This is a genomic window from Bowmanella yangjiangensis, assembly GCF_018531185.1.
Lineage (GTDB): Bacteria > Pseudomonadota > Gammaproteobacteria > Enterobacterales > Alteromonadaceae > Bowmanella > Bowmanella yangjiangensis.
In genome coordinates this window covers 746,000-803,670 of the sequence record NZ_JAHDJU010000001.1, presented here as the reverse complement: position 1 = coordinate 803,670, position 57,671 = coordinate 746,000, and the positions used below count along the sequence as shown (strand labels likewise).

The window sequence follows — 57,671 nt, the reverse complement described above, 5'->3', positions numbered from 1 at the left end:
ATAAGCGCATGTGCTGATACCAGCAAGTAGGCCTGACTGGCGGATGCGTCCATAGACAAGAACTGAGGAAAAGCGGCCAGATAAAACATCGACACTTTGGGATTGAGCACGTTGGTAAAAAAGCCCTCAGCAAAGGCCCCCTTAAGGTTGACCGCCTTAGCCTTTTTTACATCGGCCGACACAACCACAGTTTGTGCTTTCCAGGCTGCCAGCAGAGACTTCACGCCAATCCAACATAAATACATGGCGCCGAGTACTTTAAAGATAAAAAATGCCTGAGCGGACTGCACCAATAACACCGAGATACCAAATACCGATAAGGTACCGTGCACATAGAAAGCCGCCACAAATCCCCAAATATTGGCAAAGCCAGCTGCCCGACCGGAGACAGGCACAGTCTTGGCAATCAACAGCCCGTTCGGACCAGGCGAGATAACCAGTAACGCCACAACGACCACAAAGGCCAGTAAATTAATCAGATCCATCCGCATCTCCTTTTTTCGGCAGGCAAAGGATTGTACTTGCGATCTTGGCTGGGTAATAGTTTCCTCACATTAGTAGGCAACTTAAAAGTCGCAAGCGCGAATAGCTGGCGAAATTCAGCAGCTACTGAGCATAAGCCCAACTGGCGCAGCCCAGTCTAAGCTCAAGTGGCCGGAAGTTAAGCACTTAGCGCAGCTTGAGTTGCCTCCCTCACCTTGTGCATAGATACTCATCAAACGCAAAGCGAATAAAGGACAGGCTTATGAAATGCTCGGTATTTATTGCCACTAGTGCAGACGGTTACATCGCCACCCTAGACGGTGGGGTAGACTGGCTCGACACCGGCAATGAGGTAGATTTGGGCACTCAGGCGGATATGGGCTTTAACCAGTTTATTGCCAGTGTGGACTGCATGATTATGGGCCGCGGCTGTATGGAAAAACTGGCCAGTTTTAACCTAACTCCTGAGCAATGGCCTTATGGCAACCTGCGTATTATTGCCCTAAGTCAGCGCCTTCAGCAGGTGCCGGCCAACTTGCAAGGCAAGGTAGAACTTTATGCAGGCGATATTGAATCCCTTGTCAGCACACTACAACGCGAAGGCTACCAGCATGCCTATATTGACGGCGGAGCGACCATTACCTCATTTTTACAAGCACAGCTTATCAGCCATTTAACTATTACCCAGGCCCCGGTTTTACTGGGCAAAGGTATTCCGTTATTTGGTGAGCTCTCCCAGCAAGTCATGCTTAGCCATGCCAAAGCCACCGCCTTCGCCAATGATTTTGTGCAAATACAGTATGATGTGAGTTATAAATAAGGTCGCCAAACTGATCTAAGGTTGAGAAAGCCTCGCCAATAACGCAATGGAGATAGAACAAGGATGCGCTATCAAACAAGGTTTATAAAACGCTTTGCCATACTGGCCCTGATATTCCACTTACCTATTTTGCTGGTTCTACTGCACGTAACAGCGGCATTTATACCGGCACTATTCTGGATCAACATTCCCGTGCTGTGGACAGGTATCGCCAGTGCCATGGGTGAGAGTCACTTTAAAGTCGCGGAGTTTGGCGCAACGCCCCAATCCCCTCTGGCTTACACGGTAATAGTGGTGTTTTGGTTATTACTTGCAGCATGGCTTGCCTGGCTTAGCGTTAGAAAGTACAAAAACGCAGAATCGCCTGATTAAATTGTGTTTTTAACCTGCCAGGTTTTCAAATACAGTCTCCTACTCCCTTTGATTTTGGTAGCTGCCTATTCGGCAGTGAAGATTCTGGACTTTGCCCAGTTTGGCTTTGGTGTTTTCTCAGCTGCCTATTCGGCAGTGAAGATGGCTGGCAGTGGCATGGATAACTTTGTTACCTTTCTCAGCTGCCTATTCGGCAGTGAAGTTAGCTATGACAATGGCGTGACTTTTGTTCAATTTCTCAGCTGCCTATTCGGCAGTGAAGATCACCGCTGATGGCAATGCCAATGCCATTGCTTTCTCAGCTGCCTATTCGGCAGTGAAGAGGGACCAGGGTCAGCAATCAATAATAAATCATTTCTCAGCTGCCTATTCGGCAGTGAAGTTGGCCATTGCCAGCCTGCCGCCGCCCGCAAGTTTCTCAGCTGCCTATTCGGCAGTGAAGTGCGCCGAATGTCACGCCGGCCTCTGGGTATCTTTCTCAGCTGCCTATTCGGCAGTGAAGGGTGACGTTTTACTTGTTCGGGGACAGGACGTTTTCTCAGCTGCCTATTCGGCAGTGAAGCGATAGGCGCGGCTCAGCATGCAGTCGTTTGATTTCTCAGCTGCCTATTCGGCAGTGAAGTCTGCTTGCTGGCTGCTTGCCACGGCCAGCATTTTCTCAGCTGCCTATTCGGCAGTGAAGTGTCTGACTACTAGGCGCGGCCTTTCAGTCATTTTCTCAGCTGCCTATTCGGCAGTGAAGTACAGACCAAGAGCGGCCAGGGCGATGAAGCTTTTCTCAGCTGCCTATTCGGCAGTGAAGTGCTCGCTTAGCATGCCACGGTAAACGGCGTCTTTCTCAGCTGCCTATTCGGCAGTGAAGCTGAATGGGATGCGGGGCAGGAGTTCCCGGCGTTTCTCAGCTGCCTATTCGGCAGTGAAGGACGACCCAGACCAGTTACGCGAACGCTTCTTTTTCTCAGCTGCCTATTCGGCAGTGAAGTCTAAGTGGTCATTAAAGATCACCTGTTCCTGTTTCTCAGCTGCCTATTCGGCAGTGAAGATGCATAGAAGCTAGTACAGATAAGGGGTTGATTTCTCAGCTGCCTATTCGGCAGTGAAGTCGAACTGATAGAAAGGCTCAAGGCCGCTTATTTTCTCAGCTGCCTATTCGGCAGTGAAGGAACTCCAGGCATCGGCAAATGATAGTGACGATTTCTCAGCTGCCTATTCGGCAGTGAAGTAGTGATTCCAGCTCGACCTTTCGCAGCGATATTTCTCAGCTGCCTATTCGGCAGTGAAGTAATTCTGCGGCCTCTGCAACCGGGTCAATCATTTCTCAGCTGCCTATTCGGCAGTGAAGTAGGGATTTAGCCATTATCACCAATCAGGCCCTTTCTCAGCTGCCTATTCGGCAGTGAAGATTTCGCAAGGGTATCCAAACCTTTATCGCGTTTTCTCAGCTGCCTATTCGGCAGTGAAGCGAAAAATTGCCAGGGCAGGCCGCAGCATGAATTTCTCAGCTGCCTATTCGGCAGTGAAGTGCTGTGGGTAGGTGTAGCGAATCATCACCAGTTTCTCAGCTGCCTATTCGGCAGTGAAGTGGTACACCCTTTCCAATATGGGGTGGGCGAATTTCTCAGCTGCCTATTCGGCAGTGAAGCTTAGTATTACCAGGTTCTTGGCCTGGGAATATTTCTCAGCTGCCTATTCGGCAGTGAAGTCCACCGCTTATCAGCTCACCTATGCCTCTAATTTCTCAGCTGCCTATTCGGCAGTGAAGGACATCAAAGCCAAAGGCATAAGCGACTTCCATTTCTCAGCTGCCTATTCGGCAGTGAAGGCTAATGCCTGGGCGGCTGCGACTGGCGATGCTTTCTCAGCTGCCTATTCGGCAGTGAAGTCGACAGCATGTTCGTATTACATCAAACCACTTTTCTCAGCTGCCTATTCGGCAGTGAAGCTTCATGCAAATGTCCGTCGTTGAGCGCGGCTTTTCTCAGCTGCCTATTCGGCAGTGAAGCATCTCCGCACCTGACCACCAGCTAACCGATTTTTCTCAGCTGCCTATTCGGCAGTGAAGTAAGAGTATTAGACCATATTATTGTGGGTGATTTTCTCAGCTGCCTATTCGGCAGTGAAGATGCAATCGGCGTTTCAGAGGCAAAAAGATGCATTTCTCAGCTGCCTATTCGGCAGTGAAGTGAGTTTCTCTAAATTTGTCTTTGGCTTCTTCTTTCTCAGCTGCCTATTCGGCAGTGAAGATCTTATGAAAAATGCCAAGCAAAAACCGCAATTTCTCAGCTGCCTATTCGGCAGTGAAGGTAAAGCTCTAAATCCGTTCGGGCGCTGTTCATTTCTCAGCTGCCTATTCGGCAGTGAAGGCTATCTGCTCGTTAGTTTGCTTTCTGGCCTTTTTCTCAGCTGCCTATTCGGCAGTGAAGTAACTTATGAGCCATAGCGGCAAACTTACAGCTTTCTCAGCTGCCTATTCGGCAGTGAAGGATCCCCGGTATCATTCATTTTTATCGTAACGTTTCTCAGCTGCCTATTCGGCAGTGAAGACTTTTTTAGATAGACCCCAGAACTTTTTCTTTTTCTCAGCTGCCTATTCGGCAGTGAAGACCATTAGTTCAATCCGGCGCTTTTCCGGGTTTTTCTCAGCTGCCTATTCGGCAGTGAAGTTGAAGAGGAAGAGAGCGCCGACTTGCCAGAATTTCTCAGCTGCCTATTCGGCAGTGAAGCTAAAGTCGAAGACCTGGCTAATTCGGTGCCATTTCTCAGCTGCCTATTCGGCAGTGAAGAAATTACTCTCGGCTTCATATGCCGCCTTCTGTTTCTCAGCTGCCTATTCGGCAGTGAAGCGGTAACGGTGGCCTTCTTTAGCGATGGTATTTTTCTCAGCTGCCTATTCGGCAGTGAAGCCTCTTTTGAGGCTGGTTTTGCTGCTGGCTATTTTCTCAGCTGCCTATTCGGCAGTGAAGTGACTGGCGTTGATGTTTTTAGATATGTACTTTTTCTCAGCTGCCTATTCGGCAGTGAAGTCATCTACCGTTAAGTACGCAACCCCCGATTATTTCTCAGCTGCCTATTCGGCAGTGAAGGTAATCGCGTCCCACCAGTTACCGGCAGTTGTTTTCTCAGCTGCCTATTCGGCAGTGAAGCTGCAAATGCATTACGACAAGCTCGACGAACTTTTCTCAGCTGCCTATTCGGCAGTGAAGACCAGTATGTACGACGATATCACCCTTAAGGTTTTCTCAGCTGCCTATTCGGCAGTGAAGGATATAAACAATATCCTGCTCCACACCACCGTTTTCTCAGCTGCCTATTCGGCAGTGAAGCTCTGGCTATGGCAACGGGCATTAGCCCATTTTTTCTCAGCTGCCTATTCGGCAGTGAAGCTGTAGTTGCCACGGCGGGTGCGAATGATTCCTTTCTCAGCTGCCTATTCGGCAGTGAAGTACCGGGGGTGGACGGTGCGGGTTTCGATGCGTTTCTCAGCTGCCTATTCGGCAGTGAAGTCTGTAGCGTGGTAGTGTCGACGCCTTGCGTTTTTCTCAGCTGCCTATTCGGCAGTGAAGTTTATGTGGTGTGCGACGCACAAAGCGGCATTTTTCTCAGCTGCCTATTCGGCAGTGAAGCGGCTTTAAGGCCGATGGCGGCCGCCCCCTTGTTTCTCAGCTGCCTATTCGGCAGTGAAGGTGCTTATGCCTTGGCTCGTTTAGCTTGCCCATTTCTCAGCTGCCTATTCGGCAGTGAAGGGTTACGCCGCCTCGGTCTTTCCCGACGAACTTTTCTCAGCTGCCTATTCGGCAGTGAAGATCGTCTCTGCGGCTAACGGGATGTTTACGACTTTCTCAGCTGCCTATTCGGCAGTGAAGTGAAAGACACCAACAGCTTGGCAGACGGTATTTTTCTCAGCTGCCTATTCGGCAGTGAAGTAGATTACTTAAGCACTAATCATCTGATTATTAAAGAGCTATTGAGATTTTTATCAATTTACCCTTTTTCTGATACTCAAAAGCAGCCCTTTAATTTAAAGGGCTGCAGGGAAACAGAATAAAAAGGGTTAGAACCAGGGTACCGTTACTTTTTCAGACAGGCGACTTAAACCATATGAGTTAAAACAACCGTCTGTCGGCTGCTCCACTATCGGCCCTTGTTCAACAAACACTCTCATTTGCTGCTTACTGCCTCGACTGGTGAGCTGCAAATATGGCAACTTGAGCAACTTTTGCGGCTCATCACTAAATTTCGTCAATGCTGCATCGGGTGTCAGCCAGCCTTTGCTGACTGAGCGTTGCCGCTTGTTGTGTGCGCTTTTCAATTGTCGTCTGGCAAAATAACGCTGTTTGGCATTAGCCGGGACTGACGATATAACACCGCAATGGCAGTAATCTCTCAGTCCTTTTAACCAGCCTTGCGCCATTAATATCTCCAGTAATGCTGCAGAACCGTGAAGCCGCAGTTTAGTGCCGAGATTCTTCCCTGTTACGGCATATTCTGGGAAACTCACCCCGACCTTGCCGTCCGTTGTTTGTCCCAGCACTGCGTGCAGTTTGGAGCACAGATTATTCATTAGAAAACAGGCATCTGCTTCCAAATCTGGCAATACCGTGATTTCGATATAGCTATCCATAAGCCTTTATCCCGCTTCCCCAAACACTCCGCCACGAATAAACATGGCCATAATATAGTGTTGTTGCTCCAAGGCTGGTGTTTTACCTTTCAAAATCCAGCCGTCCAGTAATTTGTAAAAATCCATACCGTCTTTGGGTTGACGATAAGCCTTGCCGCGATTCGTTACTGAACCGTAAGGTTCTACTGCGATAGCACCAACCGCTGCAGTTTCAGGGTGCCAGGTGTCGATTGTACGCAGCGCATTACCTATTTTTTGCGAGTGCATGGCTGCCACACCATTCAGTTGATAAAGGAACTTGCTTTTATCCCCTTTGCCGCCCCCCATTACCAGTTCTTGTGAAGGATAAACAGCCTGGCCTGCGCCGAGTTTGACAAAGGCATTGACTTTAAGCAGAGCAAAGCTTTCCCCAGTTAGTCCTTGCTGAATCACTTGCGCTAATTTGGCTAAATCGCCGGTCGGCTTTGAAAAACTGTGCAAATCAAACTGATGACTATCAAATACCCAGCATTCGTTTCCGTGTGTTACCTGAACTTCCACCGCTTCAGCCCCTACCCGGTTGCGCCAAAGAAAACGGCCATTAGCAATATTCGCGGCATAACGATTAGCTAACTCAGTAAACTGCGTTTGCTCTGCATAGCCATTGATAAGATCAGCCAGTGCTTTTTGATATTCAGGATCATTACAGGTTGAGGGCGCAGCCAAATCACCGATGACTCTTAAGGAAAAGCTTACTTGAAGCGTGTCGTGTTCAAATGGCAATGCAGCATTATCTACGGTTTGTAAGTTGGCTTTTTGTACTTCCGCATCAACCTTAGCCGGGTCACTGGCCAAAGCAGACTTTAGCCGGTTGGAGATAGTGCCACGCACTGCCTTCTCCTTAACGGTTACAGGTACAAAACTCCTTGCATCACCTCGTTCTTGCCAGTTGCCACTGGCCATAATAGCGTCTGAATTGGCCAGCTTGGCTTCAAATGCCAGTACTGATGCGGTTTTTAATGTAGTACTCATAAGTCAGTTCCTTTTAGAAGTAATTAAGTTCAGATTCGGTCATTTCAGCTAAAGCGACTTCCTGTTCGGGGTGCAGATTCAGCGGTTTTTTGGCGGTGTTTGTTGTACATAAATACCAAGGCCCCTGCTGGCGATAACGCCAGATCACATCTCGTACATCGTATACGCGGTGCGGGCTTAACCACTGGCCAACACCATAAGCCGATTCAACAAAACAGAAGGGGTATTGTGGGTCACGACTATTGGCAACAGAACCTGCAGGGTGCAAAGCTGAAATGGCTTTATAACCAGTTGTTATTGGTACTAAGTAGCCTTTGCCGGGCTTGGGCACAGGTTCCCATTTTGCCGGACGCGGTTCTGATGGTGTATCAACATTCTCTTCCACAATAGCCCGATAGGTTAAGGCGGCAAAATCCAGCCAGGCATCCAGCATAGAGGCCGCAGGCTGCGCCATTAATAATTGCTGATAGTGCTGCTTTAACAGCTCTGAGCGATCCGTCAGTACAAAGCCAGGCAGCACTTTTCGTAGTAATTTACGGCTTAGCATTTGTTCGTCATCATCGCTATACAGGCTAACGCCTTTTAAGTTAACCACCTGGCCACCAGCAAGTTTTTGCTTTTGTGCCAATCGATTGAGCGTTTCAACTAGCGTTTGTTGCTGCCTAAGACTAAATGCTTTGTCAGCCTCCAGGATCAATGAAACCGTCAAATGCATTCGCCCTTCTTCTACAATAGGCGCGGTATTTCCCTCTTTTGTTAAAGGGTTACGGCTTAAGGCAAACACGTAATCACCCCAGCCACTGGGCTGGTAAGCCTGAACCTGATGCTGATGACACACCACCGCGCAACCGGTTAATGCAACATCAAAATCTTGCTTAATCTTGCGGGACAGCGCATGGGTGTATCCAAGAAAGTGAGTAATGGCCGGAAAGCCATAAGTAAAACCTGCAATACAATTGGCGTTTTGTATCTGGATATGTTCCAGCAAAATGTAATTGCTCATATTGCTGCCTCCGGCTGCACGGAATTCACGCTAAACACGCTGGTGCCCAGTTCGTATTCTCGCAATATGGGAGCCAACAACTTCGCCCAATGCCGGTGCTGTACAGTACCAAACACTAATCCATCACTTTTCAAAGCATGATTCAGCTTATGGTTTAACCAATCCGCAAAAGCCACGCAAATATCTTGCTGCCAGTTGCTGTCAGTCCGCTTTTGCTGGAATTGTGGATCTTCGCACCAAGTATCCAACCACAACTGTTCGGCCTGTTGCAGCCTGCAATCCTGTAGACTCCAGCCTGCGTGTTTTGTTAGCCCCTGCACTTCAGCTGCATAATTCAGCAAGCCATCAATAAGGTCATTCACATAAGTGGCAATATTGCGGCGAATATCTAAAGTACTATCGCGCCCTTTTACACTAAGCAAGTAACGCTGAAAATCTTGCAAGTCGCGCCAGACCCGGCGGTTAAACTCACGACTGTAAAAGATTGAACGCTCATTTAACGGCGGCTTTAAGGTCGATTGCCAGGAGGGTGCTGAACAATTAAGTAAGTTTGTTTTCCCACCCCGCTGACTGTTTAATTGCGAAATATTCTGTGGTTTAGAACCGCCAAAGCTTTGTATCGCCGTATCTAAAAAGCGGATGTCTGGTTTGTCATGATATCGTCCAGCCTTGTGTGCTTCCCGAATAGCTTTGGATTCATCGCCAAAGCGAGCTGCACCTATTTTGCCGTTGAGTTGATGCGCAAGAGACGAAGCAAAGAGCGGGCTCAATAGATGGTATTCGCCATCATCCATTGGAAAGTAAAGTTGCTTCGCTAAGGTATGAGATGACAACTCTTTGTCAGCCAGCGCCAGCTTAAAACCTTCCACCCATTCCATAAGTTGCGCATGATTTTCACTGAACACTTCAAGCGCGCTGACATCACTATCAGCGAGCGCCTGAGCAAGGCTTTGCCCTTCAAATTCCAACTGCAGCAGCTTGGCAACATCTAATGCCGCCGCATTACCAACAGCATCAATAACCGGGTTAGACAAGCTGGCAGTGACGAGATAGTTCGAATCCGGCATATATTCCAAAGACAGCAGACTACTGCCTTTAGCATCGCCATGGGTAAACTTCAGCGCGTGGGTCACCAAACTGATTTGTTTAGCACGTTTTGCAGCATCATCTAACCAATGTTGCACTTTAAACTGTTGGTTTATCTGCAAAATCTGAGGCGCAAACTCAGCGTTGATCTGTGCGTGCTCAACCTTATCCTCTACACCTTTTAGTGCCTTCTCCAAGGCTTTCTCTATCGGTTCCAGCTTTTGCAATCTTCGCTGGTCTATATAGTCAGCGATTAATGCTTCTAACCCTTCATATTGCATAATACCTCCTTGCAGTTATAGATCTTGGTAGATACCCAAAACAGGGTGGTAGTGCCATTTCTCGGCATTCTGTTTTTCTCTTAAGCGAATTTCACCAAATCGCTCGCTAACATCTTCAAGCGACAGTTCAAACTGGTTCGCATACTGTTGATAAACCGACCATGCATCTAGCTTGAACCAGGCGTAATTGCCCTTCACGGGCTCCCAACGTTCAACAGTAACGTTTTCTGCTTCGATATATTCAGCTGGCCAGACTGCGTCATTTATCCGGGTAAATACCGGCTCATCACCTTCGTCGAATAACATCAGGCAGTAAGGCTCATCAGGGGAAGACTTACGAAACGGCGTTTGCCGTTGAAGCTCTGCACTCCAAGTGACCTGATGCTGCCACCATCTTGCGGCATATCCCCGCGGCCATTCCGGATGACCTTCTGGCCAGTTGTCAGGTTGAGGTAATAAACATTGCAACAACGCCAAATGTTCAAATACAACAAGATCGCTATAGAATTTAGACGGCACCAGATGTGGTTTGGCGATGCGAGGTAACGCACTGATATGCTTAATATATTCTGCTGGCAAGACATCTCTAAGATCATGACTTTGCAGAAGCAAGTCGTCCCGCTCAAAGCCGGGCTGACAATAAGCTGGCCGAGGCCTACCATCCATATATGTTGCCGCTTTTAGCGCTTTAAAATTTCGCGACAGGACCAATAAATTCTCGCTGTTCGCAGTTTCCTGCCGATGTCGCTGAATTCTCCCAGCTAACTGAATAAGGGAACGCATAGAACTCGGTTCTGCAATTGCCCAGTCATAATCGTGATCTCTGCCCACCTCAGCAACAGAGGTAGCCAGCACCACAAATAAATGATCGCTTTGCGGGTGCGTTGTCAGGGCATCCCTGATTTCAGCTTGCTGCCAAAGTGCATCCTTATTGTGGCGAGTTAATGCAGCATCCAGTTTCTGCTCTATGGCTGAACGCACCGCCAGTGGGTATTGGCTGTGGTAAACACAGTAGTGAATATAACAATCAGCCGGTACATCCATTTGTAATAACTGCTTTGCTATCGCCACTAAAGGATTGATATTGGCCATTCGCACCAGGCCAATTGATACTTTTTGTCCGCTGGGTGCAACCTGATGGTGCTGGCTATGCAACTTGCAGATACTCTGCTGCACTAAGCCCGCTAGTTGGCCGATAATAAGGTCTGTTTTTTTACTGCTGGCCGATACCTCCAGCAAACTGGCTTTTCGCAGCACTGGCTGAGCCAGCAGCGCCTTCACGCGTTTATCCACAAAGGCAGAATGCTGCTGCATCAACTGTGCTTTGTCCGCACATTCCGCTTTTACTGAGACAAACTCATCAAACCAACCACAGATAATGGGCAACTGAGCACGGACATCAGCATTCACCTCATTAAAGTATTCTCTGCCTGTGCGGTAGGCTTCAAACAAAGCACAAACCAATACTGGTGGCAATGTAGCAGATGAAAACAGCACTCTGGCCCCTAACATACCAGCCCAGTTCACTAACCGGCAAAGTGCTGGCAAATCGGCAGTATCGAAATCATCGGGCTCATCCAGCACTAAATCTGCGGTCAACAAACGCAACATAGGGGCTATCTGCTTACCACCGCGCACACCTTCGGTTGCTGGCATCAGATGATCGATAGTACTGACTAATACCGGCGCACTAACCAATTGATTTAACTTAGGGCTGCTGCTTAACCAGTTCCTTAAGCGGCCATCATACAAACTACCTTCATAACTGACGTAAAAATGCTCTGCGATGGGATCGGCCAGCGATTCACTGCCGGTAGCGCTGTTGCTAACCGCCTGCTCAGTTTGCAGAGCAAGTTTGTTGCTTTCATGCAATTGCTGCAGTGCTGCCGAACCGATCAGCACGGCCAGATCTTCGTCACTAAGATGCAAACGCGCTTTTAACGCATCGCCGGTTTGTAAGGTTAATGTTCGTAGCCCCAATGCCACACTAAAGCGGCAGCCCAACTTTTCATTGGCCAGACCATACATAATACGAGCATTGGCAAAAGTTTTACCTTTACCTGTACTAGCCATATTTATGCCAAAGAAGCCCTGTGATACAGAACTTTCCCGCACCGAACAAGCCAAGTCATAAGCTTTGTCCTGCCAGCGAAATTTATCCAGCTTGGCCCGTTGCTTGAAACCTTTGTGCCGGGTAATAGCTGGCAGCGTATTTTTTAATGTTGGTAAACTTCTGGCCAGCAAATAGGCATTGTGGCTTACCCCTATATTGTGCTCATCAAGTTTTTGCTTAAGGGCTTTGGTTTTAGGGTCTGAATTGGCGAACGCCTGATAGTCCGCATCTTGCCATTTTGTTTTTGGTTCTTGTGCCGAGTAATAGTGGTCAGCTAACATCAATGCCATCCGCGCTGTATGGCTGGTAAAGCGTTGCTCAAACCAATCCTGCTCAAACAATCTGCTGCAATTTAGGGCTCTATGGGCAATTTCACCGGCCTTTTGTCGCCAGGTTGCACTAAGCAAGGGTGTACCATTGGTAAATAGCCAGTTTTGCTCGTTTCTTTGTTGCTCAGTGCTCTTGGTACTATTCATTGAATTCCAAAGCACATCGAAATGATCAAGCCAGTTATCTGCATCTATGTTTGCAAACACAGGCTTAACATCAGAATTTTTATCTAGAAAAATTGGCAGTTTGTGGTGAGAAACGACTAGCCAGCCAACCAGTCGGGCAATCGGTGCCAATCCGGCAAAAGGTTCTAGCTGACTATCATGTGGCGCATCTTTGTATAGCTTGGCCAGAACACTTTGTTCAAACTCTGCATTTGCATCACCCAAATCAGTCAGCCACTGCTTATCTGTTTTGTCGGCAGCAAATGCCTGAAATAACCGCAGTGATACCCATTCATGGCGATAAGGCTCGAAACCCTGCGTTTTTATATTGGGGTCAATTTTTTGCTGAAATAGCAAGTTGGCTTTACCAAAATCATGGAACAAGCCTGCTATACCGGCTAATAAGGCGATAACCTCAGCATTGTGCCAGCTATTTTCATCGTCGCTTCGCAGGATATTGCGCTGTGTCATATTGGTTGGAGTGGCACCATCAACGTTGAACTTACGCTGATTACCCACTACCCATAGCAGTTCAGTATGATTTTTACTGCGTATCCAATGGCAAGCCACCGCCGTATTGCGCCGAGCAGACTTCTTCAGCAGTTTGCGCAACACATCCAGCCCTTGCAGGGTTATTGCTGTCTGCCAGGTTCTGTCCCCGCGCCGCTCGGCAAATTGATCGATAATGCGCCGGGTTTCTGTAAGCGCATTTTTCGAGCACTGCGATACCAGCATAATGTTCATTGCTTACCACCGTGCTCTGCAGCTATGGCTTTCAGACAATCGATTATGTAGTCCAGCGCTTCAGCTTGTTGAAAGTTAGTGATGCAGCTTTGCCGGAATTCCTGCTCATCGTCGCCATTCATTGCACTGATAAAAGCTTGCGGCAATACCAAGGCGTCTTTAATTAAATCAGCAGCATCAAATACCAGACCGCCCCGACGGGTTTTGCCATGCAGCACCGAAAAGCCATGTGGCAAACCTAAAACCCAAGTAGCCGTTGCCCCTAGGCCATAAGCCAAGTAATTACCGTGATCTAAAAAGCGATTGGCCGGGTCAATGCCACTTCCCCCTTTAGCACGGGTGAAACTGTCGTCGTGCGCTAAAGTGTTGCACGCAATTTTGTATAGCATTTTGGTTAGGCGGGCTTCGGCTAGCATCAGAGACTGAGTGCCATCAGCGGCATCCACATCTTGCTTAAAACGCGATAACACTGAACTTAGTTGGCTTTCAGTGACAACAAAGCCGCTTTCAATGAAGGATTTATTTTTAAGCCAATGCCTTAATGTGAAATCAATTCTGTACTGCTGGATGGACTTGGCGGCTTGTAGCCTTTTGCCATCATCAGGCCAGAACGTCAGCCATTGCTGCAAATATTCGCAAGGTCGATATTCACTCTGCGGATTAAACCAAGCGACCTCAACTTCAACATCGTTGACACTAAACAGAGGTGTACCACCACCGCCACAAAAACCAACCAACACACCTGCTCTTGCCAGTTCACGCATGGCTGCTTGTGTTACAGAAGTACCTGTGCCCAATAGCAAGCATGTGGTATTGGCAATAGGAATATTCCAGTAAAGAGACTGCTTCCCCTCATCAGTGACATATTCAACCCGTCCACCATTAACCAATATCCGGCAATGCTGCAGGTAGTACATATTGGCACGCTTGGAATGCAATATGGATTTTAGATCACTAGGGGATAAGTCCTTCATTGTGACATTTTTCCTGTTTGGTAACTGTTGTTCCGTTATTGCCTCAATCTAGCACTCACGCTTAAGCCAACAATCCCTGAAATAAAACCAGGCAACTTTGTTGACAGGTGTTAGCTGTCAAACAGCCAGGGTTTAACTTCATCCCGATTCACTAACACCAACTGTTGGGCTTCGCCACTGCCCGCCAGAAACTTGGTGCTGACCTGTAACTCTTGCAAGAGGTACTGAGCCAAGGCTGCTCGCACAGGTAATTTCAGCTCGCCATTTTGCATCTGGTAGTCGTGTTCAATGATCTGCCGCTGGGCGGCGCTTAACCTTGGGTCTGGCTGCAAAGTGAGGGTAATTTGTGTGTTCCAGCCAAGATCCTCTGCGGGATCATGCCTGGCAGGGCCGGATAATTCGGGCTCCCCCCGAAAGCGACTCAGTACAAAGTCTTTAAATACTGAAGACTTCTCGCAATAAGCGCGTAGATGCCAACGCAGGCCGGTTTTAACAAAGGTATGGGGCTGGATCACCCGGCCCTGGTCATCTGGCGTACTTAAAGATACATAGCCAATCTCCAGCCGTTGACGGGTGCGAATGGCGCTAACCAATGCCCGCATAATTACCGGCGACACTTGGCGTTTTGGCAACGTCAGGCTGGTGTGAGTAATGGGTTGATGATCGAACTGATGGCTGCTGTGTGCAGAGGAGTTACAAACTGTGGATCCCTGTTTATCCAGCCAGTCCAAATATTCACTGGCATCACCGCTGATACAACGCAGGCTGAAATTGGGTTGGGGCACAAAACCTTTGATGGTTTTGCAATAATCGAGATTATCTGGAAACAGCGCGCGATAGCGCTGCATATACTTGTTAGCCTGAGTGCGGCTGATAGCAAAATGCCGCGACAAATCCGTAGCGTTAACTCTGCCCTGCCACCAGGCTAGTAATTCAATAAACCATAGATGTGATTCTAAGTATGTAGAAGGCACTAAGGTCGGGTACATCAGCGGCATCCTGCAATTATTATTATTCGCACCGACAGATTTTGGCATTTACGTCCAACCTGCCAAGACCAGTTCTATCTACTTTTTCCTTTTTTTTCAAATACTAAATGCTCTATTCTTGAGCCATTTTGTACGCCAGTACCAAGTAATATTGATTAATGCGCAGCCCTATCGCTTATTCACCGCCCGCAACACTCCCCGCCTGTTCACCGCCATTACCTTATAGCTCTTGCAGACATTAAATGCGGCGTAGTGATTTAGTGCTTCGCGTAGGGCCTGGATAAATTCATCATCCAGCACAAAATCAGGCTCCAGGCTGAGCTGTACAACCTGGAGCACTGCGCTTTTGCGCTCGGCTTTAACGTCCATTCGCCCGACAAACTGTTGCTTCCACAGCATCGGCAGGCAGAAATAGCCGTACTGGCGTTTTTCTTTAGGTACATAGCATTCAATCTGGTAATCAAAAGCAAACAGGGCTTTTAGGCGCTCGCGCTGGATAACCAGATTATCAAAAGGGGATAGCAGCAAAAGTCGCGCCTGGGATTCGGGCGTTTCAGGCAGCTTGGCCAGGTCTTGTGGGTCGGCGAAATAACGCTGTCCGGCCAGGTTAAAGGCGATAAGGCGCCCTTCTTCTTGCATGCGGGTTAACCGCTGTTGCAGCAGTTTTTGGATAGGGCCTTTACGCAAATAGCCCATTTGCTTGGCGCTGCCAAAACCATGGGCGTGCAGGTAGCGGGAAATCAGGTAGTCGGCAAATTCCTCATCGCTGGGCAGGCGGGTGTCGGTATCCCCAGGCAAGACCCGCTCCGCGAGGTCGTAGACCTTCTGGAAGTTACGCCGCTCGGTGACCATTAGCTCACCTTCCATATACAGTTGCTCCAGTGCGCGCTTGGCCGGTTTCCAGTTCCACCAGCCATTGGCACTGCCGCTGTGCTCAAACTCAGCGGCACTTAGCGGCCCGTCGATACGAATTCGCGCCAGCACCTCCTGAATAATCTTATCGTCCCGTTCGAACCAATGCTTTTCCCCTTGGGCAATGCGGCGCATACGCCACAGACCAAAACGATAATCCTGCATGGGTAAAAACGCCGCCGCATGTGACCAATACTCAAAGATCTGCCGGTCTTTTAAGAGCTTATCCAGATGCCTTGGCTGATAGTCTGCCACCCTGGTCCACAAGCTATGGTGATGAGCGCGCTCCACCACATTAATGGAATCGATTTGCACATAACCGAGTTGGCAAATAGCCTCCAGGGTACCCTGTTCGCTTTGCCAGCCGTTGGTGTAGGTGAGGCCTTGGCGATGCAAGGCCAGTTGCTTTAGTTGATTGGGATGAATATCCACCAGATTGCCTAATGGTGATAACAGACAACCTTTTTTAAGCCATGGGGGCTTGCGGGGCAAGTGCCGTTTTTATCTGAGCAGGCTGGCTTTTCAGCCCGCAAAGCCAGCGCAGCAAAGGCACGCGGCGGATAATTTCATAGCCCAGATAGCAGCCAACAACTGTTAGCAGCAAAATAACCAGGGCTTCAAACCCAGGGGATAACTGCAAGGCCTTTAGGTTGGCGGCCGCCACAATAATCAGGGTTTGATGCAGCATATACCAAGGCAAGATGGCTTTATCGGTGTAGCTCAGCAGTTTACTGGGACGATTCAAATAATGACCAGCCAGCCCTACACAAGCCAGGATCCATGCCCAGTAGCCTGTGGAAGAAATCACACCGTAAAACAGCTTAATCGCGATATCTGTATCAAACTGGGCAGCCAAAGACGCGAAGGCGCCGTGTTTGTCCAGAATCAAGAAAATATAGCCAAGCACCGCTACAGCTAAAAACACATGTCGCCAGGCAATGACCTGCTGCCACCACTTGCCTTGACGGGCAAGCAGATAACCGCCGATAAACACCGGCAGATACTTGGCATGGTTGTACCAATCCTGTACCAGATCATGGGTGCTGGGGAAAGCCTTCTTGAGGAAATACCAAGCGCAGATCTGTACGCTTATCACCGTTAATAACACCCAGCGGCCTTTTACACTGCTCAGCCAGTTACTTGCCCCTAGCCTGTTAAGCCAAGGCATAAACCCAATCACCAACAGGCTGTAGAGCCACAAGTAGGGCAAAAACCACAGATGATTCCAGGTTAGCAGGCCAATAATACTGTGATGCTCCACCAGCAGCGAGGTCCAGGGGTTAATGTAATCGACCCAGAAGGCCCAATAGCCGGGTTGGATCAGCTTTTGATCCAAGGCCTCAAAATAGGTTTGCGGCGCAACAATGACGAACATGCCGAATAGCAGCGGAATAAACAGCCTGACACTGCGCAGCCTGACCAGGCTGCCCTGACTGTATTTGTCGGCTACCAGCGCCAGGGCAATACCGCTGATAAAAAACAGTAGCGACATACGCCAGGGGCCGGTCAGGATCATCAAGTCCTGCAACCAGACAAATTGCGCTTGATGCTCACTTTTAATATGCCAGCCCCAGTCATACACGTAGTACATACCCAGGTGATAAAAAATCAGGATGCCGAATGCCAGAGTCCGCAGCCAGTCGACATCATAGCGACGAGAATTTGTTATTTGAGTCATAGTGAGCCCTTAAGGTAAAGTCAGGCCCCTATAATGGCGATGGCATCACCTACCCAGTACAGTCAAAGGTTGAATTGACGCGGCCTGGGGACAAGCGGTGGAATGCTGGGATGAAATTTGGAGTTATTTTCAGTGAGCTGGTTCGAACGATTTGACCGCCACCCACGTTTATATGTGGCGTTACTCCTGGGCGCTTACTTGTTTATCAATAACAGCATTAATGCCACCTCGGTATGGATGGAACACAGTCGCAATGGCGCGCCGCAAATTGCCCTGTGGGAGCCCTTCGCCTGGGAATACACCAGTGCCCTGGCCTTCTTTTTGATTGCGCCATTACTTTTTGCCTGGTTTGCCCGCGTTCCTCCACGTTTATCTACCCCTGGCAGGCAGTTGCTACTGCACTTTTTGGCTACCCTGGTGTTTGCGCTTTTGCATGTGGGGCTGATGGTGGGGTTTCGCGAAGTGATTTATTACTTTACCGGCGGTAACTACCAGTTTGCGCCCTGGCTTAGAGAGTTTTTCTACGAATACCGTAAAGATGCCTGGGGCTATCTGTTCTGGTTTTTGATGTACCAGCTTTATCACTTTGTTTATAGCCGTCTGAAGGGCGAAGCCCGCCCGGTGGATGAACAGGAAGACAGCCATAGCCAAGCGCCCGAACATTTTCTGGTACGCAAACTGGACCGGGAGTTTCTGGTTAAAGTGGCCGATATAGACTATCTGGAATCCTCCGGCAACTACGTGAATTTGCACAGCCAGGGGCGTATTTATCCGCTGCGCGCTACCTTGGGTGAGCTTAGCGAACGCCTGCAACAAAAGGGCTTCAGCCGTATTCATCGCAGCTATGCGGTAAATCATAACGCGGTAGAGAGTATCAGCTATCAAAACAGTGGCGACGGCGAAATACAGCTGAAATCCGGCCATAAACTCAATTTGTCACGCCGCTATAAAGACGGCTTTAAGGCCGCCTTATCATGAGCATTGATTACCTATGGCTGGGTCTGGCCATTTGGCTGGGCTTTACCGTGCAGGCCATGATTGGTTTTGGCAGTATGGTGATTGCGGTATCTATTGGCAGCCTGATGTTTGCCATACCTGAGCTACTGCCGGTTTTGGTGCCGCTGAATATCTTTGCTACCGGCGCTATGGCCTGGAAGCTTCGCCGCGAACTGGACGCAAAATTACTGCTACAAGGCATTTTGCCAATCATGATCCTCGGTCTTGGTCTGGGAATTTTATTGTTGGAACAATTGCCGGGAGTTTGGCTGAAGCGCGGTTTTGCCATTCTGGTGCTGTGGTTCTCGGCCCGGGAATGGTACAAGCTCTATCATCAGTTGCCGGTAAAGCCCCGCCCCACCTGGTGGCAACAAAGCTGGACCTTTCTGGCCGGTATCTGCCAGGGCCTGTATGGTTCTGGTGGGCCGCTGCTGGTGTATGCCATCAGCAGCCGCGAGCTTAACAAAGGCCAGTTTCGCACCCTGTTGCTGTATGTGTGGTTCTGTCTGAACAGCCTGTACAGTGTGGTGATGCTCATGCAGGGCAAAATACAGCCGGTGGCCTTAACCATTCTGGCCTATGTCCCGGTGCTTTACCTGGCCATCTACATAGGGAACAAGTTGCATCACAAAGTGGACGAGCGACAGTTTAAGCAAGGCGTGTGTCTGATGCTGATCCTCTGCGCCCTGGCTATGTTGTTTGGCTAAGTAATCAGCCCGCTTTTGCTTCTCACCGCAAAGTACAACCTCAGAACGATGATGTCAGAATAGGATGACTTCATCCCTTCGTGCGCTTCGTGGTTGTTTTTAGATTACTTCTCACCACGAAGAACACAGAGAACACGAAGTAAACAACAGCTCCAAAATAGGATGACTTCATCCCTTCGTGCGCTTCGTGGTTGTTCTTAGATTACTTCTCACCACGAAGAACACAGAGAACACGAAGTAAACAACAGCTCCGAAATAGGATGGCTTTAGCCCTTCGTTTACTTCGTGCGCTTCGTGGTTGTTCTTAGATTACTTCTCACCACGAAGAACACAGAGAACACGAAGTAAACAACAGCTCCGAAATAGGATGGCTTTAGCCCTTCGTTTACTTCGTGCGCTTCGCGGTTGTTCTTAGATTACTTCTCACCACGAAGAACACAGAGGACACGAAGTAAACAAAAGCTCCGCAATAGGATGACTTTAGCCCTTCGTGCGCTTCGTGGTTGGGCTTTATTTGCAATTGGTAAGTCAGAGAAGAGCTGGGCTTAAAAGATAAGGCGTGGCCGAGGTTTCCGTAGTCAATTATTTAGGCAGCCAAGCGAAAACTCACTTATAATCGCCGGCTGATTGATGAAGGCCATTAGGGGGCGGGTGATGTTTGACGAGTTGGATTTAGATGATGCGCTGGTAAGTGCTTGTAAAGAAATGGGTTTTAAAAAGCCCACTGGGATCCAGCAACAAGTCATTCCAGCCGCGATGGAAATGCGCGATATCCTCGCCTCGGCACCAACCGGCACAGGTAAAACCGCGGCATTCTTGCTGCCCGCCCTGCAATTTTTGCTGGATAACCCACGCCGCGATCCCGGTGCTTGCCGTGTTTTGATCCTCACCCCTACCCGCGAGTTGGCCCTACAGGTATTTGAGCAAGCCAAGGCGCTCAGCCAGTTCACTCGCTTTAACTGCGGCGTAATCACCGGCGGCATCAACTATGGTACCGACAAGGATCTGCTTGAGCAGAATCTGGATATTCTGGTTGCCACCCCAGGCCGTCTGTTCGAACACATTGAGAAAGAAAGCTTTGACTGCCGTGAAATCGAGATCTTTATTCTTGATGAAGCCGACCGCATGCTGGACATGGGCTTTGGCGGCATAGTTAACCAGATTGCCGCCGAGGCACGCTGGCGCAAGCAAACCTATCTGTTCTCCGCCACCTTAGAAGGCGGTGGTGTGGCCCGCTTTGCCCGTGACATTCTCAACGACCCCATTGAAGTACAGGCCAGCGCTACCCGCAGCGAACAAGGTAAGATCCTGCAGTGGATCCACTTGTGTGACGATGCAACGCATAAATTTGCCCTGCTTCGCCATATTCTGCAAAACCAGGTGCAAACCGCCATTGTGTTTGTAAAAACCCGTGACCGCTTAATGGAACTACGCGGCAAGCTGGATTCAGAAGGCATTGCCAACTGTTACCTGCAAGGTGAAATGCCACAGGACAAACGTAATCTGGCCATTGCCAGGTTCAAGGCCGGTGAAGTGAAGCTGCTGATCGCTACCGACGTGGCCGCCCGCGGTATCGACGTACCGGATGTCAGCCATGTCATCAACTACGATATGCCGCGTACTGCAGATATCTACCTGCACCGCATTGGACGTACAGGCCGGGCCGGTAAAAAAGGCACCGCCATTTCTTTAGTGGAAGCCCATGATATTGCCATGGTGCCTAAGGTTGAACGCTACACGGGCGAGGCACTAAAACGCCGCGTGATTGAAGAGTTAAAGCCTAAACACAAGGCGCCCAAATTACCGGTGAAAAAGAAAAAAGCCCCAGGCAAGAAAAGCGCGGCCAAGAAAAAAACCGCCAAGAAAAAGTAATCTGACGACCCAGTCAAACTACCCCCGCGGCCCGAAACAGCTGTAAATGCACTTGTGTCAGGGCCGCCATATCCCGCTGAGAAGTTGAGCTGCAGAACCTTTAGTACCAAGTTTTCTCGCACCGCATTTAGGTACATGCGCCAAACTAGAGCGTATTAATCTCTTGAGTTTAAATTTTGTACTAATCCAACCCTGCTACTTAATCTGTTCCCTGTTGCTAAAAGCGAGTTTAAATAGAGCGGCGGCGGTTCAATACCAAAGAAGAACCAACTCAAACCCTGTTAACTACCAAAGCGCAGACAGCTGAAAGGGACAAAGTTCTCAGGTTAAATATCACTACACCCAGCCAACATATATGTCATCATACATTTGAAGATAAATTTCATGGAATCACAGACTCGGATATGTAACAAAAATCAAATAAAAATAATGTATTTTGCTACGCACTATTGGTCTTGTTGAAAAAATGAAGGATGATATCTGACAAGAAAAAAGAAGCGATATGCTACTGACAATTTCTCATTTGGATTTTTTACATGACGCTTAGTAGAAAACACTTAACAGATTCCTTGGTTATTTCCTCGCGAATCGCTCTGCTAACTTTACTAATGGTAAGTTGCAGTTCGCATGAAAATGCTATTGATACCTCGTCTAGCCCCGAGCAAACCATATGGTACAAACAACCAGCTCAGGAATGGATAGAAGCATTACCGATTGGAAACGGTCGTCTAGGTGCCATGGTATTCAGTGATCCACAAAGAGAAAGGATCCAACTGAATGAAGACAGCTTGTGGCCAGGAGATGACGGCTGGGTTAATAAGGATGGCTCGCCAGAGGATTTGGCTAAAGTTCGCCAGCTTATTTTTGAAGGTCGTCATCCCCAGGCCGATGCTTTATTTTTAGAGAAATTTCAATCAGATGCTATTGTCAGATCGCACCAAACTATGGGTGATCTTTGGATAGATTTTGGTAAGGTGCATTATCAGAACTACCGCCGTTCTCTGGATTTAGACACCGCAGTCATTCAATCCTCCTACCTTATCGATGGTGCCGCCGTTACGCAAAAAATCTTTACTTCCCATCCAGACGACGGCCTTTTGATCCAATACCATTCTGACTCAGATTCAGGATTAAGCGGAATGGTAACTATGACCCGCCCCAAGGATAATGGTCATGATACAGCGACAAGTTTTGTCGAAAATCAGGCGCTGGTTATGCAAGGCGAAGTCACACAGTACGGTGGGAAATTTAATGGCGAAAACCGGCCGATAACTTTCGGCGTAAAGTTCGACACCAGATTGAAGATTAAACATGAAGGCGGTGAGCTGATTTACCATAAGCATGGCATTGAGCTAAAAAATGTAAGAACGGCTACCTTCTATCTGGTTTCCAACACCAGTTTTTATGACCAGACATCCTACATTACCAACAGCAAAACCCACCTTGACTCCCTGTCTTCACATTCCTTTGAAGAAGCCCTAAGCAGGCATATTAGCGACTATCAAAAGCTATATCGACGAATGAAACTGGATATCAACAACAGCAAAGTTGATCTGCCAACAGACCTTCGCCTGCAGGCCATAAAAGATGGAAAGGTGGATGTCGGCTTAGAAGAACTATTGTTCAATTACGGTCGATATCTGCTTATTAGTTCTTCCAGGCCAGGTACCAACCCTGCCAACCTTCAGGGAATATGGAATGATTTGCTCGAAGCGCCCTGGAATGCCGATTACCACCTGAACATTAATTTGCAGATGAATTATTGGCATGCGAATGTCACTAATCTTGATGAATTAAATCTGCCGCTCTTCGACTTTATCGACCGACTCATTGAAAATGGCAAAGTTGTCGCGCAGCAGACGTTTGGTTGCGAAGGCGCTTTCATTCCTCATGCCACCGATCTTTGGGCTCCCGCCTGGATGCGGTCAGGTACTGCTTACTGGGGCGCCTCTTTCGGTGCAGGTGGTTGGTTAATGCAACATTACTGGCACCATTATTTGTTCACCCAGGACGAAGAGTTTCTATCAAACCGGGCCTTCCCCGCCATTCAGGAAGTTGCCAAGTTCTACAGTGACTGGCTGGTTCGCGATCCCAGAGACGGTAAGCTGGTTGCAGTTCCATCGTCCTCCCCCGAAAACAGTTTTATAGACATTAACGGGGAGCGAGCAGTGCTGGTTGCGGGCAGCGCTAAAGATCAGCAAGTTATCCATGAAGTATTCACTAACTACCTAGCAGCCGCCAGAATACTCGGTATTGAAAATGCTTGGACCAAGAAGATATCGGTGCAACTCCCCCAATTACGCTCAGGAATAGCACTGGGCACAGATGGCCGTATATTGGAATGGGACCGCCCGTACAAAGAATTTGAGCCCGGACACAGACATATGTCTAACCTCTATGCTTTTCACCCTGGTGTGGATATTACATATCAAGAGACGCCGGAATTGGTTGACGCTGTGAAAAAGACCATAGAAACAAGGTTAGCCAACGGCGGTGGCCACACGGGTTGGAGTCGAGCATGGTTTATCAACCTAAACGCCCGCCTGTTGCAAGGTGATTTAGCCCATGACAACATTTTGTATTTGCTGCAAAAGTCACTTGCAGACAATTTGTTCGACATGCATCCCCCCTTTCAAATCGATGGTAACTTTGGTTTTAGTGCTGGCGTAGCTGAGATGCTGATCCAATCCCATGAACAACAATTGATTAGAATTCTGCCAGCTCTGCCGACGACTTGGAAAAATGGCAAAGTCCAGGGGCTTAAGGCCAGAGGGAATATCGAAGTCGACATCGAATGGGAAGACGGAATGGCCACCAGTCTAAGGCTTTATTCTCCTGTCGCACAGCAGCTCGAAGTGATTGTAAACGGTGAACGTAAAGCGGTGAAACTAAAAGCCAACCAAGCAATACAGGTACTATCCGTTTAGCATCAACAAAAGCTAAAAAAATAGCCTGTCGACGTTCTCAAACTACCCCAGCGGCCCGAAACAGCTGTAAATGCACTTGTGTCAGGGCCGCCATATCCCGTTGATAGCCGCCACCAATCACCGCGGCTACCGGCAGCCCAAGTTGCTGACAGGTGTTAAATACCAGGCTGTCGCGCCGAAACACTCCGTCGGTACTGATATGCAGATGGCCCAAGTCATCATTAATATGCACATCCACCCCGGCATCGTATATCACCGCGTCGGGCCGGTGGATATTCAGCGCCAGCATCAAGGCGCTGTCCAGCACCTCTAAATAAGCCTCATCTTCTGTGCCTTTCGGCAAAGGGAAGTCCATATCTGAGACTTGCTTGCGATGAGGGAAATTTTTCTCGCCGTGCAACGACAAGGTAATAATCCGCTCATCCTGCTCTGCCAGCTTAGCCGTGCCGTCTCCCTGATGTACATCACAGTCCACAATCAGGACCTTATCTATGCCGGGTGCACAGAGCATTTCCAGCGCTGCCAGATACAAATCGTTGATCATGCAAAAGCCCGAGCCAAAATCGGCAAAGGCATGATGGTAGCCGCCGGTCAGGTTGATGGCCTTGCCATGCTCAAGGGCAAGTCTGGCGGTGAGCACTGTACCACCACTGGCAGTAAGTGTGCGGCGCACCAGTTGCGCTGACCAGGGGAAGCCGATACGCCGCATAGCCTGCGGCGCTAACGTACCGGATTGCAACTGCTGTAAGTACTCGGCACAGAACACTGACTCCAAGGCTTTTATATCCAGCGGCTCGGGGGTAAAAAACCAGTTATCCGGCACACCCATTACCTGCAGTGCATCACGGATAGACTGGTACTTTTCGATAGGAAAACGATGACGAACCGGCAGGTTCAGTTGGCTGTAGATGGGATGAAAAACCAAGGGGATCACAAACTTCCCCCTGCTAGGCTGTTAGTCGGCAGGTACGTCAACGTCCCAGTCCGAGGGGAGTTCTTCAGGTAACTCAAGCAAGGTAAAAGACGCGTCGGCTTCACCGTACACATACACATGGCATTGACCCCATTTGGCCGGCACCTGCCACACTGTGTCTGGCTCGATGCTAAAGGTAATGCGGCGCAGCTTACAACGAACATCCAGTTTGTCCAATTGGCCATTGACTTGTGTAACGGAAAACGCTGGTCGGGAAAGTTTATGCTGCCAGGGTTTGTCGTCCCGGATATGACCTTTCAAACCAATAATCTCAGACCCGGCAATACGCGCTTCAACCTTTTCCATGTAGGGAGTGAACAGCGCCACCACCTCGCCGTCTTCATCCAACGCCTGCAAACGCTCATAGCTGCTTTTGGCATCAGCATAGCGGTTTAGCTGTATTTCCATCTGCAACTTTTTCTGTAATATTCCCTGGCGCACCTTTTTAGGTAAGGTACTTTCAGGCCCGAACAAAGCCCGATGCAAAGCTTGGTACTGCATTAAAGGCTCATTATTTTTTTCATGATAGGTCGCCTTCAGCATGTTATACCAGGCATCTTCCAGCAGGTTCCATTGCTCGCGACTTTCCATATCTACAAGAATGGCATTTACCTCATCTAGCTTGCCCTCTTCCAGCAGATTCAGACCTTGCTTGATCTGGCTTCTGAATTTACGTGTTACACCATCAGAACCGTTTTCCACCCGAAAAGAAAAGCGTACCCGGGATTCACACTGCTGCACTGGCTGGCCATTTTCCGTGGCAGGGCGGAAAGTCCACTGTTCTATTGCCTTGATGGCGCTTTGCTCCAACCCTTTGTTACCAGAGGAGTCTTCGATAATAGCGTTACTGACAGTGCCGTCGGGTTCAATCACATAACTCATTTCCACCCAGCCTTCACGACCGTTATTGACTTGATTTAGGGGATATTGAGGATGCACACGCTTCACTGGCACAGCTTCCACCACCTCTCTAAGCTGCTGAGCAGCATCCTGAGGCTGGGCTTGGGCCAAAAACGGCAAGATCAAAAGACAAACGGCAAAACGCATATTTAAATCCTTTTAAATTCCGAATCTATTCCTGAACCGGCATTGTAGTCTGATAAACTAAGGGCTTTCCAGCAAATCGATGTAAATCTATGCAGCAAACATGGGTAATGGCCACCGGCAATCCAGGTAAGGTAAAAGAACTGGCGAAAATGCTTTCGCCCCTGAATGTGGATATTCGCGTACAAAGCGAATTTGGTGTGCAAGACGCCGATGAAACCGGGTTGAGCTTTGTGGAAAACGCCATTCTCAAGGCCCGTCATGCCGCACGTATTACCGGCTTACCGGCGATTGCCGATGACTCAGGTTTAGCCGTGGACGCCTTAGGCGGCGCACCGGGTATTTATTCTGCCCGCTATGCAGGACAGGGCGCTGGCGATACTGCCAATCTGCAAAAGCTGCTGCACGCCATGCAGGATGTCAGCGATGACAAGCGCAGTGCGCGTTTTATCTGCGTGCTCGTTTGGCTACGCCATGCCGATGACCCCACCCCTATTATTTGTCAGGGACAGTGGCAAGGCAGCATTACCCGCACCCCCGCCGGTTCCGGTGGTTTTGGTTACGACCCGGTATTCTGGGTGCCAGAACAAGGCTGTACCAGTGCAGAACTGTCTAGCGAGGTTAAAAACCAGTTAAGTCATCGTGCTCAGGCGCTTAGGCAGTTATTACCGCAACTGGAAGCCGCCCTTGTCTAAGCCAAGCTTGCAAGCGCCGCCCCTGTCACTGTACATCCATATTCCCTGGTGTGTGCAAAAGTGCCCCTATTGCGACTTCAACAGCCATGGGCAAAAACACAGCCTGCCTGAGGCGGAATATATCAGTCATCTGCTTGATGATTTGGCCGAGGATGCAAAACGGGTGGGCGACCGACCCGTCACCAGTATTTTCTTTGGCGGCGGCACCCCCAGCCTCTTCAGCGCCGAGGGGATCCAGCGGATATTAAGCGGCGTGCAAGCCAGGGTTAACCTGCAAGGCGATGCCGAGATTACCCTGGAAGCCAACCCAGGCACGGTGGAAAGCGAAAAATTTGTTGGTTTTCGCCAGGCCGGTGTTAACCGTATTTCCATCGGCGTGCAGAGTTTTCAGGCAGACAAGCTTCAGGCCCTGGGGCGTATTCATGACAGCCGCCAAGCGCAAAATGCCGCGGGTTATGCCCATCAGGCCGGACTTCGCAGCTTTAACCTGGACTTAATGCACGGTTTACCGGAGCAGAGCCTGGAGGACGCCCTGGCAGATCTCAGGTTAGCTATCGCCCAGCAGCCCCCGCATTTGTCCTGGTATCAACTGACTATAGAGCCCAATACCCAGTTTGCTTCCAAGCCACCGGTATTACCGGATGACGATATCTTGTGGGACATTCAGCAACAAGGGCATGCCTTGCTGCAGGCTGCCGGATACGCGCAGTATGAAATCTCCGGCTACAGCCAGTCGGGCCACCAGTGCCAGCACAACCTTAACTATTGGCGCTTTGGTGATTACCTGGGGATCGGCTGTGGCGCGCACGGCAAGATCACCGACAGCCAGGCAGGTACTATCACCCGCACAGTGAAAGTCAAACACCCCAAAGGCTATATGGATCTGTCAAAGGCCTATCTGGATCAGATACATCAGGTTGAAGAGGAAGACCGTCCCTTTGAATTTCTGATGAACCGCCTGCGCCTGGTGGAACCTTGCCCTATAGAGGATTACAGCCGTTTCACCGGACTGGCCCTGCATAAATACGGTATTGCTGACAAACTGGCACGTGCCACCGACATGGGACTGTTGGCCCAAACACAACAGAGCTGGCAAGTGACAGAACAAGGCCGCCGCTATCTGAACAGCCTGCTGGAAATGCTGGTATAACCTGTTTAAATGCCAGGCCCCGCGCCTGGCATTACCCCTGTGCTTAACTATATTGAAGATATTCGCCTGCATACACAGCGATGTCGTTGTCAAAGGCTGTCAGCAATGGAAGCACTTGCGTTCTAGCACCCTTCCCCACTTATGCTGTATCGGCTCTCTGACATATCTTCACAACGCAAGAATGAGCACCAGTATCATGAACAAGTCTCTCTTTCGCCCCCTTTATGTGTTTGGCATGGGCCTGGCTCTGCTAACCAGTAACCTCAACGCCATGCCCGCCAGCCCCCACGCCAAATTTGAGCAGCAACCAGACGGCACGGTTATTCAACTCATGGTTCGTGGCGATGAACATTTTAACTGGAGCCAGGATCTCGAGGGCTACACCGTGGTTCGGGAAAAAAATGGCTGGTACAAGTACGCCACCCTGAATAACGGTCGATTAGTGGCTTCCCAGCATGCGGTGGGTAAGAGCAATCCCAAGGCCCTGGGCCTTAGTAAAAATCTGCTGCCTTCTGCCGATGTCAGAAAGCAAACGCAAAAGTCGGTCAGTAGTATTCAAGCCGTTCCCCCCAGTGGTGATATCCGTAATCTGGTAGTGATGATCCGCTTTGCCGACCACACAGGCCGCAGCGTACCCTCAGAGAATGACCTGAATATTCTGTTTAATGCGGTAGGGGGAGACCCGCAGCTTGCCCCTACCGGCAGCGTACGTGATGTTTACCTGGAAAACTCCTATGGTCAGATGCGGCTCAACTCAACCATTGCCGCCTGGGTTACGGTGTCCGGCACGGAAAGCTACTATGCTAACGGCGTATCCGGCGACCAGACCTTATGGGAAGGCCTGCGAGAAGCGCTGGATGTGGTGGATCAAAACTTGGATTTCAGCCAGTTTGATACAGACAACGACGGGCGAATCGACGCCATCACCTTTTTACACTCCGGCTATGGCGCCGAGTGGGGCGGAACCGACGCCTATGGCAGCCATTACAATGACCGCATCTGGTCACATCGCTGGACCATGACCAACTGGACCTCAGATGAAGGGGTGTCGGTCAGCGATTATCACATTAGCCCGGCAGTATGGGGCACTTCAGGCTCGGCCATCGGCCGGATTGGCGTCATCGCCCACGAAACAGGCCATTTCTTTGGTCTGCCAGATCTTTACGACACCAACGGCGGTGGGGCTGGCATTGGCTCCTTTGGTCTGATGGCCAACTCCTGGGATTTTCAGGGCACCCAGCGCTGCCCGCCCCATTTTTCGCCCTGGAGTAAAGAACGCCTTGGTTGGTATCAGGCCACAGTCATCAGTCAGGACGGTGAGTACAGTCTGAATCAGGCAGAGAGTCATCCTGAGGTGTACAAAATCACTCAGGGTTTCCCATCTGGTGAGTACTTGCTGATTGAGAACCGCCAGAATGCAGGGTTTGATTGCACCCTGCCACAAGGTGGCCTTGCCATCTGGCATATAGACGAACTGGCCGGTTACAACACGGAGGGCTACCCAGGTCAATCGCGCTGGCCGGAGAACGGCAACCATTATAAAGTGGCGCTGCTGCAGGCCGACGGCAATTACCATCTGGAAAGGGGCAATAATCGTGGTGACAGCGGTGATTTGTACCATGGGCTGGCCAATAACAGTATCAACCCTGGCCCCGGGGGGCATCCCAATACCGACACTTACCAGCGCGGGCAAATCAATCAGACTAATATCTCCATTAACAACATCAGTCTCTCCAATGCCAGCATGAGTTTTTGTCTAAATGATTGCGACCCAGGCAGCGGCGATCCACTGGCTGCGCCAAGCAACCTGACCGCCACGGTCACGCGCACAGGCAAAGGTAAAAACGCACAAAAATCGGTACAACTGAACTGGCAGGACAACGCCACGAGTGAAGACAGCTATGTGGTAGAACGCTGTGAGGAAACTGGCAAGGGCAGGACAAAAGTCTGTAACTTCGCGCCCATCGCCACACTGGCGGCAGATAGCATCAGTTATACCGAGGATCCAGGTTCAGGCACCTTTATCTATCGGGTCAAAGCCATGGCAGGCAGCAGTGCCTCAGGCTATTCCAATGAGGTAAAAATCTAACAGCAACTCACTCAGGCCCGTATCGGGCCTGAGTTTTACTTCCCTATCAGACAACCCAGCCGAGCTGCTGGGCACGGTCATAGGCTAGCTGACTGATATCCTGCTGAATAAAATGATGGTGTAGCAGCATCACCCCCAGCACATGATTTAGCACCGCATCAATTTGCACTTTGTCGGCGGCATCGGTGGCCGGACTCTCCTGACGGGACATCAATTCCTGTACAAAATCGGCGTCAATCAGTCCTGCTTCTTGCAACTGGGCAGGCGAGGCGTAGCGGACAAACAAGCCTTTGAGCTTTTGCCATTTTTTGTCATCGGTATGGGCCGGCGGCGCCATAAAGGCAAATTTCTGACGTTCATATAGTACGCTCGGCAACAGGCCCTTCATGGCCTCGCGCAACACATACTTTTCCTTGCTGCCGCGGATCCTCAGTTCAGGTGGAATAGTGGCGGCATACTCAGCCAGATGATGATCTAAAAAGGCCGGTCGGGCTTCCATGGAGTTAGCCATATCCACTCTGTCGCCGCCCCAGGTCAGGATCTGCCCTTCCAGCATGGTTTTAATCCATACATATTGGGCTTTATCCAGCGGATGCCGACCTTGCAAATAGGCGTCATCCAGGCGCTCGGCGATAGCCGCACCGGGCTCATAGCCACTTAATTCATCACGGATGGCCGGATGCAGCAGCTGTCTGGCCAAATCCGAACACCCCAACCAGGGCTGCAGGCAACTTGGGGTAAAACCTACCTTGGCATTAATGCTGTCTGACACATACTCATCTTTAGGCAGCATAGCGCCCTGAAACAGTTTGTTGGACTCCATCAGCGTGCGCTGCCATTCTTCGGCCTGCTCCTTGTCCAGCCCTTCCATACCATGCAGGAACATGTCCTTGCGAAAGGCCGGATAGCCAGCAAACAATTCATCCGAACCTTCACCGGTCAGCACCACTTTGTAGTCCACATGCCGCACATGCTGGCTCATCATCAGCTTGGCGACCGCCAGGGTGTTGTAGATGGTGCGCTCGGTATGCCAGATGGTGCGGGCAAAGTTGTCATACAGTAAATCGGCATTGAGTTTAAGAATATCCTGCTCAGCCTCGGTAGCCCGCGCCATTTCGGTGGCAATGCCGGCCTCATCGTACTCGTCGTTGTCAAAGCTGATAGTAAAGGCGCGGATGGGATTCTGACTCACCGCCGAGGCCAGCCCCAGGATAGAACAAGAGTCAATGCCTCCGGATAAATAACAGCCCACTGGCACATCGGCATTTAAGCGCAGTTGCACCGCTTCCAGTAAGTGACGGCGCACTCCCTGAATATAGCTTTCATCGTCCAGGCGCGGACGGTTTTCCGGTGTGGGAAAATCCATATCCCAGTATTTGCAGGTTTCAATCGCAAACTGGCCGTCACGACGCTGAATTTTCAGCATATGCCCAGGTTCAACCTGGTGAATCCCTTTGAAGGCCGTAGTGCCTGGCACCATGACCTGAATAAGTTGATGAAACAAACCTTGGCTATCAATCTCAGGCTTGACCTCGGGATGGGCCAACACGGTTTTCACTTCCGAGCCAAATACAATCTGGCCGTTCACTTCGGTCCAGTACAATGGCTTGATGCCAAAGCGATCCCGCACCAGATAAAGACATCCCTGCCTTTCATCAAAAAGTGCAAAGGCGAATTCGCCGCGCAGATGCTTGAGGGTTTCTGCCATGCCCAAACGCAGATAGAGATGGGGCACTATTTCCGAATCACTTTTAGTCTCAAAGTGTTCGCCTTCGGCAGTCAGCTCCGCACGCAATCTTTGATAATCGTAAAACTCACCGTTGTGAGCAAAAATCATCTGACCGCCATGTAAAAAGAAGGGTTGGCGGCCACGGTTTTCATTCAAATCTATAATGGACAGCCTGGCATGGCTCATTCCCATGCCGACGCCGGCCGGGTTACAGTAACCATAATTGTCCGGCCCGCGGTGGTGCATAATGGCGGCCATATTGACCAACACCTGCGAGTCCACCTCCTGTTCGGGCCGGGCGGCGAAAATGCCTGCTATTCCACACATATTTACTCCTTATTCAGTTTCGAGCTTCGGGAAGCGAGCCGCGAGCAGATCTCGTAGCTCCTAGCTCGCAGCTAGATCACATCCAACACACGCTCTGCCCGCTTCACCAGGCAGGTTAACAGCGCCATACGCAAAAACACCGCGCCCCTGGCCTGCGAGAAATACCAGTTGTGATGTGTGCTATCCAAATCCGTACTGAGCTCTTCGCCCCGAGCCAATGGGTGCAGAATGATGGCGTCTTGTTTAAGCGGCGACGACGCATCCAGATGGTACTTTTTGCCATACTGCTTAAAGGAATCCCCTTCCCAGGAAATGGCATTGATATACACCACATCAGCTTTAGGCAGCACCTGTTCGAGATCATCCGAGGTATTAACTGTTAAGCCAAACTGCTCTAGCTGCTCTAGCTGACCGGGGGCGAACATGGCATTACAGCCTTTGTCATTCACCACGGTGACACTGCTAAATACCTCGGGGAAATAGCACAGTAACTTAAGCAGACTGCGCACCGTGCGCATCTTGGCAGGAAAGCCAACCAGACAAAGGTTTAACGGCTTTCCTGGTGTGTCGGTAAGCAAATCCGGCCGCCATTTAAAGATGGTGTATAAATCGGCAAGTGCCTGGGTCGGATGCTCATCGGTACCATTACCCGCATTGATAATGGGAATACGCAAAGACTCCATCATCTCCCGCACAGATGACTCCTGAGAGTCACGCAATACCACACAGTCGCCGTAGTTGTTGAACATCTCGGCCACATCCATTAACGATTCGCCCTTGGCAATGCCGGTAGTGGAGCGATCGGTAATAGACATAATGTCACCGCCCAGACGATGCCAGGCGCTTTCAAATGACAAGCGGGTACGGGTACTGGGCTCATAGAAGGCCGAAATCAGGATCTGGCCGTTCAATGAACTGCTGAATCTGTCTGGATTGGCTTCATATTTGGCGGCCAGGCGAAATAGCTGCAACAAGGTCGGTCGATCAAATTGATCCGATGAATAGATATGCTGATTAGCCAGCTTGGCCAAATGGTCACCATCTTCGATGATGGCCCGCAGCAGCTTCTTCGGATGCGCATCGCCCTGAACATCGGGACGGCGGCGCTCAAACTGAACAACCTGTTCCAGGTTAGGATCTACCATAGATTCTTATCCTTGAGATCGCGCTGATAAAGCAGAAGTAAAATCACTGGTGCCAGAGCACTGCCGACTAAGGCAACCCAGACCAGCACAGCTAAAAGGGTTTCACTCAGGTACATGCTCGGCCTCTTTGAAGACACGCCAATCGAATTGGCCAGGTGCCAAATACAGACCAGCCAGGCAAATCAGCAACGACACCAGCGCCGCGCTGATGGCGGCCACATAAAAGCCGATCACAAAATACAAAACCAAACCACAGACAATCCCCAGGCTCATCGCGGCCGTTGCAAAACGCCCGTTGAGGCCGGGGTGATACAAGCCAAACAAAATCGGCCAGATGGCAGACGCCACAAAAGCACCGGTGAAATTTAACAGCGCGCCCAGAGTGGCCACCTTGGGTAGACATAACAACCAGGTCAGTGCCCCCAGGCCAATTACAATGCGCTTGTTTATCTTCAACAAACGGTCGCTGCTGGCTTTGGGGTTTAACAGGCGTTTGTAGCCATCCTGGGTGAGCAAATCTGACGTAGCGGCCAGCAGACTATCCATACTGGATGCCAGGGCCGAGAACACCACCACAAACACAAACACCGCACCAATGCCTCCCAGCAGTTTGGCCGCCACCAACGGCCCCACCATGTCAGCGCTGGGCGGCAGGATATTTAATGACAAGGCCGCCAAGGCAACGAAGCCCGTGACAATAGGAATGGGTAGCCAAAGCAAACCGCCGGTCAGAAAAGCTTTCTTGCCTATCCCACCTTTAAAGGCGAAGGCTCTGGACCACCAGACGTTGGAATGGAAAATCTCACCGATGCCAAAGAAAATGTTATTAAACAAAAACATAATTGCAGCGGGAAAGGCCAGATTAAGGAGCTCTGGCTGCAAACTGGAGACATTTTGATGAATTTGGCTGATGCCGACCTTGTCGATACAAAACCAGGCGATCACCACCACGCCAACCAGGATAAGAATAGATTGCACAAAGTCGGTCGCAATCACCGCCTTTAATCCACCCAGTAAGGTATAGACCACGCAGATAAGCAAGATGGCCGTCATGCCGGTGTGATAATCCAGATCGCTGAGCGAGGACAGCAGGATACCCCCTGCCATGCCCAGGCTAACCAGCCAGCCCATGGCATAAAATAGCGAGATCAGCATAAACACGGCCCAGGCCTTCGGGCCAAAACGGGTACGAATAAAGTCGCCGCTGGTAAAGCCGTGCGGCATTAAGGATTTGATCCGCGCCGCCATGGGCGCAAACAAGATAAGACCAAGGGCAGCCATGCTGTAGCCAATCATGCCCCAGACGCCAAACTGATATGCCAGTTGTGGTGCCACCAGCGTGGTATTACTGGTGATCCAGGTCGCCATGGCCGTTGCCGTGGCAAAGGCAAAACCCACATTGCGCCCCGCCAGTGCATAGTCATCAATACTGCGGTTGTTGCGTCCCAGATACCAACCAAAAGCAACCCACAATAGGCCGAAGCCTACCAGGATAGCCAAAGCTAAGCCTGAATCTAGCTGGGCATCAAGCATATTGGCCGTCTCGCTCCTTGCGCACAAACCCGATTAAAATCCCAACCAGCATAGAAAATGCCGCCAACCCAAGTACAAACAAGGCCAGCGCCTGATACAAAGAACGGTGCTGCACCCATACCTTAGCTAACTTGATCGGCGGTTCGCTGCCGCTGCTGTCCAACAGCCGCACCAAGTAGTGGCCATTGGCAAACCCCGACATAGTCGCCTGGCGTTGACCACTCACATTAAATTGCTGAAGACTCTGGGTATCCGGTGTGCCATCAACCAGACGTACCACCTCCAGACTGTCATAACTGGCATTGTAGTCACTAAATTCCAGTACAAAGTAACCTTCCCTGGATTCCAGAGACTGCACGGCAAACGCCGGGATGCTTGCCAGCATCAACAATCCCAGGAACAGCGTATGGATCGCCCTCATGACGCCTCCTCTGCTTATTCATTAACGGTCATGCTAACATTTATTAGTACACGAAACAAAATTCACCCCATTGATTAAATACACACCGCCATAAGGACAGTCCATGATTCACGAATTGCAGACCAACCTAAGCAGACTCCAAAACGATTTACTTGAGTTATCTCACATTGGGTACGACTTAGAATCAAAAGGCATATTCAGACTCGGCTTTACACCGGCAGATATGCAGGCCAGGCAATGGTTAATCAAAAAGTTTGAGGACGAAGGATTTTTCGCAAAATTGGACAGTGCCGGCAACGTAATAGGCAGTATGCAACAAGATACTGACAGGCCAGTGATCGCCATGGGCTCACATATCGATTCGGTACCCGCAGGCGGTATGTTCGACGGTACTTTAGGCGTGTTATCAGGATTGGAATGTATGCGTGTGCTGCGCGATAGCGGTCTGGATGTCACCTACCCACTGGAGGTGTATGCCTTTGCCGAGGAAGAAGGACGTTTTGGCGGCATGATGGGGGTGCAGGCCATCACCGGGGAGCTCACTCCCGATTGGTTAGAAACCGCCCATGACGCCAGCCATATTTATCTTAAAGATGAGATGGCAAGCTGTGGTCTAAATGCCATAGAAGCTCTCAATGCCCGGGTTGACCCTAAGCACTTCCGGGCCTTTCTTGAGCTGCATATAGAGCAAGGGCCGGTGCTGGAGCGAATCGGCAAACCTATAGGTGTGGTGGAGGCCATCTCTGGTGTTTATAAGTGGCTGGTCAGACTGATCGGCAAAGCCAACCATGCCGGTACCGCACCTATGGACATGCGTAGCGATGCCTTTATGGGACTGGCCGACTTTGCCCATGAGATCCCCCGCATTATCAATGAGGAAGGCTCGGATAAAAGCCGCCTGACCGTCGGCCGGGTTGAGCTAAAACCCGGCTATGCGCACACCGTTCCCGGGGAAGCCGAATTCACGCTTGTCGGTCGGGATACAGATCCACAAACTATGCGCAATCTGGCAGATGCTTGTCGACGGGTGCTGTCCAGCATCGCCCGTAAACACAATCTGATGTTTGAATTTGAACAGATGAGTTGGCTTGAGCCACAGGCTATGTCCAGTGAAGTCATACAGGGCTTTTGCCAGCAGGCAGAAAAGATGGGAGTTGATTATCAGGTTATGCCAAGCGGCGCTGGCCATGACGCCCAGTATATGGCCAAAGTTACCCCGACCGGCATGATCTTTGTTCCCAGTGTCGGCGGCATCAGTCACGCACCAGACGAATGGACACACTGGCAGGACGTACACACCGGGGCCAACCTGCTTTTACAAACAGCATTAGCCTATGCCTGTGGCCACCAAGATAAATGAACACTCAACTTAGGTATTTTTCAACCTCTTTGAGTTTTTATACGCATAAATATATTACTGGCCATAAAGCCTTTAATTATGCCGCTTACAAAAAAGAGCTAAAAGACATAGAAAAACAAACCAAACCAATCTGGTTTATTTTTTAATACCCAATAAATAAGCGTGGAATTTTTTAGAGCAAAAAATCGTCATTAAAAAATAATTAATTAACATTGATCCGATTATAGGCAGTCGGCTAGGATGCATTCCGCACCCTGCCATCTCTAGTTATGACAAGACAGTGCACTCAATAAAAATAACTATAAAAAATGCCGGCAAGCCAATAAAAACAATGCCTATAGGCATAGCAAAAAATAAAAACAGGCTTGATAACGGTGAACCACCAGGGAATAGTTTTCTACGGACAGGCCGTTGTGTTGAAAGATTTGTTTATTAAATATAACACCAAGTATCAGTACTGGGATTTTGACGAAATCAGGCAATGGCAGGATATCCAGAAAAAAGGCTTGCTGCGCTTTATCCTGTTGGAAGGTTTGATTAAATGGGGCCTGCTGTCGTTCACCATTTTTATTACTATTTTAATCACCACCCAGGACATCTCCCCTGCCGATATTCCGCTTATCGCACTGGTATGGGCAATAGTCGCTTGCCTCTACGGTTACAGTATCTGGCTGGGAACCCAGCTTTCCTACAATAGGCATCGCAACAGCAACAAGTAAGGTTGCTATTTGGTCGTCTGCAATCAACAATAATTCCGCAACAACTTGAGCAAAACAGGTTGTTACCCAAATAGCCGATAGCTTTCCCCTTACAAGGACATAACCATGCGCAAACTTGCTCTGCTCGCTATAACGTTACCACTGACCATGCCCTTAGCCGCACTGGAAATCAGTAGCCCGGATATTCAGGAAGGCCAGAGAATGGCCAAGACCTTCGAATATTCAGGCTTTGGCTGCGACGGAGAGAATCAATCACCGGCCCTGGCATGGAAAGATGCGCCGGCTGGCACCAAAAGTTTTGCCATTACTGTCTACGATCCCGACGCACCAACCGGCAGTGGTTGGTGGCATTGGTTGGCGCTGAATATTCCTGCCGATACAAAGAGTCTGCCACGGGGTGCATCCGGCAAGCTGGATAAGGTGCTGGAAACCCGCACCGATTACGGTCAGCCCGGTTTTGGTGGTGCCTGCCCGCCTGTTGGACATGGTATGCACAGATACCAGTTCACCATCTGGGCCTTACCGGATGAAAAACTCGATTTTCCAGTGGATATTTCCCCGGCCATCGTCGGCTATACCCTGAATAGTAAAGCCCTGGCGAAGGCAACCTTAACTGCCACTTACGTGCGCTGAGCCACGTTGAACGCAGAAAAAAGTAATTACAAAACAACCACTAAGTGCACGAAGTACACGAAGGACCAAAGTCATCCGATTCTGGAGCCACTGTTTACTTCGTGTCCTCTGTGTTCTTTGTGGTGAGAAGTAATCTGAAAACAACCACGAAGCACACGAAGTACACGAAGGGCTGAATTCATCCTATTTTGGAGTCGCTTTTCACTTCGTGTTCTCAGTGTCCTTGGTGCTGAAAGGTGCAACTAAAGCCAGTTTGCCAACCCACTGGTCCATTCCAAGCCGTTATATCTGGACGCCGCAATCTGATAACCACCAGCGTATCCCCCTGTTGCAATTAAGGATTTTCTGGCCATATACTAGAGCGTGTCGACCTTTTGAGTATGATTTTGCAGCAGTTTGTGGGCCCTTTATACAAGGCAGAGCGAACGTGGTGTAGTTATTCTACATGAGTGAGTGACAAGTCCGTATGGAACGGACTTGAACAGCTTTGCTGGCCTTCGGCGAAATACAAGGAGGTATTTCGTAAAACGCCGTAGAAAGGACCCACAAGCGCTGCCCTAAGGGTTCAACCCAGCCCCTCCTGCTCTGTGTTGCCGGGCTTTGACTTAGGCCCCTAAGCCTGCAGCCCGGCGTCGTGACCAGAAGGGACTGGATTTGAACAAAATCTATACTCAAAAGGTCAACACGCTCTAAACAGTTTATATCTTGTCGGAGTGCTCAGTCCGGTTTACCGGGCGAGCTGAGACCGCAAATGCGGGATCCGTTGAACCTGATCAGGCTAATACCTGCGAAGGGAACAAGAGCGTAACGCCCAGGCTTCAGGCCAACTTATCCCCAGTCAATCAGGGGCAGAGATCCAACCGGCGTTATTCTTTGCAACACTCCTGACAAGCATTTCAGCCATTTGAATAAGCGAGAATGCTATGTCAACCAGACGCGAATTACGTAACCAGGCCCAGGAATTTTTAGACCAGTTGCAGGGCCAGCACTACCCCAACTCCAAGCGCATTTACCTGCAAGGCAGCCGTGCCGACCTGCGTGTCGCCATGCGTGAGATTCAATTAGCCGATACTTTAGTGGGCGGTAGCAAAGAGCAGCCAGTGTATGAGCCCAACGAAGCCGTACCCGTATACGATGCCTCCGGCCCTTACGGCGATGTAGATGCCCGCATTGATGTGCGCCAAGGCCTTCAACATGTGAGACAAAACTGGATCCTGGAGCGTGACGACACCGAAACGTTACAGGAGAGCTCATCAAGCTATGCCAAGGCCCGCGCCGCCGATATCAGCCTGGATGACCTGCGCTTTGAGCTCAAACATCAGTCGCGTCGCGCCAAGCCCGGCAAATGTGTTACCCAGCTGCATTACGCCCGCGCCGGTGTGATCACCCCCGAAATGGAATACATCGCCATACGTGAAAACATGGGCCGCGAGCGGGTCAAAAGCGAACTGCTGAATCGCCAGCACAAAGGCGAGCATTTTGGCGCCAACCTGCCTGACAATATCACCCCGGAATTTGTTCGCCGTGAGGTGGCCGAAGGCCGCGCCATTATCCCAGCCAATATCAATCACCCGGAATCTGAGCCGATGATTATCGGCCGTAATTTTCTGGTTAAAGTAAACGCTAATATCGGTAACTCGGCGGTTACTTCCTCCATTGAAGAAGAAGTGGAAAAGCTGGTGTGGTCCACCCGCTGGGGCGCTGATACGGTGATGGACTTATCCACCGGCCGTAATATTCACGAAACCCGCGAATGGATTTTACGTAACAGTCCGGTGCCTATCGGCACTGTGCCTATTTATCAGGCGCTGGAAAAGGTTAACGGCATTGCCGAAAACCTGACCTGGGAGGTATTCCGCGACACTCTGCTGGAACAGGCCGAGCAAGGGGTGGATTACTTTACTATCCACGCCGGTGTGCTGCTTCGCTATGTACCCATGACCGCCAAACGCCTGACCGGTATTGTGTCACGCGGCGGCTCGATTATGGCCAAATGGTGTTTAAGCCACCACCAGGAGAACTTCCTCTACACCCATTTCCGTGAAATTTGTGAGCTGTGCGCGGCTTATGATGTGTCCTTGTCATTAGGCGATGGACTGCGCCCAGGCTCGGTGTATGACGCCAACGACGAAGCCCAGTTTGCCGAGCTGCGCACCTTAGGCGAGCTAACCAAGATCGCCTGGGAATATGATGTGCAGGTGATGATCGAAGGCCCCGGCCATGTACCCATGCAGCTTATCAAAGAGAACATGACCGAACAGCTTGAGCATTGTCACGAAGCGCCGTTTTATACTCTGGGCCCCCTGACCACAGATATCGCGCCGGGCTACGACCATTTCACCTCGGGCATTGGTGCGGCCATGATTGGCTGGTTTGGCTGTGCCATGCTTTGCTACGTCACGCCCAAAGAGCACCTGGGCTTGCCCAATAAGGAAGACGTAAAACAGGGCTTGATCACCTACAAGATTGCGGCCCATGCGGCCGACTTGGCCAAGGGCCACCCTGGCGCGCAAATTCGCGACAACGCCATGTCCAAGGCGCGTTTTGAGTTTCGCTGGGAAGACCAGTTTAACCTGGCGCTGGATCCGGAAACCGCCCGCGCCTACCACGATGAAACCTTGCCGCAGGAGTCAGGTAAAGTCGCGCATTTCTGTTCCATGTGCGGGCCCAAATTCTGCTCCATGAAGATCACTCAGGAAGTGCGTGACTACGCCGCTGCGCAGGAACAAGCCGCGATTAAACTGACCGGCCTTAACGGCGAGCAGGAAAGCGTGCAACTGGGTATGCAGCAAATGTCTGAAGCCTTTAAGCAAAGTGGCAGTGAGCTTTACCACCCGGCCAAATCCAAAGCGAGTGTCTGATATGGCAAAGCCGATAATTTGGTGTATCGGAGGCTCTGACTCAGGCGGTGGCGCCGGAGTACAAGCCGATTTACTCACAGTGCAGGCCCTAGGAGGCCACGGCTGCACCGTGGTGAGCGCCATTACCGCACAAAACTCGGTGGCGGTAACGCAGGTACAGGCCGTACCGATAGAAGTGCTGAGCAATCAGCTAAATGCACTGGCGTCAGACTTATGGCCCGGCGCGGTAAAAATCGGCATGCTCGGCGATGCCAGTCAAATAGCTGCCCTGGCCGAGTTTCTGCACTGGATGAAGCAACAGCCCAAGGCCCCGCTGATTATCTGGGATCCGGTGGCCAGAGCCAGTTGTGGCTCGCAGCTGGCGGCCCTGCAACTAGCCGACTGTGCACCACTGCTAAGGCTGCTTGACCTGATTACCCCCAATGCCAATGAACTGGCCCTGCTGACCGGCATCGAACCAACCGACGCTATCAGCTTGGCCGTGGCGGCCAATGTACTACTGGAACAAGGTGTTGGTGCGGTGCTGGTCAAAGGCGGGCATCTACACTGGGCAGGTGAGGAGTCCCAGGACTGGTATCTTAGCCCAACCAAACAATGGCGTTTTGCCAGCTCGCGTATCGATACGCCCCACGGCCACGGTACCGGCTGCACTTTTGCCAGTGCCATCGCCACCACGCTTTGTCTGGATTACCCCATGGACGATGCCATATGCATTGCCAAAGCCTATATCAACCAGGGTCTGAAAGGCGCCGTGGCCCTTGGCCAGGGACCAGGGCCGGTCGCTCATTTAGGCTGGCCGGTGCGGGCAGAGGATTTCCCGGCTTTTAGTCTGCTAGCTGATCCCCCTTGGCAGCACAGCGGCTTTGCCTCGGTGGATAGCCAAAGCCTTGGTCTGTACCCAGTGGTTGATAGCCTTGAATGGTTAGAAAAACTGCTTGGCTGGGGTGTACGCACCCTGCAGCTTCGTATCAAGCAGGCGCTTACACCTGAGCTTGAAGAACAAATCGCCAAAGCAGTAGCCCTTGGCAGGCAAGCCAATGCCCGACTGTTTATCAATGATCACTGGCAACTGGCTATCAAGCTTGGTGCCTATGGTGTGCATTTGGGTCAGGAAGACTTACAGCAGGCAGACCTTGCAGCCATTTACCAGGCGGGTTTGCGCCTGGGGATTTCCACCCATGGCTATGCAGAAATTCAGCGCGCACGAGCGCTGAAACCTTCCTATATCGCCCTTGGCCACATTTTCCCCACCCGCACCAAAGACATGCCGTCCAAGCCACAAGGCGTGGCGCGGCTAGCCCATTATGTGCGTTTGCTCAAAGGCATGCCCACCGTCGCCATCGGTGGCATTAGCCTGGAACGGGTTGAGGCAGTCGCAGCCACGGGTGTAGGTAGCATTGCGATGGTGACGGCCATTACCGAGGCCAGCAACCCCGAACAGGTAGTCAAAGATTTACTGGCAAGGTGGCAAAATGCTTAACGATCAGGATTTTATGCGCTACAGCCGGCATTTGATGTTGGAAGATATTGAAGAGGCCGGTCAGCAAAGGCTTAAGCAAGCCAAAGTGCTGATCATCGGCCTGGGCGGGCTTGGCAGCGTTGCCGCCCATTATCTGGCCGGCGCCGGGGTGGGAAAACTGCTGCTGGCAGATGGCGATAAAGTGGATGTTACCAACCTGCATCGCCAACCCCTATTCGACAGTTTTAGTATTGGCTACAACAAGGCAGAGCAAGCCAAGCGCCGTCTGGCGTGCGTCAATCCACATATCGATATTGAAGCTTTTGAACAAAACCTGGATGCAAGCAACCTGCTAGAGCAGATAAGCGACTGCCAACTGGTATTGGATTGCACCGACAATATGGCCAGCCGCCAGGCTATCAACGCGGCCTGTTATCAGGCCGGCGTGCCGCTGTTGGTAGGTGCGGCCATTCGTTTTGAAGGCCAGTTTCTGGCCCTTAATCCTGCGCAGTCACACGGCTGCTATCGCTGCCTTTACCATCCACAGCAAAGCCCACCGATGAACTGTACCAATAGCGGCGTTGTTGGCCCGGTGGTGGGCATTGTCGGCCTGATGCAGGCCCTGGAAGCGATCAAATACCTAACAGGCGCAGGAAACGTGCCCTTTGGCCAGTTAAAACTCTTTGATGCCAAAGTGCACCAATGGCAAAGCCTGGGGCTGAACAAAGACCCTGATTGTCCTGTATGTGGAGATAAGCCATGCAACTGATTATCAACGATACGCCGCAGCAATTTGCTCAAGGGCTGACGGTCAGCCAGTTATTAGAGGCTCTTAAACAGCCTGCGCTTGGCGTGGCGGTGGCGGTCAATGCCCAGGTGGTCAGCAAAAGTCAGTGGTCACAAACCCGGCTACAGGATGCTGATCGCATAACCTTATTTAAAGTGGTGGCCGGAGGTTGATATGCTCACTATTGCCAATACTCAATTTTCTTCCCGTTTGATTACCGGTACCGGCAAGTTTGCCAGCGGGCAAAGCATGCAGGCAGCGCTGTCTGCCAGTGGCACCGAACTGGTCACACTGGCCCTGAAACGGCTGGATCTGGTGCAAAACAAAGACGATATTCTGGCCCCACTGCAAGAGCTGGGGGTGCGTTTATTACCTAATACCTCAGGGGCCAAAACCGCCGAAGAGGCTGTTTTTGCCGCTCGCCTCGCCCGCGAAGCCATAGGGACTAGCTGGCTTAAGCTGGAGATCCATCCGGATCAGCGCTACCTGCTACCGGATCCAATCGAAACCCTTAAAGCAGCAGAACAGCTGGTCAAAGAGGGGTTTATCGTGCTGCCCTATTGCGGCGCTGACCCAGTGTTATGTATGCGTTTGCAGGAAGTTGGCTGCGCTGCGGTTATGCCCCTGGGGGCACCGATTGGCTCCAACCGCGGCCTGCTAAGCAAAGACTTTCTCGACATTATTGTCGAGCAAAGCCAGGTGCCGGTGATTGTCGATGCTGGCATCGGCGCGCCCAGTCATGCTGCCCAGGCCATGGAAATGGGCGTGGATGCGGTACTGGTTAATACCGCCATTGCCGTTTCCCCTAACCCTGTAGCCATGGGGCGGGCTTTCAAACAAGCAGTGACAGCCGGGCGCACCGCCTTTGAGGCAGGCCTTGGCAGTGTGCAAAAAAATGCCGTGGCATCCAGCCCCCTGACCGGTTTTCTGGAGCACTTATGAGCTTTGCCGCCTTGCTTGAAAACTGGGACTTTGACGACGTTACCCTGCAAATTAATGCCTGCACTGAAGCGGATGTGCGCCGTGCCCTGAGCAAATCCAAGCGGGATCTACAGGACTTTATGGCCTTGATTTCACCGGCCGGCGACGCCTTTTTGGAAGAGATGGCACAGCAGTCTTACCGTCTGACCCGTCAGCGCTTTGGCAATACCCTGCAATTTTACATTCCCTTGTACCTGTCGAATCTGTGTGCCAATGACTGCACGTACTGTGGGTTTTCCATGAGTAATAAGCTCAAACGTAAAACCCTCAGCCTGGACGAAATAGAAGCCGAGTGTCTGGCCATCAAAGCCATGGGCTTTGATTCTTTGCTGTTGGTCACCGGCGAGCATGAAACTAAGGTGGGCATGGACTATTTTCGCCAGGCCCTGCCGGTTATCAAGCGCCACTTCAGCTACCTGACCATGGAAGTGCAGCCGCTGGCCGAAGCCGAATACCGTGAACTGTGCCAACTGGGCCTGGATGCCGTGCTGGTTTATCAGGAAACCTACCAGCGGCGCACTTATGCCAAGCATCATCTGAAAGGCAAAAAAATGGACTTTGACTGGCGCCTGGATACCCCTGAGCGCCTTGGCCGGGCCGGGGTAGATAAGATGGGATTGGGGGTTCTGATTGGTCTGGATGACTGGCGCACCGACAGTTTTTTCGCTGCCCTGCATTTAAAATATCTGCAAAAGACCTACTGGCGCAGCCGCTATTCGCTGTCCTTTCCCCGCCTGCGGCCCTGCTCCGGGGGCTTGCTGGATAAGACCCAGATGAGCGACCGCCAGTTGGTGCAGTTAATTTGCGCCTACCGTTTACTGGACAGTGAAGTGGAAATTAGCCTTTCCACCCGCGAGTCGGCGCAATTCAGAGACAAACTACTGCCCCTGGGTGTCACCAGCTTAAGCGCCGGATCCAGCACTCAACCTGGTGGCTATGCCAATGCAGACAAGGCCTTGGAGCAATTCGAGATTGACGATGCCAGAGCCCCACAAGTGGTCGCGGAAGCAGTAAAAAAGGCGGGTATGCAGCCAGTTTGGAAGGACTGGGAAAAGAGTTACTCGCAGGCCTGATAAGGTTATGCCTGACCGATGATTTATGCTAAACCTTCTGATAATTTCGCAAGAGCAGCACAAGCCATTCAAGGAAAAGTCATGACCAAAGAACAAATGATCATTGCCTTACAAGATGTCGAACAGAAATTTAAACGCAATCACGAGGTTATTGAAGAGGTATGGGACGCAGGGTCGCCCTTTATGTCCATAGCCCGTCAACAAGCAGCCAGAGTAATGGAAGAGGAAATTGCCGCTATTCTGCGCGCCGAATAACCCACTAGGAGCCAAGCATGAAGGAACATCATAAAATCAATTATCTGGAGTTACCGGCCAAAGATCTTGAGGCCACCCGCGCCTTTTTCCAAAGCGTGTTTGGCTGGCAGTTTGTTGACTACGGGCCAGACTATAGCTGCTTTACCAACGGCGGCATGGACGGCGGTTTTTACCGCGCTGATGCGTCTGCGTCCGTGGCCAGCGGCAGCCTTTTGATGGTGTTGTACAGCCAGGATCTTGTCGCCACCCAAGATGCCGTAACGCAGGCTGGCGGCAAGATTATCAAACCCATTTTCGCCTTCCCCGGCGGTCGGCGTTTCCACTTTACCGATCCCAGCGAGAATGAATATGCGGTCTGGTCTGAGTAAGGTCGCAGTGCCGCTGTTTCTGGCCTTAGGGGTCATGGCTAGCGGTGCACAGGCCGACTGCTTAAAGGACGCCGGGGGCGATGTGATCTGTGGTAAAGGCAGCTGCGCGCGGGATTCATCCGGCCAGGTATTTTGCTCAGCCTTTAAAGATGGCGAAGCCATTCGCGACCGCATGGGAGAGGTGCTGTGCGGCAAGGGCAAATGTCGTATTGATCAGAATATGCAAACCTGGTGTTCAACCGCGCTTGGCGGCGGCGCCGAGCGCAATGACAAAGGCCTGGTGATGTGCCTGGATGGCTGTGAACCGGCCAGCAAAACCATGTGCGAGCAAACTACCGCAACCCGCTGACGTAAAACAAACCAATAACGAAACGATTGTGTTCACTATATTCAAGTGCTACCGTGCGAACATATAGTGAACTGCGTATCTTAGCCCATGGCAAAGTCAGGAAGACCCATAGACCCGGCCCGTACTCAGGCGGTATGGCAGGCCGTATCCGAACTTGTTATGGAGAAAAGCCTGGCCGGACTGACCATGGAAGGCATAGCCAAGCACGCCGGTATTTCCAAGGTTACCTTGTATCGCCGTTATGGCGATCTGGCCAACCTGGTGCAAGCCTATGTGACATTTCATACCGAACAAGCGTTAAGCACAGAACCAGCCTTAAGTAGCGACAGCCAATCTGCTACCCAAAGGGATTTGCAGACTCAATTATCGTCCTTGGGTTATCAAATCCTTAGCCTGATCTCCCGTCCCGATGTACTGCTGTTCGATACAGCAATTAGCGCCGCCCAGCGCCAATTCCCGGAGCTTGGTAAGCAGCTATTCACTTGTGGCCCGGCCAGGGTGTTGGCCAATCTGACCGCCATGCTAGCGCCTTTTCTGCACGCACATGGAAATAAACTGACAGCAGAAGAGGCCGCCCACATGCTTTTCGCGCTATGGAAAAGTGGTTTCTATGACGAGCTGCAAATGACCGGCCGGATGCCTTTGTCAGCCGAGCAGTTAAAGCAACATGCCGAGCGAAAAACTCAGCTATTTTTTCAGTTCATTAAGGAATGCTGATGCGCCGTCGTCCTATGCCACAAGCCCTACATGAGGTATTTGGTGAACAGCAGTCTGTCACAGAGATCCTGGTGATTTTGCTCTTTGCCCTGCTGGGTACGGCCTGTATCTACTATCAGTTTCAGTTGCTGCCGCACAACCTAGCAAGCTGGAAGCTGATGGTGGGTCTGTTAATCGTGGCCGACATTCTGGCCGGGTTTATCGCCAACTTCAGTCAGGGCACCAATAATTATTATGCCAAGCGCCCCTCCAGCCGCCTGGTGTTTATTGCCATTCACCTGCATCTGCCGCTGGTTGCCTGGCTAATGGGTGCCGACCTGGCAAGTGCCGCACTTATCTGGGCCATAACTATCGTCAGTGCGCTGATTGTAAATGCCCTGCACGGCTCTCCCTTTCAGTTGTTTACCGCTGCCGCCCTGATGGGCGCTGGCTTGTTGGTATTGATGCAACTGGCACTGCCGGTTTGGTTTGCCCTGGTCTCGGTGTTTTTTATGCTCAAGGTTATGTTCAGCTTTGCGGTTAATCACTACCGTGCTTAGTCAGTAAAACAGAATATTTGTCGCCTTGCCGGGGCGCTGATAAGGTAAGTTTTCAGCAAGATACGCAATAGATTGCCACCGTCAGGATGACACCCATGAAACACGTTATTTTATGAACATTACTGGGCTTGAGCGCCTGCCAGTCCACCACTGAGCCTGCGCCAGAACAGAATAACAACCTACCCTATTTGGACTTAACGGCCGTTCAAGGCGACAAGCCAGAACGCCAATACTGGCAAGAAAGTAAGCGCACCTATCCAGGTTACCCTATTGCTGCTGCCGCCGACCGGCGGTCAGGTTGTGTACAGTTTGAATTCGGCATTAATGCACAGGGTCACCCAGAAGGGTACCGGATAATAAAGTCCTATCCTCAAGGGATATTTGATCAAAAAGCCGCAGATGCTTTAGCCCAGTGGCGTTGGAAGTCAGCGACCAATGAGTCTCAAGGTCAGCCTGTTTTCACTCGTGTTCAAATGGATTTCATGGTTAAAGGGGCTAGAAACATTGCTGAAGCCGAGGAAAATTGCGGCTATCAGCATAATTAAAAATTATCTTGTAACCTAAATACGCATTCCCGGCTGCGCTGTATTGGCAATAATCCATATTCAGCCGTCAATAGATGGATTAAAATGCCGCCTTTATTGGTTAGCCCAGTTTGCAATCAGGACATAGCAATGCCAAAAGCAAGTGAAATCAAAAAGAATTCAACCATCGTTTATAACAACAAAACCTGTATCGTTCGTGATATCGAGCGTTCTGTGCCACAAGGCCGTGCAGGTGGCAGCATTTACCGTATGCGTATGTACGATGTGGTAAGCGGTGCCAAATTTGACGAAACCTTTAAAGATTCCGACATGCTGCAACTGGCTGATTTGGTGCGTCGTCAGGCCACGTTTTCTTACATCGACGGTGACGAGTATGTGTTCATGGATAAGGAAGACTACACCCCGTACAACCTGAACAAAGATGCCATTGCCGAAGAGATTCTGTTTATCAATGAAGAAACCGACGGTATCCAGGTATTGATCGTAAGCGACGTGCCAGTTGCATTGGACCTGCCTATCAGTGTAGAACTGGAAGTAGTAGAAACCGATCCGTCTATCAAGGGTGCCTCTGCCACGTCTCGCACCAAACCAGCCAAGTGCTCCACCGGCCTGGTGGTACAAGTACCCGAATATGTCGCCACCGGCGATTGGATCCGTGTGAATATTGAAGAGCGCAAGTTCCAAGGGCGCGCGGATCGATAAGCTCTGTTGCCTGATACGAAGAAGCCCGGCGTTGCCGGGCTTTTTGCTTTTAGTGCTGCGGTAATTCATACATTCACCACCAAGAACACCAAACGTAGCGACCAAAGATACATGACTTGTTGCAATTACCCTGCCCTGCGGTGAGTAGCTGCGCCTCATGCAAAGTAAATAAACAAACCCAGTTTGCATTCACAAATGTTTCTCAACTAAATCTCTGCTTCAGCCTATAAAACTAAGGTTTAACTCAATTGACCAAACAGGAATGCTGTCGGATTTTTATACAAAACCATCACTTTTCTTCCAAAGAGACAACTCAAGCATTTGTTATTATTGAAGTATATTTACTGGCGCATAACTTGCTGGAGAGATTTTTGAAAAACAATAAGGATCCATGGTTATGACAACTTTACGTAAATTCATGTTAGTTATGGTAATGACACTGGTAAGTGTGAGCAGTGCGCAGGCAGCCATTATCAGTGGCACCTGGAACTTCGAAGTCGGCATTTACTCTGGGAGCTTCTCTTTTACCAACCTTGACACCAGCCAAAGCCATATTAACTCTACTGCCGCTGGATTTTCGGTGACAAAGAACTTTATCACTGGCGGAACCGACATGTTTACTATAGATGGCAATTTATTATTCCTGGGTGCAGACCTAATTGGCGAAGGACCCGTGACACATTTTTTTACCGGCTCAGGCAATTTTGGCGACTGGTCTCTCTGGTATATATCCCTGTCTTCCTTGCAATCAGGCAGCGCAACTGGGGATTTTCAGTATTCTGCTGGCACAGCGAACAGCCCTGTAAATATTATTGCAAATGCCAGAATAACCTCTGCCGCTGCAGCCGTACCTGAACCCGCGTCACTCGCCTTAATCTGCCTTGGTTTGCTTGGCGTAGCGGTTAATCGCAAAAGAAAGCGCCTAGGGTAAAACTTGCTTGAGACATATAACGACTCCCCTGGGAGTCGTTTTTGTTTATTTGGCGCTCGCGTCAGGGATGAAGGAAAGCAAGGGCTTGAATTCTCATCTACCTGCCTTTTTGTATTAAGAAAAGCAGGCCAAATCAACAACGCCGAAAATTCACCCGCTTTTTATCTTCAGCTACTGTATAGTAGCGTCTGATTTATCGGAGTTCTGATGCGCCACGAACCTAACCACACAATGACCAGCCGCATGGCCTCGCTGTTTTCAGCGATGCTTATGGCGATTCTTGTGCTGGGCGTTTCGGTCGGTTCTACGCCGACTGCCCGTGCGCAGTTAGTTCAGCATGACTCTACTCAGATTCAGCCCTTTACCCAATGGGCCACGGTCACGCTGCGCTCCAGTAAATCATCGGCAATACAAAAAGAGCGTCATGACAGCGGCAACGACCTTGATCATGGGCTAACAGCTTGCCGCCCTAACAGCTTTGGCCATCAAGGCCTTGACGCACCGGCAATCGCCGGTGATTTCACTACCCATAGCTGTTACGGCCTTCCTCAGGCCAGAGCGCCGCCTGTTCAGTAATTCTTCACAGCCTTATTAACCAGCCGCCTGTTTGCAGCGCGGCTGCTTGTGCATTTTGTGTTTTCAGGATTACTTATGAACGTATTTTCCATGCGTGCCTTTGGGTACGTGCTTATTATGCTGCTCGGCCTGCTAAGCGCCGCGCCTAACCTGCTGCCAACCTCGGTAGCCAACAAATTACCCGATTGGTACAACCACAATACCCTGGCCTTAGGATTGGACTTACAAGGCGGCTCACACCTGCTTTTAGAAGCCGATACCCAGGCGTTATTTAAACAACAATTGGATGACGCCAGTGACCAGCTACTGAGCGCATTGCGGGAGCAGCATATTCGCTACAGCCGTGGTGACAACAACCAGCCACAACAGCGCAGCTTTGTGCTTAAGGATGTCAGCCAATGGCCTCAAGTGGCCAAACAGGCAGCCAGCCTCAATCTGCTCAACAATGGTCGTAGCGGTATCAGCCTTGAACTACAAGGCAATAAAGTGGTGATGCAGCTCAGCGAGGCTTTCCAACAGGCGCTTTTGAAAGACGCCATTGACCGCAGCCTGGATGTAGTGCGTAAACGACTGAATGAAACCGGCTTAACCGAGCCCAGCATTACCCGCCAGGGCAAAGATGCCATCTTAGTGCAGATGCCTGGGGTGAGCGATCCACAACAAATCAAAGCCTTGCTTGGCACCACAGCGCAGATGAGTTTTCACTGGCAACAGCCGTCGCCTAGCGGGGCGATAATGGTAAAAGACCGTCAGGGCATGCCTTACTTTCTGGAAACTCGCGTCGCGCTGGAAGGCACCCATATTGTTGATGCCCAGGCCGCCTTTAGTCAGGAAAGTGGCCAGCCAGTAGTTAACTTCAAACTCGACAGCCAGGGTGCCAAGCTGTTTGGCGATATGACCAAAAGCAATATTGGCCGGGTGCTGGCCATAGTACTTGACGATGAAGTGGTTACTGCACCTGTTATCCGTAGCGCCATTCCTGGCGGGCGCGGTGAAATCAGTGGCAGCTTTACTATGGCCGAAGCTCACGATGTGGCATTGATGCTACGAACCGGAGCCCTGCCAGTGCCACTCACTGTGGTGGAAGAACGCACTGTGGGGCCGGATTTAGGCAGCGACGCCATTCAAATGGGCGTGACCACCGGCATATTAGGTGCGGCGCTGGTACTGGTGTATATGCTGGTTGCCTATGGGGGCTGGGGCCTGATTGCCTGTGTGGGGCTGAGTGTCAATATTGGTTTGGTGTTCGGTTTACTGAGCTTATTTGGCGCGACGTTAACCTTACCGGGCATTGCCGGCCTGATACTGACCATAGGGATGGCAGTGGATGCCAATATTCTGATTAATGAGCGCATCAAGGAAGAGACCCGCAAAGGCAGACCCGCCGGTATTGCCTTAAAAGCGGGGTTTGATAAGGCTTTCGCCACTATTATCGATTCTAACTTCACCACATTAATTGCCGTTAGCCTGCTGTTTATGTTCGGTAGCGGCCCGGTCAAAGGCTTTGCGGTAACCATCGCTTTGGGTCTGTTGACCTCACTGTTTACCTCGGTATCCCTGACCCGCCTGTTGATGCAGTGGCGGGTCAAAGGCAAGGAGCGCCAGCCCATGCCGATGGGTGGCTTGGATATCAGCCGCTGGATGCCGAAAAAAGAAGTGAACTTCTTACGCGGCAAAGTACCGGCGCTGTGTGTCTCTGTGGCGCTGACACTGTTGTCTATCGGCCTGTTCTTTAAACCCGGCCTGCACTACGGGGTAGACTTTACCGGCGGCATTATGATGGAAGTGCATGCTCCGGGCATGGCTGTGGACGATCTGCGCTCTGCCATTGAACGCCAGGGCTTGGGCGAGATAGCAATCCAGGAATACGGCGCCGAGCATGAATTTTTGCTGCGCGCGGCTAACAATGGCGGTGACAGTCCTGCGCCCAAGGTTGTTGAGCAATTAAAGGCCACTATTGTTGCAGCTAATGCCGACGCCAGCTTTCCCAAGGTGGATGTGGTAGGCCCCAAGGTCAGCGGCGAGTTTGCTGATTTGTCGATTCTGGCTTTGCTGATTGCTGGCGGCGGTATGCTGGTGTACTTGTGGCTGCGCTTTGAAGCGCATTTTGCCGTGGCAGCATTGGCCACTATCGGCCTGGATCTAACCAAAACCATCGGCTTTTTTGCCCTCACCGGCATTGAGTTTAACCTCACCGCCGTGGCAGCCCTACTGGCCTTGTTGGGTTATTCAATCAACGACAAAGTGGTGGTGTTTGACCGGGTACGGGAGCTATTTAGGCTCGAACCCGAGGCGGATATTGACAGCCTGATGAACCGGGCGGTGACCTCCACCTTAACCCGTACCTTGTATACCTCGGTAACCACTTTTTTGGCACTGCTGCCCATGGGTATCGCCGGTGGTGATGCGGTAAACAGCTTTGCTCTGCCCATGCTGTTTGCGGTGGTGATAGGCACCTCCTCCACCATCTTTATCGCCACGCCGATTCTGTCGATATTAAGTAAACGCCGCGCCGCCAAAGGCAAGCCGCAGCTTAGGCCCACAGCCGAGGAGATCCAGCAAGAGTTGGCGCATTTGCCATAGAGTGAGCTTTGCGAATACAAAGCAGTCTGGGCATAGAAGGTAGGTGTATAGAACCTCTATGCCCTGGTATTTTACGTTTTAGCCCAGCGCTGGGCATTCAATAAATACCCGCGAAGCACACGAAGAAATACAAAAAGTAATCCCCTTTATGTTCTCTGTGTTCTTAGTGGCGAAAAACTAACGCTTTATGAGTCTACCAACCATGGAGATAAGACCTGCATTTATGCACGCTTTCATCTTGGGGTTCCCGAAGACAAGATAAAACCACGAAGGTCACGAAGCACACGAAGAACAACTAAAAGCATCCCCTCCGTGCATTCTGTGTTCTTAGTGGTAAATATCAAAATCCAAGAATAGCGGAAGCATTGAACAGCTTCCGCTTGTGGTGATTTTCCGCCAATGAAAGGCTAGGCATCCAGGCGATTAGCCCCTGCCCATACCCGCATAGTATGGCGGCGGTTTTCCAACATCAGGTAGTCGCGCTGTTTGACGCTGCTGACATAGTGCCACTGGGCATCCACATAGTTGCGGCTGAAGGTCAGGGTTAAAAAGCCACGATCGGTCAGGTTGGTATAATGCAGATGGTCAATCAGCAGTCCTATCACCTGCTCGGTTTGCGCGATGGCCTGTGGGTTAGTGGTGTCCAGGCTAAGGTACTCCTCCATACCTGGTGAAGATACCGACGAGGTCGCAAATTCCACCCCGGCATAGCTATTAGCGGCCAGCGGATTATTGGCTGCGGTGACTAGGTTACCGGCCCAGCCGTTATGAGTGTCACCGGCCAGCACCACCAAGTTCTTTTGCATGGCACGAGCGGCACCTAACAAGGCTTCACGCTCGTAGGCATAACCGTCCCAGGCATCCAGGTTATAAGGGATTGTGGTTTCCACTCTGGCCCGCTCAGCCGCGGTTACACTGGGATCACCGGCCAGCACGCGGCCTTTGATTTGCGCCAGTTCAGCAAACAGCACATTAGCCTCTGCCAATATTGCCGACACATCCCCACCAGCAGCCAAGGTGGCTTCTACACTACCTAAAATCAGCATAATTTCGGCCGGTAGCCACATTTTAGTCATCAGCACTTGCTGGCCCAATACCTGCCAGGTGGCGGCAGATAGCGCCATATTGTCGGTTAGCCAGTTAAGCTGCTGGCCACCCAAAAGGCTGCGATTGGCATCGGTCAGCGCCGCCATAAAAGCCCCTTGTCCGGCCTGACTGGTCAGGTCAAAGTCCGCATAGCTTAGCTGTTTGTCGCGGGCCAGCACTCGGGTATCTAACATATACAGGCTGACCAGGTCGCCAAATTCGAATTTGCGATAAATTGGCTGGCTGCTGTCCTGGCCTCGAATCGGCATCCATTCAAAATAGGCCTTTAACGCCGCCAGTTTGCGGTCATCAAAGTGTCCTTCACCTTCATTGTGATTCTGTGCACCATCCCGCCAGGTATCGTTACTTACCTCATGGTCATCCCACACCGTAATAAAGGGCGCGGCTTGGTGCAGCGCCTGCAGGTCCTTGTCGGTGCGATACAGCGCATAGCGTTTACGATAATCGCTTAGGGTTAATAGCTCGCTATTGTTGTCGGCCGGGAAACTGCGGCCCAGTGCCTGGGCATCGTCACTGGCATAGCCGCCAGCGCCGTATTCATAAATGTAATCACCAAGGTGCAGTACTGCATCCAGATCGTCACGCTTAGCCACCTCGGCATAGGCATGAAAGTAACCGGCCGGGTAATTAGAGCAGGACATCACCGCCAGCTTTACCTGATCCAGCTCACCCTCAGGCAAAGTGCGGGTAGTGCCCACAGGGGATAAACGCTCGTTGGAGGCGAAGCGGTAGTAATAGCGGGTTCCGGCTTCCAGGTTCTGTAAGTCGACCTTCAGGGTAAAATCGGTGTCGCTACCCACCTGCACCATACCGTCGTGCACCATTTCCTTAAAAGTATTGTCGAGCGCGACTTCCCAGCGCACTTGCACCGAGTTGGCCGCAGCCAGCTTGGGGGTGACACGGGTCCAAATCACCACTGCATCGTGAAGTGGGTCACCACTGGCTACACCATGGTCAAAAGAAACATCTACTTTGTCGCTGCCACTGTCTGAACTGCTGCCACAACCTGTCAGCCCGTAAGACAGCACTGCGGCGCCAAATCCAGCAGCCGAGGCTTTAAGGAAACTTCTGCGGGTCAACTTCATTATGCAAATTCCAGTCGAAAATCTGCGCGCAGGGTAACCAAGCTTTATGACAGTCTTTTGAAAGTAACAGTGTAATCCCGAGTTTTTTACCAAAATTTAGTGACATATTTTTTTCATTTACAGGTGGTGAGCCATAGGTTTTCACCCTGCTCGCCCCTATTATATGGCTATGCACATCACTCCTCCCCCTGCCCGTCCACTCACCGGACACATCAGGTTCTCGCCACCCGCGGGACGGTTTATCTTTGCCTTTGGCCAGCAGCCCATCAATTACCCACTGTCAGCTCGGCATAAAGCACCTGCTGATCAACCCTCCGATGGCAAAGATAAACAGATCCCTAACTTTGGAGTGCATTTATGGAAACCATCCTTATTGTCGGAGGAGGTGCCGGAGGCTTAGAACTGGCAACCCAGCTTGGGCATAAACTGGGCAAGAAAAAGCAGGCGCAGATTATTCTGGTGGATAAAAACACCAGCCATATCTGGAAGCCGTTACTGCATGAAGTGGCCAGCGGCTCGCTGGACACCAGCACCGACGGAGTCGCATACAGTGCCCATGGCGCTAAGCATTTTTACCAGTTTCAGCACGTAGAAATGATTGGGCTGAATGCCCAGAGCAAAAGTGTGCGCCTGGCCGCCATGTTCGATGAAGAAGGCCGTTTGGTGGTGCCTGAGCGCGAGCTGGCTTATGACACTCTGATTATGGCTATTGGCAGTGTGTCCAACGACTTTGGCACACAGGGTGTGGCTGAGCACTGCTATTTTCTCGACTCCCCCAAACAGGCGGATAAATTTCACCGCTCACTGATTAATGCTTTTGTGCGGGTTAATCAGGCCGATGCCCGGGAGTATCTGAATATCGCCATAGTGGGTGGTGGCGCCACCGGCGTAGAGCTGTCTGCCGAGCTGTATCATGTGGCGGCGCTGGCCCAGCGCTATGGTCTGCCGCAGATTAATGCTCATCGTTTGCGCATCAGTTTAATTGAAGCAGGGCCGAGTATATTGCCCGCCCTGCCTAAACGCATTTCCAATGCGGTCCGCACCGAGCTGATCAAGCTTGGGGTTGAAGTGTTGGAAAACACCAAGGTTGCTTCTGCGGTAGAAAATGGCTTTTTTACCGCCGAGGATAAAACCATTCGCGCCGATTTGATGGTATGGGCAGCCGGGGTTAAAGCACCGGACTTTATCAAGCAACTAGGTATTTTTGAGTTAAACAGAATGCAGCAGATTCTGGTCACCCCCGAGCTGCAAGCCAAAGGCGTAGACGATGTATTTGTGCTGGGGGATTGCTGCGGTTGCCAGCAAGAAGACGGCAGTTGGGTACCACCACGGGCACAATCGGCGCACCAGATGGCCTCGCTTATCGCCGCTAATATTCTGCGCCGCCGTGCCGGTAAAGCCCTGAAGGCCTACCACTATAAAGACCATGGTTCACTGGTGAATTTAAGTCGTTACAGCACTGTGGGCAACCTGATGGGTAACCTCACCGGCAACAGCCTGTTTATTGAAGGCCGCATCGCTCGCTTTGTGTATATCAGTTTGTATCGCATGCATCAGGTAGCTATTCACGGCTGGCTTAAAGGCATGCTGATGATATTGGTGGAGAAAATCAATCGCGCAGTACGGCCTAAGCTTAAACTGCATTAGCGCTGATACCGCAGCAAGGCTTGGCGTTGCGAGTTGCGAGTTGCGAGAAAATAGAAGCATCTAATGCCAATGTTTCACCACGAAGCACACAGGTAACACGAAGAAAGACATCTTTCTTGTGTGCTTCGCTTCTTTCGCGGGTAATGGCGCATGTCATTTATATGTCGATAACGAAGTGTCTTTCCCAAAAATCAAAACACTCGATACTCAATGTACGGCACAACCTGCGAACTATAATCGATAGACGTTCCTTGCCACATCAAATTTGGCAGTACGTTCGCCGCTTTCGCCATTTAACACTTTATTGAAGAAGGTACGTACTTTCGCATTCTCAAGGGCCTCGCCTTCAAAATAGGCATGAGAGTCGCCAATATGGGCCATATGAGTAACATCCACATAAGTGGCATTTTGGGCATCCAGTTGGCGTAAATAATGCCCCAAACGCGCGTGTTGCTGCTCCCCCATTTTCAGCCGCGACGCTCGTAACGCAACGTCCTTTTCATTAATGGTAATGTAGAGACGATTGCGGAATTGAATCTTATCAACCCACTGGGCATGACCCTGATTATTGGTATCGGCAGCTATCATTACTACATTGTCAAACAGCAGCCGATTAGCATTATAGGTAGAACTGCGGAGTAAGTGCTTAAACAAATAGTTGCCCATACTGTGCAGCATTAGATTCACCGTAAAGGGGCACTTCTTGTTTACTTCTTTAGTAAAATAGCGGTCCCAGGCTTCGCTGTTTTTGCCGAATCTAGCCTCCGCTTTGGTTTCTAAAGCCTCTACATTATCCTGATTTAGTAATTTCAGAAGATCAGACATTTTTTCAAATACCCGATCCAGTGCACCAAGTGACACTAACGCATCGCGCTTGTCACTTTTATAGCTAAGTACGCCTTGCAATCCACCACCATTGGCCGGCCAGCTAAAACACAACACTTCAACGTTGAAGTTTTTTTCCAGTTGCTCTGCCCGTTCAAGAATATCGTTAATGTCATTATTGAAGCCGTGCACATAGAGCAACAAGTTTCTGCCTTGCCCCCCATTTTCCTCGCCTCTGCAACGTTTAATAAGCTTACTTGCCACATATGCGCTAGCGTACTTCTGTGCCTCTAAGCCTTTAGCTAATTGCTTCTTTTGCTCATTCGTTAACAAATCAGGCAGGATATCAATATGCCATTTTTTACCTTTGCGGCTGGCTT

General features: G+C 50.6%; 48 protein-coding genes, 1 CRISPR repeat array and 1 riboswitch (2 of these 50 running past the window's edge). Of the genes, 29 read left to right on the top strand and 19 right to left on the bottom strand.

The features are described 5' to 3' along the window. Positions 1-485 carry the 5' portion of a LysE family translocator gene (locus KJY73_RS03630; protein WP_214340420.1) on the bottom strand. Its footprint begins 148 nt before the window's first position, so only the first 485 of its 633 coding nucleotides appear in the window; its start codon is at positions 483-485; its stop codon lies off the left edge, out of view. Positions 486-745: 260 nt separating this feature from the next. Here KJY73_RS03630 and KJY73_RS03625 point away from each other — a divergent pair, with 260 nt between their 5' ends. Next, positions 746-1,303, top strand: a complete 558-nt coding sequence (locus tag KJY73_RS03625) for a dihydrofolate reductase family protein (RefSeq protein ID WP_214340418.1) — start codon at positions 746-748, stop codon at positions 1,301-1,303. Positions 1,304-1,366: 63 nt separating this feature from the next. Continuing rightward, positions 1,367-1,675 carry a hypothetical protein gene (locus KJY73_RS03620; RefSeq protein ID WP_214340416.1) on the top strand — a complete coding sequence of 103 codons (309 nt, stop codon included), beginning with the start codon at positions 1,367-1,369 and terminating at the stop codon, positions 1,673-1,675. Positions 1,676-1,728: 53 nt separating this feature from the next. After that, positions 1,729-5,598: a CRISPR direct-repeat array (repeat unit 28 nt; unit sequence TTTCTCAGCTGCCTATTCGGCAGTGAAG). A 128-nt stretch (positions 5,599-5,726) separates the two neighbouring features. On the opposite strand, the gene cas6f is transcribed toward KJY73_RS03620, so the two are convergent. The 9 genes from cas6f to KJY73_RS03575 all read right to left on the bottom strand — a co-directional run bounded on the left by cas6f (position 5,727) and on the right by KJY73_RS03575 (position 17,581). Continuing rightward, positions 5,727-6,296 (bottom strand): type I-F CRISPR-associated endoribonuclease Cas6/Csy4, encoded by a 570-nt coding sequence (gene cas6f, locus KJY73_RS03615; RefSeq protein ID WP_214340414.1) that lies wholly within the window; start codon positions 6,294-6,296, stop codon positions 5,727-5,729. Between the two features lie 6 nt (positions 6,297-6,302). Further along, a complete protein-coding gene (gene csy3 / locus KJY73_RS03610) occupies positions 6,303-7,307 on the bottom strand; it encodes a type I-F CRISPR-associated protein Csy3 (protein WP_214340412.1) in 1,005 nt (334 codons plus the stop codon). Positions 7,308-7,320: 13 nt separating this feature from the next. Beyond that, positions 7,321-8,310: a type I-F CRISPR-associated protein Csy2 gene (gene csy2 / locus KJY73_RS03605; protein WP_214340409.1), complete on the bottom strand. Its 990-nt coding sequence runs from the start codon at positions 8,308-8,310 to the stop codon at positions 7,321-7,323. Further along, positions 8,307-9,677, bottom strand: a complete 1,371-nt coding sequence (gene csy1, locus KJY73_RS03600) for a type I-F CRISPR-associated protein Csy1 (protein WP_214340407.1) — start codon at positions 9,675-9,677, stop codon at positions 8,307-8,309. Before csy1 ends, csy2 begins: the two co-directional genes overlap by 4 nt. Positions 9,678-9,692: 15 nt before the next feature. After that, complete coding sequence (cas3f, locus tag KJY73_RS03595) at positions 9,693-13,028, bottom strand: type I-F CRISPR-associated helicase Cas3f (RefSeq protein ID WP_214340405.1); 3,336 nt, start codon at positions 13,026-13,028, stop codon at positions 9,693-9,695. After that, entirely contained in the window at positions 13,025-14,002 is a 978-nt protein-coding gene (cas1f, locus tag KJY73_RS03590) for a type I-F CRISPR-associated endonuclease Cas1f (protein ID WP_214340403.1), read from the bottom strand. Before cas1f ends, cas3f begins: the two co-directional genes overlap by 4 nt. Before the next feature lie 110 nt (positions 14,003-14,112). Continuing rightward, positions 14,113-14,991 carry a WYL domain-containing protein gene (locus tag KJY73_RS03585; protein WP_214340401.1) on the bottom strand — a complete coding sequence of 293 codons (879 nt, stop codon included), beginning with the start codon at positions 14,989-14,991 and terminating at the stop codon, positions 14,113-14,115. A 168-nt stretch (positions 14,992-15,159) separates the two neighbouring features. Then, positions 15,160-16,335, bottom strand: a complete 1,176-nt coding sequence (locus KJY73_RS03580; RefSeq protein ID WP_214340400.1) for a winged helix-turn-helix domain-containing protein — start codon at positions 16,333-16,335, stop codon at positions 15,160-15,162. A gap of 34 nt (positions 16,336-16,369) precedes the next feature. Next, positions 16,370-17,581: an acyltransferase family protein gene (locus tag KJY73_RS03575; RefSeq protein WP_214340398.1), complete on the bottom strand. Its 1,212-nt coding sequence runs from the start codon at positions 17,579-17,581 to the stop codon at positions 16,370-16,372. A gap of 132 nt (positions 17,582-17,713) precedes the next feature. On the opposite strand from KJY73_RS03575, the gene KJY73_RS03570 reads away from it, so the two are divergent. The 4 genes from KJY73_RS03570 (at position 17,714) to KJY73_RS03555 (ending at position 24,083) form a co-directional block, all read left to right on the top strand. Beyond that, positions 17,714-18,559 (top strand): LytR/AlgR family response regulator transcription factor, encoded by an 846-nt coding sequence (locus tag KJY73_RS03570; RefSeq protein ID WP_214340396.1) that lies wholly within the window; start codon positions 17,714-17,716, stop codon positions 18,557-18,559. Next, positions 18,556-19,284 (top strand): sulfite exporter TauE/SafE family protein, encoded by a 729-nt coding sequence (locus KJY73_RS03565; protein WP_214340394.1) that lies wholly within the window; start codon positions 18,556-18,558, stop codon positions 19,282-19,284. Before KJY73_RS03570 ends, KJY73_RS03565 begins: the two co-directional genes overlap by 4 nt. A gap of 654 nt (positions 19,285-19,938) precedes the next feature. Then, positions 19,939-21,156, top strand: coding sequence for an ATP-dependent RNA helicase SrmB (gene srmB, locus KJY73_RS03560; protein ID WP_214343210.1), 1,218 nt, complete (start codon positions 19,939-19,941; stop codon positions 21,154-21,156). Between the two features lie 536 nt (positions 21,157-21,692). Further along, positions 21,693-24,083 carry a glycoside hydrolase family 95 protein gene (locus tag KJY73_RS03555; protein ID WP_214340392.1) on the top strand — a complete coding sequence of 797 codons (2,391 nt, stop codon included), beginning with the start codon at positions 21,693-21,695 and terminating at the stop codon, positions 24,081-24,083. 37 nt (positions 24,084-24,120) lie between these two features. Here KJY73_RS03555 and KJY73_RS03550 read toward each other — a convergent pair whose 3' ends face one another. Next, positions 24,121-25,017, bottom strand: coding sequence for a histone deacetylase family protein (locus KJY73_RS03550; RefSeq protein WP_214340390.1), 897 nt, complete (start codon positions 25,015-25,017; stop codon positions 24,121-24,123). Positions 25,018-25,038: 21 nt separating this feature from the next. Further along, positions 25,039-26,103, bottom strand: a complete 1,065-nt coding sequence (locus KJY73_RS03545) for an energy transducer TonB (protein ID WP_214340388.1) — start codon at positions 26,101-26,103, stop codon at positions 25,039-25,041. Positions 26,104-26,192: 89 nt separating this feature from the next. Here KJY73_RS03545 and rdgB point away from each other — a divergent pair, with 89 nt between their 5' ends. The 3 genes from rdgB to KJY73_RS03530 all read left to right on the top strand — a co-directional run bounded on the left by rdgB (position 26,193) and on the right by KJY73_RS03530 (position 30,034). Continuing rightward, positions 26,193-26,795, top strand: a complete 603-nt coding sequence (rdgB, locus tag KJY73_RS03540; RefSeq protein ID WP_214340386.1) for an RdgB/HAM1 family non-canonical purine NTP pyrophosphatase — start codon at positions 26,193-26,195, stop codon at positions 26,793-26,795. 7 nt (positions 26,796-26,802) lie between these two features. After that, a complete protein-coding gene (hemW, locus tag KJY73_RS03535) occupies positions 26,803-27,945 on the top strand; it encodes a radical SAM family heme chaperone HemW (RefSeq protein WP_214343209.1) in 1,143 nt (380 codons plus the stop codon). Between the two features lie 196 nt (positions 27,946-28,141). After that, on the top strand, positions 28,142-30,034 hold the full coding sequence (locus KJY73_RS03530) for a M6 family metalloprotease domain-containing protein (protein WP_214340385.1): 1,893 nt from the start codon (positions 28,142-28,144) through the stop codon (positions 30,032-30,034). Between the two features lie 46 nt (positions 30,035-30,080). Here the strand turns inward: KJY73_RS03530 and asnB are convergent, their stop codons facing one another. The 5 genes from asnB to KJY73_RS03510 all read right to left on the bottom strand — a co-directional run bounded on the left by asnB (position 30,081) and on the right by KJY73_RS03510 (position 35,189). After that, positions 30,081-32,090 (bottom strand): asparagine synthase (glutamine-hydrolyzing), encoded by a 2,010-nt coding sequence (gene asnB, locus KJY73_RS03525; protein WP_214340384.1) that lies wholly within the window; start codon positions 32,088-32,090, stop codon positions 30,081-30,083. Between the two features lie 71 nt (positions 32,091-32,161). Continuing rightward, positions 32,162-33,235, bottom strand: a complete 1,074-nt coding sequence (locus KJY73_RS03520; RefSeq protein ID WP_214340383.1) for an aspartate/ornithine carbamoyltransferase family protein — start codon at positions 33,233-33,235, stop codon at positions 32,162-32,164. Further along, positions 33,229-33,351, bottom strand: coding sequence for a hypothetical protein (locus KJY73_RS21895; RefSeq protein WP_269813701.1), 123 nt, complete (start codon positions 33,349-33,351; stop codon positions 33,229-33,231). Before KJY73_RS21895 ends, KJY73_RS03520 begins: the two co-directional genes overlap by 7 nt. Then, positions 33,338-34,768 (bottom strand): sodium:solute symporter family transporter, encoded by a 1,431-nt coding sequence (locus KJY73_RS03515; protein ID WP_214340382.1) that lies wholly within the window; start codon positions 34,766-34,768, stop codon positions 33,338-33,340. The genes KJY73_RS21895 and KJY73_RS03515 overlap by 14 nt, the downstream gene beginning before the upstream one ends. Further along, positions 34,761-35,189 (bottom strand): hypothetical protein, encoded by a 429-nt coding sequence (locus tag KJY73_RS03510; protein ID WP_214340381.1) that lies wholly within the window; start codon positions 35,187-35,189, stop codon positions 34,761-34,763. The genes KJY73_RS03515 and KJY73_RS03510 overlap by 8 nt, the downstream gene beginning before the upstream one ends. A gap of 103 nt (positions 35,190-35,292) precedes the next feature. Between KJY73_RS03510 and KJY73_RS03505 the strand changes: the two genes are divergently transcribed. From KJY73_RS03505 to secD, 19 genes are all read left to right on the top strand, one after another. After that, complete coding sequence (locus tag KJY73_RS03505; protein ID WP_232848381.1) at positions 35,293-36,549, top strand: Zn-dependent hydrolase; 1,257 nt, start codon at positions 35,293-35,295, stop codon at positions 36,547-36,549. Positions 36,550-36,962: 413 nt separating this feature from the next. After that, positions 36,963-37,268 carry a hypothetical protein gene (locus KJY73_RS03500; RefSeq protein ID WP_214340380.1) on the top strand — a complete coding sequence of 102 codons (306 nt, stop codon included), beginning with the start codon at positions 36,963-36,965 and terminating at the stop codon, positions 37,266-37,268. A 105-nt stretch (positions 37,269-37,373) separates the two neighbouring features. Further along, the gene (locus KJY73_RS03495; protein WP_206595151.1) at positions 37,374-37,901 is read left to right on the top strand and encodes a YbhB/YbcL family Raf kinase inhibitor-like protein; all 528 of its coding nucleotides are present in this window, start codon (positions 37,374-37,376) and stop codon (positions 37,899-37,901) included. Positions 37,902-38,600: 699 nt separating this feature from the next. Further along, a riboswitch (TPP riboswitch) is annotated at positions 38,601-38,714 on the top strand. A 110-nt stretch (positions 38,715-38,824) separates the two neighbouring features. Continuing rightward, entirely contained in the window at positions 38,825-40,762 is a 1,938-nt protein-coding gene (gene thiC, locus KJY73_RS03490) for a phosphomethylpyrimidine synthase ThiC (protein ID WP_214340379.1), read from the top strand. A 1-nt stretch (position 40,763) separates the two neighbouring features. Next, positions 40,764-42,242: a thiamine phosphate synthase gene (gene thiE, locus KJY73_RS03485; protein WP_214340377.1), complete on the top strand. Its 1,479-nt coding sequence runs from the start codon at positions 40,764-40,766 to the stop codon at positions 42,240-42,242. Then, entirely contained in the window at positions 42,235-42,990 is a 756-nt protein-coding gene (locus KJY73_RS03480; RefSeq protein ID WP_214340375.1) for a HesA/MoeB/ThiF family protein, read from the top strand. The genes thiE and KJY73_RS03480 overlap by 8 nt, the downstream gene beginning before the upstream one ends. Next, a complete protein-coding gene (gene thiS, locus KJY73_RS03475; protein WP_214340373.1) occupies positions 42,981-43,181 on the top strand; it encodes a sulfur carrier protein ThiS in 201 nt (66 codons plus the stop codon). The genes KJY73_RS03480 and thiS overlap by 10 nt, the downstream gene beginning before the upstream one ends. Position 43,182: 1 nt before the next feature. Continuing rightward, positions 43,183-43,950: a thiazole synthase gene (locus KJY73_RS03470; protein WP_214340371.1), complete on the top strand. Its 768-nt coding sequence runs from the start codon at positions 43,183-43,185 to the stop codon at positions 43,948-43,950. After that, on the top strand, positions 43,947-45,062 hold the full coding sequence (gene thiH, locus KJY73_RS03465; RefSeq protein ID WP_214340364.1) for a 2-iminoacetate synthase ThiH: 1,116 nt from the start codon (positions 43,947-43,949) through the stop codon (positions 45,060-45,062). The genes KJY73_RS03470 and thiH overlap by 4 nt, the downstream gene beginning before the upstream one ends. Positions 45,063-45,143: 81 nt before the next feature. Then, positions 45,144-45,317, top strand: coding sequence for a hypothetical protein (locus KJY73_RS03460; protein WP_214340355.1), 174 nt, complete (start codon positions 45,144-45,146; stop codon positions 45,315-45,317). Positions 45,318-45,334: 17 nt separating this feature from the next. Further along, positions 45,335-45,685, top strand: coding sequence for a VOC family protein (locus KJY73_RS03455; RefSeq protein WP_206592503.1), 351 nt, complete (start codon positions 45,335-45,337; stop codon positions 45,683-45,685). Further along, positions 45,666-46,034 (top strand): hypothetical protein, encoded by a 369-nt coding sequence (locus tag KJY73_RS03450; RefSeq protein ID WP_214340353.1) that lies wholly within the window; start codon positions 45,666-45,668, stop codon positions 46,032-46,034. Before KJY73_RS03455 ends, KJY73_RS03450 begins: the two co-directional genes overlap by 20 nt. Positions 46,035-46,121: 87 nt before the next feature. Beyond that, complete coding sequence (locus KJY73_RS03445; protein WP_214340351.1) at positions 46,122-46,751, top strand: TetR/AcrR family transcriptional regulator; 630 nt, start codon at positions 46,122-46,124, stop codon at positions 46,749-46,751. Further along, positions 46,751-47,290 carry a hypothetical protein gene (locus tag KJY73_RS03440; RefSeq protein WP_214340349.1) on the top strand — a complete coding sequence of 180 codons (540 nt, stop codon included), beginning with the start codon at positions 46,751-46,753 and terminating at the stop codon, positions 47,288-47,290. The genes KJY73_RS03445 and KJY73_RS03440 overlap by 1 nt, the downstream gene beginning before the upstream one ends. Positions 47,291-47,478: 188 nt before the next feature. Beyond that, on the top strand, positions 47,479-47,835 hold the full coding sequence (locus KJY73_RS03435; RefSeq protein ID WP_214340345.1) for an energy transducer TonB: 357 nt from the start codon (positions 47,479-47,481) through the stop codon (positions 47,833-47,835). A 129-nt stretch (positions 47,836-47,964) separates the two neighbouring features. Beyond that, positions 47,965-48,537 (top strand): elongation factor P-like protein EfpL, encoded by a 573-nt coding sequence (efpL, locus tag KJY73_RS03430; protein ID WP_214340343.1) that lies wholly within the window; start codon positions 47,965-47,967, stop codon positions 48,535-48,537. Positions 48,538-48,934: 397 nt separating this feature from the next. Beyond that, the gene (locus KJY73_RS03425; RefSeq protein ID WP_214340341.1) at positions 48,935-49,468 is read left to right on the top strand and encodes a PEP-CTERM sorting domain-containing protein; all 534 of its coding nucleotides are present in this window, start codon (positions 48,935-48,937) and stop codon (positions 49,466-49,468) included. A 207-nt stretch (positions 49,469-49,675) separates the two neighbouring features. After that, the gene (locus tag KJY73_RS03420) at positions 49,676-50,044 is read left to right on the top strand and encodes a hypothetical protein (protein WP_214340339.1); all 369 of its coding nucleotides are present in this window, start codon (positions 49,676-49,678) and stop codon (positions 50,042-50,044) included. Between the two features lie 75 nt (positions 50,045-50,119). Then, positions 50,120-52,627 (top strand): protein translocase subunit SecD, encoded by a 2,508-nt coding sequence (gene secD / locus KJY73_RS03415; protein ID WP_214340338.1) that lies wholly within the window; start codon positions 50,120-50,122, stop codon positions 52,625-52,627. A gap of 407 nt (positions 52,628-53,034) precedes the next feature. On the opposite strand, the gene KJY73_RS03410 is transcribed toward secD, so the two are convergent. Next, positions 53,035-54,819, bottom strand: a complete 1,785-nt coding sequence (locus tag KJY73_RS03410; protein ID WP_232848380.1) for an alkaline phosphatase D family protein — start codon at positions 54,817-54,819, stop codon at positions 53,035-53,037. 357 nt (positions 54,820-55,176) lie between these two features. Here KJY73_RS03410 and KJY73_RS03405 point away from each other — a divergent pair, with 357 nt between their 5' ends. Continuing rightward, positions 55,177-56,466, top strand: coding sequence for an NAD(P)/FAD-dependent oxidoreductase (locus KJY73_RS03405; protein WP_214340336.1), 1,290 nt, complete (start codon positions 55,177-55,179; stop codon positions 56,464-56,466). 231 nt (positions 56,467-56,697) lie between these two features. Here KJY73_RS03405 and KJY73_RS03400 read toward each other — a convergent pair whose 3' ends face one another. Beyond that, positions 56,698-57,671, bottom strand: partial view of an alpha/beta hydrolase gene (locus KJY73_RS03400; RefSeq protein ID WP_214340334.1) — the 3' portion only. 103 nt of this gene lie beyond the right edge of the window; 974 of the gene's 1,077 nt are visible here — the last part of the coding sequence; its start codon lies beyond the right edge, outside the window; the stop codon is at positions 56,698-56,700.

Excerpts from the sequence above, each read along its gene's own strand:
- KJY73_RS03625 (WP_214340418.1), top strand. The coding sequence starts at position 746 with ATGAAATGCTCGGTATTTATTGCCACTAGTGCAGACGGTTACATCGCC.
- KJY73_RS03620 (WP_214340416.1), top strand. The coding sequence starts at position 1,367 with ATGCGCTATCAAACAAGGTTTATAAAACGCTTTGCCATACTGGCCCTG.
- cas6f (WP_214340414.1), bottom strand. The coding sequence starts at position 6,296 with ATGGATAGCTATATCGAAATCACGGTATTGCCAGATTTGGAAGCAGAT.
- csy3 (WP_214340412.1), bottom strand. The coding sequence starts at position 7,307 with ATGAGTACTACATTAAAAACCGCATCAGTACTGGCATTTGAAGCCAAG.
- csy2 (WP_214340409.1), bottom strand. The coding sequence starts at position 8,310 with ATGAGCAATTACATTTTGCTGGAACATATCCAGATACAAAACGCCAAT.
- csy1 (WP_214340407.1), bottom strand. The coding sequence starts at position 9,677 with ATGCAATATGAAGGGTTAGAAGCATTAATCGCTGACTATATAGACCAG.
- cas3f (WP_214340405.1), bottom strand. The coding sequence starts at position 13,028 with ATGAACATTATGCTGGTATCGCAGTGCTCGAAAAATGCGCTTACAGAA.
- cas1f (WP_214340403.1), bottom strand. The coding sequence starts at position 14,002 with ATGAAGGACTTATCCCCTAGTGATCTAAAATCCATATTGCATTCCAAG.
- KJY73_RS03585 (WP_214340401.1), bottom strand. The coding sequence starts at position 14,991 with ATGTACCCGACCTTAGTGCCTTCTACATACTTAGAATCACATCTATGG.
- KJY73_RS03575 (WP_214340398.1), bottom strand. The coding sequence starts at position 17,581 with ATGACTCAAATAACAAATTCTCGTCGCTATGATGTCGACTGGCTGCGG.
- KJY73_RS03565 (WP_214340394.1), top strand. The coding sequence starts at position 18,556 with ATGAGCATTGATTACCTATGGCTGGGTCTGGCCATTTGGCTGGGCTTT.
- srmB (WP_214343210.1), top strand. The coding sequence starts at position 19,939 with ATGTTTGACGAGTTGGATTTAGATGATGCGCTGGTAAGTGCTTGTAAA.
- KJY73_RS03555 (WP_214340392.1), top strand. The coding sequence starts at position 21,693 with ATGACGCTTAGTAGAAAACACTTAACAGATTCCTTGGTTATTTCCTCG.
- KJY73_RS03545 (WP_214340388.1), bottom strand. The coding sequence starts at position 26,103 with ATGCGTTTTGCCGTTTGTCTTTTGATCTTGCCGTTTTTGGCCCAAGCC.
- rdgB (WP_214340386.1), top strand. The coding sequence starts at position 26,193 with ATGCAGCAAACATGGGTAATGGCCACCGGCAATCCAGGTAAGGTAAAA.
- KJY73_RS03530 (WP_214340385.1), top strand. The coding sequence starts at position 28,142 with ATGAACAAGTCTCTCTTTCGCCCCCTTTATGTGTTTGGCATGGGCCTG.
- asnB (WP_214340384.1), bottom strand. The coding sequence starts at position 32,090 with ATGTGTGGAATAGCAGGCATTTTCGCCGCCCGGCCCGAACAGGAGGTG.
- KJY73_RS03520 (WP_214340383.1), bottom strand. The coding sequence starts at position 33,235 with ATGGTAGATCCTAACCTGGAACAGGTTGTTCAGTTTGAGCGCCGCCGT.
- KJY73_RS21895 (WP_269813701.1), bottom strand. The coding sequence starts at position 33,351 with ATGTACCTGAGTGAAACCCTTTTAGCTGTGCTGGTCTGGGTTGCCTTA.
- KJY73_RS03515 (WP_214340382.1), bottom strand. The coding sequence starts at position 34,768 with ATGCTTGATGCCCAGCTAGATTCAGGCTTAGCTTTGGCTATCCTGGTA.
- KJY73_RS03510 (WP_214340381.1), bottom strand. The coding sequence starts at position 35,189 with ATGAGGGCGATCCATACGCTGTTCCTGGGATTGTTGATGCTGGCAAGC.
- KJY73_RS03505 (WP_232848381.1), top strand. The coding sequence starts at position 35,293 with ATGATTCACGAATTGCAGACCAACCTAAGCAGACTCCAAAACGATTTA.
- KJY73_RS03495 (WP_206595151.1), top strand. The coding sequence starts at position 37,374 with ATGCGCAAACTTGCTCTGCTCGCTATAACGTTACCACTGACCATGCCC.
- thiC (WP_214340379.1), top strand. The coding sequence starts at position 38,825 with ATGTCAACCAGACGCGAATTACGTAACCAGGCCCAGGAATTTTTAGAC.
- thiE (WP_214340377.1), top strand. The coding sequence starts at position 40,764 with ATGGCAAAGCCGATAATTTGGTGTATCGGAGGCTCTGACTCAGGCGGT.
- KJY73_RS03480 (WP_214340375.1), top strand. The coding sequence starts at position 42,235 with ATGCTTAACGATCAGGATTTTATGCGCTACAGCCGGCATTTGATGTTG.
- thiS (WP_214340373.1), top strand. The coding sequence starts at position 42,981 with ATGCAACTGATTATCAACGATACGCCGCAGCAATTTGCTCAAGGGCTG.
- KJY73_RS03470 (WP_214340371.1), top strand. The coding sequence starts at position 43,183 with ATGCTCACTATTGCCAATACTCAATTTTCTTCCCGTTTGATTACCGGT.
- thiH (WP_214340364.1), top strand. The coding sequence starts at position 43,947 with ATGAGCTTTGCCGCCTTGCTTGAAAACTGGGACTTTGACGACGTTACC.
- KJY73_RS03460 (WP_214340355.1), top strand. The coding sequence starts at position 45,144 with ATGACCAAAGAACAAATGATCATTGCCTTACAAGATGTCGAACAGAAA.
- KJY73_RS03455 (WP_206592503.1), top strand. The coding sequence starts at position 45,335 with ATGAAGGAACATCATAAAATCAATTATCTGGAGTTACCGGCCAAAGAT.
- KJY73_RS03450 (WP_214340353.1), top strand. The coding sequence starts at position 45,666 with ATGCGGTCTGGTCTGAGTAAGGTCGCAGTGCCGCTGTTTCTGGCCTTA.
- KJY73_RS03445 (WP_214340351.1), top strand. The coding sequence starts at position 46,122 with ATGGCAAAGTCAGGAAGACCCATAGACCCGGCCCGTACTCAGGCGGTA.
- KJY73_RS03440 (WP_214340349.1), top strand. The coding sequence starts at position 46,751 with ATGCGCCGTCGTCCTATGCCACAAGCCCTACATGAGGTATTTGGTGAA.
- efpL (WP_214340343.1), top strand. The coding sequence starts at position 47,965 with ATGCCAAAAGCAAGTGAAATCAAAAAGAATTCAACCATCGTTTATAAC.
- KJY73_RS03425 (WP_214340341.1), top strand. The coding sequence starts at position 48,935 with ATGACAACTTTACGTAAATTCATGTTAGTTATGGTAATGACACTGGTA.
- KJY73_RS03420 (WP_214340339.1), top strand. The coding sequence starts at position 49,676 with ATGCGCCACGAACCTAACCACACAATGACCAGCCGCATGGCCTCGCTG.
- secD (WP_214340338.1), top strand. The coding sequence starts at position 50,120 with ATGAACGTATTTTCCATGCGTGCCTTTGGGTACGTGCTTATTATGCTG.
- KJY73_RS03410 (WP_232848380.1), bottom strand. The coding sequence starts at position 54,819 with ATGAAGTTGACCCGCAGAAGTTTCCTTAAAGCCTCGGCTGCTGGATTT.
- KJY73_RS03405 (WP_214340336.1), top strand. The coding sequence starts at position 55,177 with ATGGAAACCATCCTTATTGTCGGAGGAGGTGCCGGAGGCTTAGAACTG.